The 56,440-nt window shown below is 69.3% G+C and carries 52 protein-coding genes, 1 tRNA gene and 1 other RNA gene (2 of these 54 running past the window's edge); 11 read left to right on the top strand and 43 right to left on the bottom strand.

Translation table 11 applies throughout. The annotated features are described in order from the left end of the window. Positions 1-1,299: the 5' portion of an aspartate kinase gene (locus ABD708_RS09620; RefSeq protein WP_344753779.1), read on the bottom strand. 6 nt of this gene lie to the left of the window's left edge; 1,299 of the gene's 1,305 nt are visible here — the first part of the coding sequence; it begins with the start codon at positions 1,297-1,299; the stop codon falls past the left edge of the window. Positions 1,300-1,405: 106 nt separating this feature from the next. Between ABD708_RS09620 and ABD708_RS09615 the strand changes: the two genes are divergently transcribed. Next, on the top strand, positions 1,406-2,488 hold the full coding sequence (locus ABD708_RS09615) for an NAD(P)/FAD-dependent oxidoreductase (protein ID WP_344753777.1): 1,083 nt from the start codon (positions 1,406-1,408) through the stop codon (positions 2,486-2,488). Between the two features lie 132 nt (positions 2,489-2,620). After that, the gene (locus ABD708_RS09610) at positions 2,621-3,064 is read left to right on the top strand and encodes a hypothetical protein (RefSeq protein ID WP_344753775.1); all 444 of its coding nucleotides are present in this window, start codon (positions 2,621-2,623) and stop codon (positions 3,062-3,064) included. A 69-nt stretch (positions 3,065-3,133) separates the two neighbouring features. Here the strand turns inward: ABD708_RS09610 and recR are convergent, their stop codons facing one another. From recR to ffs, 6 genes are all read right to left on the bottom strand, one after another. Then, positions 3,134-3,733 carry a recombination mediator RecR gene (recR, locus tag ABD708_RS09605; protein ID WP_344753773.1) on the bottom strand — a complete coding sequence of 200 codons (600 nt, stop codon included), beginning with the start codon at positions 3,731-3,733 and terminating at the stop codon, positions 3,134-3,136. After that, positions 3,733-6,147: a DNA polymerase III subunit gamma and tau gene (locus tag ABD708_RS09600; RefSeq protein WP_344753771.1), complete on the bottom strand. Its 2,415-nt coding sequence runs from the start codon at positions 6,145-6,147 to the stop codon at positions 3,733-3,735. The genes recR and ABD708_RS09600 overlap by 1 nt, the downstream gene beginning before the upstream one ends. Before the next feature lie 155 nt (positions 6,148-6,302). Further along, entirely contained in the window at positions 6,303-7,493 is a 1,191-nt protein-coding gene (locus ABD708_RS09595) for an acetate/propionate family kinase (protein ID WP_344753769.1), read from the bottom strand. A 13-nt stretch (positions 7,494-7,506) separates the two neighbouring features. Next, the gene (pta, locus tag ABD708_RS09590) at positions 7,507-9,669 is read right to left on the bottom strand and encodes a phosphate acetyltransferase (RefSeq protein ID WP_344753767.1); all 2,163 of its coding nucleotides are present in this window, start codon (positions 9,667-9,669) and stop codon (positions 7,507-7,509) included. A 41-nt stretch (positions 9,670-9,710) separates the two neighbouring features. After that, on the bottom strand, positions 9,711-12,167 hold the full coding sequence (locus ABD708_RS09585; protein ID WP_344753765.1) for a phosphoketolase family protein: 2,457 nt from the start codon (positions 12,165-12,167) through the stop codon (positions 9,711-9,713). Positions 12,168-12,284: 117 nt separating this feature from the next. Further along, an RNA gene (gene ffs / locus ABD708_RS09580) (signal recognition particle sRNA small type) lies at positions 12,285-12,381 on the bottom strand. 190 nt (positions 12,382-12,571) lie between these two features. On the opposite strand from ffs, the gene ABD708_RS09575 reads away from it, so the two are divergent. Then, a tRNA-Ser gene (locus tag ABD708_RS09575) sits at positions 12,572-12,659 on the top strand. After that, positions 12,620-13,876: a nuclease-related domain-containing protein gene (locus ABD708_RS09570; protein WP_344753763.1), complete on the top strand. Its 1,257-nt coding sequence runs from the start codon at positions 12,620-12,622 to the stop codon at positions 13,874-13,876. Before ABD708_RS09575 ends, ABD708_RS09570 begins: the two co-directional genes overlap by 40 nt. Before the next feature lie 16 nt (positions 13,877-13,892). On the opposite strand, the gene ABD708_RS09565 is transcribed toward ABD708_RS09570, so the two are convergent. The 5 genes from ABD708_RS09565 to ABD708_RS09545 are packed head-to-tail and all read right to left on the bottom strand — an operon-like array spanning position 13,893 to position 20,327. Beyond that, complete coding sequence (locus tag ABD708_RS09565) at positions 13,893-15,086, bottom strand: glycoside hydrolase family 1 protein (RefSeq protein ID WP_344753761.1); 1,194 nt, start codon at positions 15,084-15,086, stop codon at positions 13,893-13,895. A 19-nt stretch (positions 15,087-15,105) separates the two neighbouring features. Next, positions 15,106-16,806: an ABC transporter ATP-binding protein gene (locus ABD708_RS09560; protein ID WP_344753759.1), complete on the bottom strand. Its 1,701-nt coding sequence runs from the start codon at positions 16,804-16,806 to the stop codon at positions 15,106-15,108. Beyond that, on the bottom strand, positions 16,803-17,681 hold the full coding sequence (locus ABD708_RS09555) for an ABC transporter permease (RefSeq protein WP_344753757.1): 879 nt from the start codon (positions 17,679-17,681) through the stop codon (positions 16,803-16,805). The genes ABD708_RS09560 and ABD708_RS09555 overlap by 4 nt, the downstream gene beginning before the upstream one ends. After that, positions 17,678-18,658, bottom strand: a complete 981-nt coding sequence (locus tag ABD708_RS09550) for an ABC transporter permease (protein ID WP_344753755.1) — start codon at positions 18,656-18,658, stop codon at positions 17,678-17,680. Before ABD708_RS09550 ends, ABD708_RS09555 begins: the two co-directional genes overlap by 4 nt. A 4-nt stretch (positions 18,659-18,662) precedes the next feature. Further along, positions 18,663-20,327: an ABC transporter substrate-binding protein gene (locus ABD708_RS09545; protein WP_344753753.1), complete on the bottom strand. Its 1,665-nt coding sequence runs from the start codon at positions 20,325-20,327 to the stop codon at positions 18,663-18,665. A 135-nt stretch (positions 20,328-20,462) separates the two neighbouring features. Here ABD708_RS09545 and ABD708_RS09540 point away from each other — a divergent pair, with 135 nt between their 5' ends. From ABD708_RS09540 to ABD708_RS09530, 3 genes are all read left to right on the top strand, one after another. Further along, positions 20,463-21,551: a LacI family DNA-binding transcriptional regulator gene (locus ABD708_RS09540; RefSeq protein ID WP_344753751.1), complete on the top strand. Its 1,089-nt coding sequence runs from the start codon at positions 20,463-20,465 to the stop codon at positions 21,549-21,551. Positions 21,552-21,662: 111 nt separating this feature from the next. Next, entirely contained in the window at positions 21,663-23,237 is a 1,575-nt protein-coding gene (locus tag ABD708_RS09535) for a glucoamylase family protein (protein ID WP_344753749.1), read from the top strand. A 66-nt stretch (positions 23,238-23,303) separates the two neighbouring features. Then, positions 23,304-24,410: a LacI family DNA-binding transcriptional regulator gene (locus tag ABD708_RS09530; RefSeq protein WP_344753747.1), complete on the top strand. Its 1,107-nt coding sequence runs from the start codon at positions 23,304-23,306 to the stop codon at positions 24,408-24,410. Here the strand turns inward: ABD708_RS09530 and ABD708_RS09525 are convergent. The 7 genes from ABD708_RS09525 to ABD708_RS09495 form a co-directional block, all read right to left on the bottom strand. Continuing rightward, on the bottom strand, positions 24,403-24,900 hold the full coding sequence (locus tag ABD708_RS09525) for a GNAT family N-acetyltransferase (protein WP_344753745.1): 498 nt from the start codon (positions 24,898-24,900) through the stop codon (positions 24,403-24,405). The genes ABD708_RS09530 and ABD708_RS09525 overlap by 8 nt on opposite strands. Further along, complete coding sequence (locus ABD708_RS09520) at positions 24,897-25,163, bottom strand: type II toxin-antitoxin system TacA family antitoxin (protein ID WP_344753743.1); 267 nt, start codon at positions 25,161-25,163, stop codon at positions 24,897-24,899. The genes ABD708_RS09525 and ABD708_RS09520 overlap by 4 nt, the downstream gene beginning before the upstream one ends. Positions 25,164-25,202: 39 nt before the next feature. Next, positions 25,203-26,945, bottom strand: coding sequence for a DNA/RNA helicase domain-containing protein (locus ABD708_RS09515; protein ID WP_344753741.1), 1,743 nt, complete (start codon positions 26,943-26,945; stop codon positions 25,203-25,205). Beyond that, positions 26,932-27,252 (bottom strand): nucleotide pyrophosphohydrolase, encoded by a 321-nt coding sequence (locus tag ABD708_RS09510; RefSeq protein ID WP_344753739.1) that lies wholly within the window; start codon positions 27,250-27,252, stop codon positions 26,932-26,934. The genes ABD708_RS09515 and ABD708_RS09510 overlap by 14 nt, the downstream gene beginning before the upstream one ends. A gap of 59 nt (positions 27,253-27,311) precedes the next feature. Next, positions 27,312-28,157 carry a G5 domain-containing protein gene (locus tag ABD708_RS09505; protein ID WP_344753737.1) on the bottom strand — a complete coding sequence of 282 codons (846 nt, stop codon included), beginning with the start codon at positions 28,155-28,157 and terminating at the stop codon, positions 27,312-27,314. A gap of 149 nt (positions 28,158-28,306) precedes the next feature. Further along, the gene (locus ABD708_RS09500) at positions 28,307-28,498 is read right to left on the bottom strand and encodes a hypothetical protein (RefSeq protein ID WP_344753735.1); all 192 of its coding nucleotides are present in this window, start codon (positions 28,496-28,498) and stop codon (positions 28,307-28,309) included. 108 nt (positions 28,499-28,606) lie between these two features. Beyond that, complete coding sequence (locus ABD708_RS09495; RefSeq protein ID WP_344753734.1) at positions 28,607-29,563, bottom strand: zinc-binding dehydrogenase; 957 nt, start codon at positions 29,561-29,563, stop codon at positions 28,607-28,609. A 104-nt stretch (positions 29,564-29,667) separates the two neighbouring features. Between ABD708_RS09495 and ABD708_RS09490 the strand changes: the two genes are divergently transcribed. Next, a complete protein-coding gene (locus ABD708_RS09490; protein ID WP_344753733.1) occupies positions 29,668-30,297 on the top strand; it encodes a TetR/AcrR family transcriptional regulator in 630 nt (209 codons plus the stop codon). A 138-nt stretch (positions 30,298-30,435) separates the two neighbouring features. Here ABD708_RS09490 and ABD708_RS09485 read toward each other — a convergent pair whose 3' ends face one another. Beyond that, on the bottom strand, positions 30,436-31,431 hold the full coding sequence (locus ABD708_RS09485; protein ID WP_344753732.1) for a carboxymuconolactone decarboxylase family protein: 996 nt from the start codon (positions 31,429-31,431) through the stop codon (positions 30,436-30,438). A 46-nt stretch (positions 31,432-31,477) separates the two neighbouring features. Here ABD708_RS09485 and ABD708_RS09480 point away from each other — a divergent pair, with 46 nt between their 5' ends. Next, a complete protein-coding gene (locus tag ABD708_RS09480; protein ID WP_344753730.1) occupies positions 31,478-32,254 on the top strand; it encodes a DeoR/GlpR family DNA-binding transcription regulator in 777 nt (258 codons plus the stop codon). An 18-nt stretch (positions 32,255-32,272) separates the two neighbouring features. Here the strand turns inward: ABD708_RS09480 and ABD708_RS09475 are convergent, their stop codons facing one another. Beyond that, entirely contained in the window at positions 32,273-33,223 is a 951-nt protein-coding gene (locus tag ABD708_RS09475) for a TIGR03557 family F420-dependent LLM class oxidoreductase (protein ID WP_344753728.1), read from the bottom strand. Positions 33,224-33,360: 137 nt separating this feature from the next. Between ABD708_RS09475 and ABD708_RS09470 the strand changes: the two genes are divergently transcribed. Then, positions 33,361-33,756 carry a VOC family protein gene (locus ABD708_RS09470; protein WP_344753726.1) on the top strand — a complete coding sequence of 132 codons (396 nt, stop codon included), beginning with the start codon at positions 33,361-33,363 and terminating at the stop codon, positions 33,754-33,756. Between the two features lie 22 nt (positions 33,757-33,778). Here ABD708_RS09470 and ABD708_RS09465 read toward each other — a convergent pair whose 3' ends face one another. From ABD708_RS09465 to ABD708_RS09395, 15 genes are all read right to left on the bottom strand, one after another. Further along, positions 33,779-34,576, bottom strand: a complete 798-nt coding sequence (locus ABD708_RS09465; RefSeq protein ID WP_344753724.1) for an HpcH/HpaI aldolase/citrate lyase family protein — start codon at positions 34,574-34,576, stop codon at positions 33,779-33,781. Beyond that, positions 34,573-35,757: a CaiB/BaiF CoA transferase family protein gene (locus ABD708_RS09460; protein ID WP_344753722.1), complete on the bottom strand. Its 1,185-nt coding sequence runs from the start codon at positions 35,755-35,757 to the stop codon at positions 34,573-34,575. Before ABD708_RS09460 ends, ABD708_RS09465 begins: the two co-directional genes overlap by 4 nt. Then, positions 35,754-36,704, bottom strand: coding sequence for a ribokinase (locus ABD708_RS09455; protein ID WP_344753720.1), 951 nt, complete (start codon positions 36,702-36,704; stop codon positions 35,754-35,756). The genes ABD708_RS09460 and ABD708_RS09455 overlap by 4 nt, the downstream gene beginning before the upstream one ends. Then, positions 36,691-37,704: an ADP-ribosylglycohydrolase family protein gene (locus tag ABD708_RS09450; RefSeq protein ID WP_344753718.1), complete on the bottom strand. Its 1,014-nt coding sequence runs from the start codon at positions 37,702-37,704 to the stop codon at positions 36,691-36,693. The genes ABD708_RS09455 and ABD708_RS09450 overlap by 14 nt, the downstream gene beginning before the upstream one ends. Further along, positions 37,701-38,702 (bottom strand): ADP-ribosylglycohydrolase family protein, encoded by a 1,002-nt coding sequence (locus ABD708_RS09445; protein WP_344753716.1) that lies wholly within the window; start codon positions 38,700-38,702, stop codon positions 37,701-37,703. Before ABD708_RS09445 ends, ABD708_RS09450 begins: the two co-directional genes overlap by 4 nt. After that, positions 38,699-40,078 carry an ADP-ribosylglycohydrolase family protein gene (locus tag ABD708_RS09440; protein ID WP_344753714.1) on the bottom strand — a complete coding sequence of 460 codons (1,380 nt, stop codon included), beginning with the start codon at positions 40,076-40,078 and terminating at the stop codon, positions 38,699-38,701. Before ABD708_RS09440 ends, ABD708_RS09445 begins: the two co-directional genes overlap by 4 nt. Continuing rightward, positions 40,075-41,241, bottom strand: a complete 1,167-nt coding sequence (locus ABD708_RS09435) for an ADP-ribosylglycohydrolase family protein (protein ID WP_344753712.1) — start codon at positions 41,239-41,241, stop codon at positions 40,075-40,077. Before ABD708_RS09435 ends, ABD708_RS09440 begins: the two co-directional genes overlap by 4 nt. A 53-nt stretch (positions 41,242-41,294) precedes the next feature. Next, positions 41,295-42,587: an ABC transporter substrate-binding protein gene (locus ABD708_RS09430; RefSeq protein WP_344753710.1), complete on the bottom strand. Its 1,293-nt coding sequence runs from the start codon at positions 42,585-42,587 to the stop codon at positions 41,295-41,297. 46 nt (positions 42,588-42,633) lie between these two features. Continuing rightward, positions 42,634-43,425 (bottom strand): carbohydrate ABC transporter permease, encoded by a 792-nt coding sequence (locus ABD708_RS09425; RefSeq protein WP_344753708.1) that lies wholly within the window; start codon positions 43,423-43,425, stop codon positions 42,634-42,636. A gap of 41 nt (positions 43,426-43,466) precedes the next feature. Beyond that, positions 43,467-44,396: a carbohydrate ABC transporter permease gene (locus ABD708_RS09420; RefSeq protein ID WP_344753706.1), complete on the bottom strand. Its 930-nt coding sequence runs from the start codon at positions 44,394-44,396 to the stop codon at positions 43,467-43,469. Further along, on the bottom strand, positions 44,393-45,433 hold the full coding sequence (locus ABD708_RS09415; protein ID WP_344753704.1) for a LacI family DNA-binding transcriptional regulator: 1,041 nt from the start codon (positions 45,431-45,433) through the stop codon (positions 44,393-44,395). Before ABD708_RS09415 ends, ABD708_RS09420 begins: the two co-directional genes overlap by 4 nt. Positions 45,434-45,616: 183 nt before the next feature. After that, positions 45,617-46,858: an MFS transporter gene (locus ABD708_RS09410; RefSeq protein WP_344753702.1), complete on the bottom strand. Its 1,242-nt coding sequence runs from the start codon at positions 46,856-46,858 to the stop codon at positions 45,617-45,619. Between the two features lie 127 nt (positions 46,859-46,985). Next, entirely contained in the window at positions 46,986-47,741 is a 756-nt protein-coding gene (locus ABD708_RS09405; protein WP_425553273.1) for an NUDIX hydrolase, read from the bottom strand. A 136-nt stretch (positions 47,742-47,877) separates the two neighbouring features. Further along, positions 47,878-49,446 (bottom strand): FGGY family carbohydrate kinase, encoded by a 1,569-nt coding sequence (locus ABD708_RS09400; RefSeq protein ID WP_344753698.1) that lies wholly within the window; start codon positions 49,444-49,446, stop codon positions 47,878-47,880. After that, positions 49,443-50,462: an NAD(P)-dependent oxidoreductase gene (locus ABD708_RS09395; RefSeq protein WP_344753696.1), complete on the bottom strand. Its 1,020-nt coding sequence runs from the start codon at positions 50,460-50,462 to the stop codon at positions 49,443-49,445. Before ABD708_RS09395 ends, ABD708_RS09400 begins: the two co-directional genes overlap by 4 nt. A 190-nt stretch (positions 50,463-50,652) precedes the next feature. Here ABD708_RS09395 and ABD708_RS09390 point away from each other — a divergent pair, with 190 nt between their 5' ends. Beyond that, positions 50,653-50,853 (top strand): hypothetical protein, encoded by a 201-nt coding sequence (locus ABD708_RS09390; RefSeq protein WP_344753694.1) that lies wholly within the window; start codon positions 50,653-50,655, stop codon positions 50,851-50,853. A 51-nt stretch (positions 50,854-50,904) separates the two neighbouring features. Here the strand turns inward: ABD708_RS09390 and ABD708_RS09385 are convergent, their stop codons facing one another. The 7 genes from ABD708_RS09385 to ABD708_RS09355 form a co-directional block, all read right to left on the bottom strand. After that, on the bottom strand, positions 50,905-51,990 hold the full coding sequence (locus ABD708_RS09385) for a DUF4434 domain-containing protein (RefSeq protein WP_344753692.1): 1,086 nt from the start codon (positions 51,988-51,990) through the stop codon (positions 50,905-50,907). A 262-nt stretch (positions 51,991-52,252) separates the two neighbouring features. Beyond that, positions 52,253-53,449 carry a non-hydrolyzing UDP-N-acetylglucosamine 2-epimerase gene (gene wecB / locus ABD708_RS09380; protein ID WP_344753690.1) on the bottom strand — a complete coding sequence of 399 codons (1,197 nt, stop codon included), beginning with the start codon at positions 53,447-53,449 and terminating at the stop codon, positions 52,253-52,255. Then, entirely contained in the window at positions 53,442-54,083 is a 642-nt protein-coding gene (locus ABD708_RS09375; RefSeq protein ID WP_344753688.1) for a hypothetical protein, read from the bottom strand. The genes wecB and ABD708_RS09375 overlap by 8 nt, the downstream gene beginning before the upstream one ends. Beyond that, entirely contained in the window at positions 54,080-54,631 is a 552-nt protein-coding gene (gene xrtS, locus ABD708_RS09370; protein WP_344753686.1) for an exosortase S, read from the bottom strand. The genes ABD708_RS09375 and xrtS overlap by 4 nt, the downstream gene beginning before the upstream one ends. Next, positions 54,628-56,010 (bottom strand): XrtP-associated glycosyltransferase, encoded by a 1,383-nt coding sequence (locus ABD708_RS09365; RefSeq protein WP_344753684.1) that lies wholly within the window; start codon positions 56,008-56,010, stop codon positions 54,628-54,630. Before ABD708_RS09365 ends, xrtS begins: the two co-directional genes overlap by 4 nt. Next, on the bottom strand, positions 56,007-56,273 hold the full coding sequence (locus ABD708_RS09360; RefSeq protein WP_344753682.1) for a hypothetical protein: 267 nt from the start codon (positions 56,271-56,273) through the stop codon (positions 56,007-56,009). The genes ABD708_RS09365 and ABD708_RS09360 overlap by 4 nt, the downstream gene beginning before the upstream one ends. 30 nt (positions 56,274-56,303) lie before the next feature. Beyond that, positions 56,304-56,440, bottom strand: partial view of a PVV-CTERM domain-containing choice-of-anchor G protein gene (locus ABD708_RS09355; RefSeq protein WP_344753680.1) — the end only. It continues 1,147 nt past the right edge of the window; the window shows 137 of its 1,284 coding nt (coding positions 1,148-1,284); its start codon lies off the right edge, out of view; the stop codon is at positions 56,304-56,306.

Below are 56,440 nucleotides of genomic sequence, written 5' to 3'. Positions count from 1 at the left end.
GCCGGTGCCCGCGTACACGACCGCGGTGTCGGAGCCGTCGAGACCGAAGGCGGTGTGCACCACGCGCGCGGCTTCGGCGAGCACGTCGGCGCGGGTGACGACGGAGATGCGGATCTCGGAGGTCGAGATCATGCCGATGTTGATGCCGGCCTCGGCGAGGCAGCGGAACAGGTGGGCGGAGACGCCGGTGTTGGTGCGCATTCCGGCGCCGACGAGCGCCAGCTTGCCGATCTGGTCGTCGTACTGCAGCGACTGGAATCCGATCAGGTCCTGGTCGGCGCGCAGCGCCTGCAGCACCTTCTGCCCGTCGGCCTTCGGCAGCGTGAACGAGATGTCAGTGAGCCCGGTCGCGGCGGCCGAGACGTTCTGCACGATCATGTCGACGTTCGCGCTCTGCTTCGCGACCGTGTCGAAGATCGCCGCGGCCTTGCCGAGGACATCGGGCACGCCGACGACCGTGATCTTGGCCTCGCTCAGGTCGGTGGCGACTCCGGAGATGATGGGCTCTTCCACTTTTCCGTTCTCCTGCATCTCGCGCCGGAAGCGCTCGGCGGTCTCTTCGGCGGTCTCGTTGACGACCAGGGTGCCCTCGCTGTTGTTGAACGAGGATCGCACGTGCAACGTCACTCCGTGCCGTCTGGCGTACTCGACGGCGCGGATGTGCAGCACCTTCGCCCCGGCGGCGGCGAGCTCGAGCATCTCCTCGCTCGAGATCGTGTCGATCTTCTTCGCGAGCGGCACGATGCGCGGGTCCGAGGTGAAGATGCCGTCGACGTCGGTGTAGATCTCGCAGACGTTCGCGCCGAGGGCCGCCGCGAGCGCCACCGCCGTGGTGTCGCTGCCGCCGCGGCCGAGTGTCGTCGTGTCGCCGGTCTCGGTGTTGAAGCCCTGGAAGCCGGCGACGATCGCGATCGCGCCGTCGTCGAGCGCCTCGCGGATGCGGCTCGGCGTGACGTCCACGATGCGCGCCGCGCCGAATCGGTTGTCGGTGATCATGCCGGCCTGGTAGCCGGTGAAGCTGCGGGCGTCGTAGCCCATCGTGCCGATCGCCATCGCGAGCAGCGACATCGAGATGCGCTCGCCGCTCGTGAGCAGGATGTCGAGCTCGCGCGGCTCGGGCATCGGCGTCACCTGATGCGCCAGATCGATGAGCTCGTCGGTTGTGTCGCCCATCGCGCTCACCGCGACCACGACCTCGTTGCCCGCCTTGCGCGTCTCGACGATGCGCTTGGCGACGCGCTTGATGCTCTCGGCATCGGCGACGGAGCTGCCGCCGAACTTCTGCACGATCAGCGCCACGGGCTCTCCTGGGTCTATGTGGGCTCGGGTGGTTTTGGGGGTTCTGCCTATTCTACGTTGGGTTTCGGCCAGGTTTCGCCGGGCGGTGCGGGGTTACCGTGGCGTTATGAGCACAGCGCGGGTCGTGGTTCTCGGTTCGGGTGTCGCTGGAGCGTCGACGGCGTTCGCGCTGGCCCGGCGCGGTGCAGCGGTGACCGTTGTCGACGCGGGGCTGACAGGACGGGCGACGGATGCCGGCGCGGGCATCATCCAGCCCTGGACGGTCTCCCGCGAGGGCGAGTTCTACCGCCTCTATGCGGACGGCGCCGCGTTCTACCCGGAGCTCGTCTCGGCGCTGGCTTCCCACGGGGCGCCCGATATCGGCTACCGGCGTACGGGATCGCTCGTGCTTTCGGCCGAGGATTCCGAGCTCGACGAGGTTGAGGCGCGGCTCGCCTCGCGTTCCGCTGATGCGCCGGAGATGGGATCGATCGAGCGTCTCGACCAGGGCGGGGCGCGCACCCGCTTTCCGCTGCTCGACCCGACGCACTCCGCGATCTGGATCCCCGGCGGCGGCCGTGTCGACGGACGGCTGCTGCGAGCCGGGCTGCTCGCGGCGGTGGCCGGGCGCGGCGGGGTGCTGCGCGAGGGCGCCGGCGTGCTGCAGGCGGCTGGGTCAGGCATCCGCGTCGCCGTCGATGACGAGGTGCTCGAGACCGACGCCGTCGTCGTGGCCTGCGGCGCGTGGACGAATGCGGTGCTCGAGCCGCTCGACTTCTCAGTGCCGGTGGAGCCGCAGAAGGGGCAGATCATCCATCTGCGCGTCGACGCCGACACGTCGTCGTGGCCCGTCGTGCACCGCACGGGCTCGTCGCACTACCTGCTCGCGTTCGACGGCGGACGCATCGTGGCCGGCGCGACCCGCGAGTTCGGCAGCGGCTTCGACACGCGCGTGACCGCCGCCGGCGTTCAGGAGGTGCTGCGCGAGGCCCTCGTCGTCGCGCCGGGGCTCGCGCACGCCGAGGTGCTCGAGACGCGGGTCGGGCTGCGGCCGCTGCCGCTGTCGCACGACCAGCTGCCCACCGTGTCGCGGGTCGCCACCGGCGGTTCGGTGCCCGTGTGGGTGAATGCCGGCTTCGGGGCCGCAGGACTCACGATGGGGCCGATCGTCGGCGACCGACTGGCGGAGGCGATTCTCGGGGCGTTGTGACGCGACCGTGATGACGGATGCCTGGCGCAGGCGTCGCCGTCGCGGGATGCTCTCGCTATGGGGTGGACGCATCGGCCTGATTCCGCATCGTCCAGCTTGCCGCGTTTTGCACGAATTGCGATCCCGATCGTCGTGATCTTCGCCGGCGTCTTCATCGCGACTTCCGTGGTGCGGTCGATCTCGGCCACGGGCGGCAACGACCCCGCCGACAAGTGGGGGTGCGCGGGGGCTCGTCCCGTGGTCTCGCCGACACCCGTGCACCGCGGGCAGACGATCACGGTGGCGTCGGGCTCAGCCCACTGCACGCGGGCGCTGCCCGACGATGCGAGCTTCGAGATCACGCTGTCCGCGGACGGGTCTCCGACGAGCAGCGTTCAGAGTCAGGCATCCGTTCACCATGACGGGTCGTTCACCATCACGCTCACGGTGCCCGATGACTTTCCGCTGGGGGTGGCACAGGTGAGGGTCGGTGACGGAGATTACGTGCCGTGCCATGACACCGGAGCCGCACCGGCTGACGGCATGCGCCTCGTGTCCTGCGCCGCGAGCATGTCACCGGTCGAGGTGGTCGGCTGAAGTCGTCGCCACCTGTTGCGGGCTCGCCCCTCGCGAAGCCGCGGAACGTGGCGAGCGCTTGGCGACGGTCTAGCCCACGACGACGCGACGGCCTTCGAAGGCGCGCCCGAGGGTGACCTCGTCGGCGTATTCGAGGTCGCCGCCGACGGGCAGCCCCGAGGCGAGCCGGCTCACCCGGATCTCGAGCGTCTTGAGCAGCCGGCTGAGGTAGGTCGCCGTCGCCTCGCCCTCGAGGTTGGGGTCGGTCGCGATGATGACCTCGTCGACGGTGCCGTCGGCGAGGCGCTGCATGAGCTGGCGGATGCGCAGGTCGTCGGGCCCGATGCCGTCGATCGGGCTGATCGCCCCGCCGAGCACGTGGTACAGCCCGCGGAACTCGCGGGTGCGCTCGATGGCGACGACGTCCTTCGCCTCTTCGACGACGCAGATCAGGTTCTGGCTGCGGCGCGGGTCGCGGCAGATCGAGCAGAGATCCTGCTCGGAGACGTTGCCGCACTGCTCGCAGAACTTCACCTTGTCGCGCACGGCGAGCAGCGTCTCGGCGAGCTTGGTGACGTCGAACGACTCGGTCTGCAGGATGTGGAAGGCGATGCGCTGCGCCGACTTCGGCCCGATGCCGGGCAGGCGGCCGAGCTCGTCGATCAGGTCCTGGACGATTCCCTCGTACATCAGCGGCCCCCGTTGCCGTCAGGAAGCTGCTGCTCTTCGATGAACCGCGCGTTCAGAATCTCGCGCACGACGGCCTCGCCATACCGTTGCGGTCCGGGCGCCGCCGAGAAGCTGGGACCCTTCCTCGGAGCCGATGGTTGAGGAGCCCGCGAAGCGGGCGTCTCGAAGCCATCGCTCTTGGTCGGAAGATCATTTCGAGACGCGGCCTGCGGCCGCTCCTCAATGATCGGAGTCGCGATCGGCGAGGCATCCGGGTCCTCTTCAAAACTCGGCGCGTCATCGTCGCTGGGCGCGACGGTCGACCACCCCTCGTCATCGACGGCAGGGGCGACGGATGCCTCGGCCGGGCTCTCCTTCGGCAGCGGCGGCACCGCCTGCAGCTTCGGGCGCTCTTCGACGACGGGCGCCTCGGCGGGCTTGGGCGCAGCGGCCGCTCCCCCGCCGGGGATCGCCACCGTGGCCCAGGTGGTCACAGGGCCGGAGTCCTTCGGCTGGGTCGGCACGGCGCTGAGCCGCGGCGCGACCTCGGGGGCCTGGTCTCGAGACGCAGCTTCGCCGCCACTCGCCCCCGCGTCACGCACCACGGGTGCAGGCGCAGGCGCTGCCGCGGGCGGGGTGACCCCGAACCCTTCCGCCTTGAGGCTCTGCGCGAAGTCGGTCGCGGTCTTCGCCACGAACTTGACCCGCACGCCCAGGACCTTCTGGATCGCCTCGCGCAGCACATCGCTGACGTTCTGCGTCTGACCGGCCTGCGGTCGGAAGCTCGCGATGTCGTTCTCGCTCGGGAACGTGAGCGTCAGCACGTCGTTCTCGTACTTCCGCACGGTCGCGGTCGTCACGACGAGCCACGCGGTGGTCTTCACCGCACGGACCGCGTCGAGGATCTGCGGCCACGCGTCCTTCACGAGCTGCAGCGTGACGGGCCCGACGGGCTTCGCGGGACCCGATGGCTGCGCACCGGGCTGCTCGGCGGCAACCCTGTGGGTTGCCGCGCCCGGCGCGCCGAGCGAGCTGGGCTCGCGAGGGGCAGACGCGGGTGCTATGGCGTCTGTCTCTTCCTCGACCCCGGTGACGCCTGGCGTCGCCCACCCGCCGGGAACAGCAGGGACGGCAGGAGCCGCAGGCGCGGGCGCCGTCGGCGCCGCCGTGGCTTCCTGCGTCGAGGAAGGGGTCTCGATGCGCGCGGCCGACCGCGCTTCTCGACCATCGGGAGCGGGCGTTGCGGCCGGCTCGCCCGGCTGGGGCGAGGCATCCGTCACCCCTACGCGTCGCTCGAGACGCTCGACCCGCGCCATCGACCCCGCCTCGTCGGCCGTCGGGATCAGCGCGCGGGCGATCATCAGCTCGAGGTGCAGGCGCGGCGAGGTCGCGCCCGACATCTCGGTCAGCGCGGCGTTCACGATATCGGCGATGCGCGAGAGCTCGGCCGAGCCGAAGGCGCGCGCCTCGGTGCCCATGCGCTCGAGCTCGTCGTCGGGGGTTCCGCGCAGCACGGCCGCCGCCTTGTCGGGGCCGGCAGCCGCGATGATGATGAGGTCGCGCAGGCGCTCGAGCAGGTCCTCGACGAAGCGACGCGGGTCCTGCCCGGTCTGGATCACGCGGTCGATCGCGGCGAACGCCGTCGCCGAATCGCGGGCGGCCATCGCCTCGACGACCTCGTCGAGCAGGGCCGAATGGGTGTAGCCGAGCAGCGCGACCGCGCGCTCGTAGCCGATCTCGTCGCCCTCGGAGCCGGCGATCAGCTGGTCGAGCAGCGAGAGCGTGTCACGCGGCGAACCGCCGCCCGCCCGCACCACGAGGGGCAGCACGCCGGGCGCGACCTTCATGCCCTCTTCATCGGTGAGCTTCTGGACGTAATCGAGCATCATCGCCGGCGGCACCAGCCGGAACGGGTAGTGATGCGTGCGCGAGCGGATCGTGCCGATGACCTTCTCGGGCTCGGTCGTCGCGAAGATGAACTTCACGTGCTCGGGCGGCTCCTCGACGATCTTCAGCAGCGCGTTGAAGCCGGCCGAGGTCACCATGTGCGCCTCGTCGAGGATGAAGATCTTGTAGCGATCGCGAGCGGGAGCGAACACAGCGCGTTCGCGGATGTCGCGGGCGTCATCGACGCCGTTGTGGCTCGCCGCGTCGATCTCGACGACGTCGAGCGAGCCCTGGCCGCCGCGGCCGAGCTCGACGCAGCTCGGGCACTTTCCACACGGGGTGTCGGTCGGCCCTTCCGCGCAGTTGAGGCAGCGCGCGAGGATGCGCGCGCTCGTCGTCTTCCCGCAGCCGCGCGGGCCGGAGAACAGATAGGAGTGGTTCACGCGGTTCGTGCGCAGGGCCGTCATCAGCGGCTCGGTCACCTGCGACTGGCCGATCATCTCGGCGAAGGTCTCAGGCCGGTAGCGGCGATAGAGGGCGGTAACCACGCCCCCAATCGTAACGGCGGGGTGCGACATCGCCCGGCTCCGCGACCAGGGTGTGGAGAGCATTTCGCGTTCGGGCGGCGATCTTCGGCGACACGCCGTCAGCGGAGCAGTAAGGCTGCCCCGAGAGGCAGGATTGCCGCCCCAATGCGCGGCCGCTACCTCGAGATGACCTCGAGGGTCTGGCGGGCGATCTCGAGTTCCTCGTTGGTCGGCACCACGAGAACCGTCACCGGCGACGACTCGGTGGAGATGACACGGATGCCTGAGCCGCCCGCCTCGTTGCGAGAAGGGTCCAGCTCGATGCCGAGCCCGTCGAGGCCGGCCAGTGCGGAAGCCCTCACCTCGGCGCTGTGCTCGCCGATACCGGCGGTGAACGAGATCACGTCGGCGCCGCCGAGCAGCGCGTGGTAGGCGCCGACGTAGGACTTCAGCCGGTGTGCGACGACTGCCTGCGTCAGCTGCGCCCTCTCGTCCCCCTCCGCCGCACGCGCCTGCACGTCCCGCGAGTCACCGACGCCAGATAGCCCGAGCAGCCCGCTCTGCTTATTGAGCAGATCGTCGAGCTCGTCGATCGACAGCTTCGCCCGGCGCGCAAGGTGGAAGAGCACGGAGGCGTCGATATCGCCCGAGCGCGTGCCCATGACGAGGCCGGCGAGCGGGGTCATCCCCATGCTCGTCTCGACGGAGCGCCCGCCGTCGATGGCGCAAGCGCTCGCACCGTTGCCGAGGTGCAGCACGATCTGCTTGAGCTCGTCGAGCGGCCGGCCGAGGAACTCGGCCGCCGCACGCGAGACGTAGCGGTGCGAGGTGCCGTGGAACCCGTACTTGCGCACGCGGTACCGCTGCGCGAGCTCGGCGTCGATCGCATAGGTGTATGCCTCTGGCGGCATGGTCTGATGGAACGCGGTGTCGAAGACCGCGACCATGGGCAGACCGGGGAAGGACTTCTCGGCGGCATCGATGCCCTGCACGGCCCCCGGGTTGTGCAGTGGGGCGAGGTCGGAGAGGTCTTCGATCTGGATCTTCACCACGTGGTCGATCGGCGTCGGCTCGAAGAAGCGGGCACCCCCGTGCACCACGCGATGGCCGATCGCGACCAGGTCGTGCTCGTCGAGCGACGGGCCGTGCGTGTCGAAGTCGTTGCGCATGATGCGGCAGGCCTGGGCGTGGTCCCGCACGGCTACGTCCGTGTCGAAGCGCTGGCCGCCCGCACGGTGGCTGGCGCGCCCTTCGTCCTCACCGATGCGCTCGATCAGGCCGCTGGCCAGGGTCTCCTCGGTCGCCATGTCGATGAGCTGGTACTTCAGCGACGACGAGCCGCTGTTGATGACGAGGATGCTGGGCATCGGATGCCTCCTGCTAGACCGACTGCGCCTGGATCGCCGTGATCGCGATCGTGTTCACGATGTCGTCGACGAGCGCGCCGCGCGACAGGTCGTTGACCGGCTTGTTGAGGCCCTGCAGCACGGGGCCGATTGCGACGGCGCCCGACGAGCGCTGCACCGCCTTGTACGTGTTGTTGCCCGTATTCAGGTCAGGGAATATGAACACCGTCGCGCGTCCCGCAACGGGCGACCCGGGCAGCTTGGCGGCGGCGACGACGAGGTCGGCCGCGGCGTCGTACTGCAGCGGACCCTCGACGAGCAGCTCCGGCGCCCGCTCGCGCACCAGCGCGGTCGCCGACCGCACCTTCTCGACGTCAGCGCCCGACCCGGACTCCCCCGTCGAGTACGACAGCATCGCGATGCGCGGCTCGATGCCGAACTGCGCGGCCGTCGCCGCCGACGAGATCGCGATGTCGGCCAGCTGCGTGTCAGTGGGATCGGGGATCACGGCGCAGTCGCCGTAGACCAGCACCCGATCCGACAGCGCCATCAGGAATACCGACGACACCACGCCGACCCCTGGACGCGTCTTGATGATCTCGAACGCCGGCCGGATCGTGTGCGCCGTCGTGTGCGCGGCCCCCGACACCATGCCGTCCGCGAGGCCGAGGTGCACCATCATCGTGCCGAAATAGGACACGTCCGTCACGGTGTCGAGTGCCCGCTCGAGCGTCATGCCCTTGGACGCGCGAATCTCGGCGTATTCGGCGCCGAACCGCTCCCGCAGCCCCGGATCGGTCGTGCTCACCACGGCAGCGGCGGACAGATCGAGCCCCAACGCTGCGCCCCGCGCGCGCACCGCCTGCTCGTCACCCAGGATCGTCAGCTGCGCGATATCCCGCTCGAGCACGATAGATGCCGCGCGCAGAATACGATCGTCCTCACCCTCCGGCAGCACGATGTGCTTCTTCGCCGACCGCGCCCGCTCGAGCAGTCGGTACTCGAACATCAGTGGCGTGACGACCGGCGACGGCTCGACGTCGAGCGCGTCGAGCAAAGCGATGTGGTTCACGTTGCGGTCGAAGAGGGCGATCGCCCGCTCGGTCTTGCGCGGCGAATCCGCCCCCATCCTCGTGCGCGCGCCGTTGACCCGCACCGTCGTCTCGAAGGTGCCGTACGGAGTCGAGATGATCGGCAGCGACGGGTCCATGCCGCTGATCAGCCGGGTGATCGCCTCGGAGAGCGCGAACCCGCCGTTCAGCACGATCGCCGACACCGAGGGGAAGGTGCCGGCCTGGTACGCGGCGAGCACGGCGAGCAGCGTCTCGGTGCGGTCCCCGGGCACCACGACGACGGCCCCCTCGATCAGACGCGTCAGCACGTTCTCCATCGACATGCCGGCCACGACGACGCCGAGAACCTCGCGCTCGAGCAGCTCGCGGTCGCCGAACACCAGCTCGCCGGTCACCGCATCGAGCACCGATGCCACAGTCGGCGCGACCAGCACCGGGTCCTCCGGCAGCACCCACACGGGCCGCTCGAGCGGGTCTGGGACAGCACCGCGCGCGATGGAGGCGACGGATGCCTGCACCGCACGGTGGATCGCCCCAAGCTCATCGGGGTCTGCACGGTTGACGACGACCCCGAGCAGCGCGGCGTGCTCGGCGCGCAGCTCATCGATCGCGACGGACGCGAGCTGCCGCACCTGCTCAGCCGAGCGCGCCCGCGACGAGCCGAGGGCGAGCACGCCGTGCTGCCCGAGCACCCCGTCGGACGCCCCCTCGGCAGCCCGTCCGCTCACCACGAGCAGCACCGGCGCGCCGAGGTTCGCGGCGATGCGCGCGTTGAACGAGAGCTCGGTCGGCGCCCCGACATCGGTGTAGTCGCTGCCCACGATCACGACCGCGTCGCACCGGTCGACGATGCGGCGGTAGCGCTCGATGATGCGGGCGAGCGCGGCCTCGGCATCCGTATGCACCTCGTCGTATGTGACGCCGACCGAGTCCTCGTACGACAGGCCGGCCGTGGCGTTCGACAGCAGCCATTCGAGGATGTAGTCGCGCTGCGCCGTGCTGCGCGCGATCGGGCGGAAGACGGCGACCCGCTCGACCTGCCGCGACAGGGTGCGCAGCACGCCGAGCGCGATCGTCGACTTCCCGGTTTGGCCCTCGGCCGAGGTGACGTAGACCTGCTTCACGAGTCCGACGCTAGCGACACAGTCTTAGCCGCCGCCCAGCCTCAGTCGTTGTCCCCGCCGGTGTCGTTGATGTTCGCCTCGGAGCCGCCCTTCCAGGCCCACTTCGCGACCTCGGGGATGTCCTCGCCGTTCTGGTACGCGTACAGGCGGGCGTTGAGGCGGGCATCCACCATCTCCTGCCGCAGGCCCGCGTAGCGCTCGGCCAGCCCGGGAACGCGGTCGATGGCGTCGATCACGAGGTGGTACCGGTCGAGATCGTTGCGCATGACCATGTCGAACGGCGTGGTCGTCGTGCCCTCTTCCTTGTAGCCGCGCACGTGCAGCGTGCCATGCCCGTTGCGGCGGTAGGTGAGGCGGTGGATGAGCCAGGGGTAGCCGTGATACGCGAAGATCACCGGCTTGTCGGTCGTGAAGATCGCGTCGTAGTCGCGGTCGGACAGGCCGTGCGGGTGCTCGTCCTCGGGCTGCAGCTTCATCAGGTCGACGACGTTGACGACGCGCACCTTGAGCTCGGGGATGTACTTCTGCAGGATCTCGGATGCCGCGAGCACCTCGAGCGTCGGGATGTCCCCCGCCGCCGCGAGCACCACGTCGGGCTCCTCGCCCGGCTTCTCGGAGCCGGCCCACTCGAAGATGCCGAGCCCGCGCGTCATGTGCCGCACCGCCTCGTCGACTGTGAGCAGGTTGGGCTGCGGCTGCTTGCCGGCGACGACCACGTTGACGTAGTCGACCGAGCGCAGGCAGTGGTCGTAGGTCGACAGCAGCGTGTTCGCGTCGAAGGGCAGGTAGACGCGCACGACGTCGGCCGACTTGTTGACGACGTGGTCGATGAAGCCCGGGTCCTGGTGCGAGAAGCCGTTGTGGTCCTGCCGCCAGACATGGCTCGACAGCAGATAGTTCAGCGACGAGATCGAGCGGCGCCACGGGATCTCGCGGGTCACCTTCAGCCACTTGGCGTGCTGGTTGAACATCGAGTCGACGATGTGGATGAACGCCTCGTATGAGGTGAACAGGCCGTGCCGGCCGGTGAGCAGGTAGCCCTCGAGCCAACCCTCGCACTGGTGCTCGCTGAGCACCTCCATCACGCGCCCCGTCGGGGCCATGTTGACGTCGATGGGCCAGATCTCGCCGGCGAACTGCTTGTCCGTCGCGGAGTAGACGGGAGGAGCGAGGCGATTGGATGCCGTCTCGTCAGGCCCGAAGATGCGGAAGTTCTCCGGGTTGTCCTCGATGACCGTGGCGAGCCACTCGCCGAGCACGCGGGTCGCCTCGCTGCTCGTCGCGCCTGGGGACGGCACGTCGACGCCGAACTCGCGCCAGTCGCGCAGGCGCAGGTCCTTGCGAACGAGCCCGCCGTTGGCGATCGGGTTGGCGGACATCCGCCGGTCGCCCTTGGGGGCGATCGCCACGGCGTCGGGAACGGGGGCGCCGTTCTCGTCGAACAGCTCCTCGGGCTTGTACGACTTCAGCCACCCCTCGAGCAGCGCGGTGTGCTCAGGCGTGTCGCGGGCATTCGCGAGCGGAACCTGGTGCGCGCGCCAGGTGTTCTCGACCTGCACGCCGTCGATGACGGGCGGGCAGGTCCAGCCTTTGGGCGTGCGCAGGATGATCATGGGCCACTTGGCGCGCCCCTCGAGCGAGCCGTTCGCGGCGCGCTCCTTGATGTCGGCGATCTCGTTGAGCACCTCGTCGAGCACCGCCGCGTAGCGCTTGTGCACGGCGATGGGGTCCTCGCCGTCGAATCCGCCCTCCACGAGATAGGGGTGGTAGCCGTAGCCCTTGAAGAGGTCGAGCAGCTCGTCCTGGGGAATCCGATCGAGCACCGTCGGATTCGCGATCTTGTAGCCGTTCAGGTGCAGGATCGGCAGCACGACGCCGTCCTGCACAGGGTCGAGCCACTTGTTCGAGTGCCAGCTGGTGGCGAGCGGGCCGGTCTCGGCCTCGCCGTCGCCGACGACCGCCATGACGAGCAGATCGGGGTTGTCGAAGGCGGCGCCGTAGGCGTGGCTCAGCGCATAGCCGAGCTCGCCGCCCTCGTGGATCGAGCCGGGCGTCTCGGGCGCCACATGGCTCGGGATCCCGCCGGGGAACGAGAACTGCCGAAACAGCCGGCGGACGCCCGCCTCGTCCTGCTCGATGTCGTGGTACACCTCGGAATAGGTGCCGTCGAGGTAGGCGGATGCCACGAGGCCGGGGCCGCCGTGGCCGGGGCCGATGATGTAGATGGTGTTGAGGTCGCGCTCTTGGATCGCGCGATTCATGTGGGCGTACATGAAGTTGAGCCCGGGGGTCGTGCCCCAGTGGCCGAGCAGGCGGGGCTTGATGTCATCGACCGCGAGCGGAGTGCGCAGCAGCGGATTGTCGAGCAGGTAGATCTGGCCGACGCTCAGATAGTTCGCCGCGCGCCAGTAGGTGTCGATCAGCCGGATCGTCTCGTCAGAGACCGGAGTCTCATCGCGGCGCTTCCAAGCCGTTTCGGTCGCAACGTCAGTCGACATCGAGAATCCTCCCTTGAGACCTTCCGTCTGATGACGGTTCCAAGGGCCAGCCTATGGAGGCAGGGTTGCGCGACGCTAGGCCTTTTCCTGCCCTGGCCGGGACTTCGATGTGCTAACGAAAAAGACCCCCCGCGCACCCGCCAGAGCCCGGTTACCCTTGCTGCGTTTCCGCCCTGGGGGAGTTGGCCTGGATGGCGCCACGCGGGGAGCCGGTCTCCATTGTACGGGAGCACGATGAGGGCGAGATACGGATGCCTGCGGCGTAGTCTCCGTACGGAGGACGCGGCGCATCCGCTGGTCGAGTAGCCCGGCGCGGCGGGGTGTATCGAGACCCCTCTCCGTCGAGACTGAACCCCCAACTTCTGTCCGGTAGACTTCTCGGGTTGCGCCTCGGCGCGACGCCCGGAGGATTCGCCTAGTGGCCTATGGCGCACGCTTGGAAAGCGTGTTGGGTGAAAGCCCTCGGGGGTTCGAATCCCCCATCCTCCGCCAAAGTGTTGCTTGATGCAACAGACCTTGCTCCCCACCTCTGGGGTGAGAGCCGGACGCTCTTGATCCGTAGCGTCGTGGCCATGGGGGAAGCAGAGTCTGAAGCGTCAGGCGTCCGTGCGCAGCGCGTGGACTTCGCCGGGATCAACGCTCTCTCTTCGCGAGCCGCCGGATACGCGGTCGCGCTGAAGTGCCTGCACGTGCAATCGCAGGCCGAGGCCGCAGACCCCTCGTTGAAGACCGCCACCCAGGTGCGGCTTCACCCTGAGGCCTGGCCTTGGTATCAGGGGGCACTTGGGGAGATCGAAGTCGGGAAGATGCTCGCTGAGCTCGAACCCGAGTGGTTCGTGCGTCACTCGGTTCCCATCGGCGCCGACACGAAGGACGTTGATCACCTGGTGATCGGGCCTGGCGGCGTGTTCGCGATCAACACCAAGCATCACGCCGGAGCATCCGTATGGGTTGGCGATCACGTGCTGCGCGTCAACAACGGCAATACTCCACACCTGAAGGTCGGGCGGAATGACGCGGCCGATGTCGCTCGCCGGCTGTCCGGCAAGGTCGGCTTCCCTGTGCCCGTGATACCCGTGATCGCGGTGCTGAACGCCCGATCCCTCACCGACCGGCGGTCGCCTCGGGAACGCCCGGTGGAGGTCGTGAACGCATCACATCTGGTCGCGTGGCTGCGTGCATACCCTCAGCAGCTCAGCCCCGCAAAGATCGAGCTGATCAAGCTCGCCGCCGAAGAGCCCGAGACCTGGCACGTCGACCCGCACGCCGCGGACACGTACCGCGTCATGCAACGATTCGAACGGCTCGTCGCCCGCGCGTCCGTCACGCCCCCACGCACCGCGCCCGCGCGCGCTCGCGGCGCCCGACGAGCACCGTCAGCGCAGACATCGCACCGCACAGGTTCGCCGTCGCGTGCGCGAGCGCTCAGGACGACGAGCAAAGGGCGAGGCCGAGCGCGCGAGGCGACGATCAAGAACATCGCCCAACTGTGGCTTTTCGGCGCCGTTGTCCTCGTGCTTGCCATCTACGGAACGGGAAAGGCGGCGCGATGCGCTTCCGCCCCGATCCCGACGGGGACGGCGGGGCTCAACTGCACGCTCGCCGTGAGCCTGGCCCCCTACTACCCGCTGGCGTGGTGGGTCGCCGGCGGCGTGCTCCTCCTCGCACTGGTGACGACCATCTTCCAGGCACGTCGAAGCAACACCTAGCGCCGCCGCCAGCGCCTCACTCCACGAATCCGTTCGCCTGCGCGACCCGTCCGAGCCACCGGGCGCTGTCGCGTACGTCGCGCGCGAAGGTCTCGTGGTCGACCCCGACGAGGCCGAAGGTGGGCGCGAACGACCCCCACTCGTAGTTGTCGAGCAGGCTCCAGTAGAGGTAGCCGAGCACCTCCGCGCCTTCCTGCATCGTGTCGTGCAGCCCTTCGAGCGCGCCCCGCACATAGTCGCGCCGCCGGGCGTCGTCCCCCGTCGCGAGCCCGTTCTCGGTGACGAACACCGGAACGCCGGGCGCGTACTTCTGCGCAAGGCGCACCCCCTCGGCGAGCGCGGGCGGGTAGTACTCCCAGCCGGTGAGCGTGCGCTCGACGCCGTCGGCCACCGGGCGCGGCCCCTCGGGCCCCACGATCGTGCGGGTGTAGGCCTGCACCCCGACCCAGTCGTCGCCGACCGCCTGCTCGAGGAACCACGCGTCGCGCGGGTAGCTGTAGGCGTGCGCCTGCTCCTCGGCCCCCGGCTCGCCCGGCGCGGCCTGCACGGCCTGGGTCGCGACGGTCCATCCCGAGCGCACATGACCGAGCCCCGACAGCACCGCGCGCGCCGCCCTGTGCGCCGCGGCGAGCGTCTCCGAGACGTGTCGGCTCGGGTGCGGCAGGCCGTGGGTCGACTGCCACTGCGAGCCGGCCGCGTCGCCGGCATCCGCCCCGGAGGTGATCGCGACCATGTTCGGCTCGTTGATCGTGCCGACCCACTCGACGTCATCGAGGATGCCCGCCGCCGCCTCAGTGAAGCGCGTGAACCGCTCGACCGCGTCGGCGGCGCGCCAGCCGCCCGCGTGCGCGAACCAGCGCGGCACGGTGAAGTGGTGCAGCGTCACCATCGGGGTGACCCCGTGATCGCGCGCGGTGTCGATCATGCGCCGGTAGTGGTCGAGCTCGGCGCGTGAGACGAAGCCCCGCTCGGGCTCGATGCGCGCCCACTCGAGGGAGAAGCGGTACATGTCGAGGCCCAGCTCGGAGACGATCCGGATGTCCTCCGGGTAGCGGTGGTAGCTGTCGCATGCATCGCCGCTCGGCTCGGCGACCGTGGTCTCGGGCCGGTGCTCGAGCTCCCACCAGTCCGAGTTGACGTTGTTGCCCTCGATCTGATGGGCGGCCGAGGCCGCGCCCCAGATGAATCCGTCGGGGAAGGTACGGGTCATGCCTTCGTCAGTCCTTTCGTCAGCCCTGCTCGAGTGCGCGCCCCGGCTGGGGCACCGCCGCCAGGAGATCGCGCGTGTAGCTATCGGTCGGGTTGCGCAGCACCTCGGCGGTGCCGCCGCGCTCGACGACCCGCCCCTCGTGCAGCACCATGATCCGGTCGGTGATGAGACGGGCGCTCAGCAGGTCGTGCGTGATGTACAGCAGGCTGACGCCCCAGGTGACCCGCAGCTCGTCGAGCAGCGCCAGCACGCCGGCGCGCAGCGAGACATCGAGCATCGAGACGGGCTCGTCGGCGATGATCACCTGCGGGTCGCTCGCGAGCGCCCGCGCAATCACGACGCGCTGCCGCTGACCGCCGGAGAGCTGGTGCGGAAGCTTATTCGCGTACAGCGCCGCGGGTGCGAGCCCGACCGTCTCGAGCAGCTCGAAGACCCGCTCGCGCACGGCGTCGCCGCGGCGCTCAGAGTAGTTCACGATCGGCCGGCTCAGCGTGTACTCGACGGTGTGCAGCGGGTTCAGCGCGGCATACGGGTCCTGGAAGACCATCTGCACGTCGCGGCGCAGCCGGCGCAGGCTGCGCCGGTTCGCGCGCCCCACGTCGAGATCGCCGAAACGGATGCTTCCCGCCGTCGGCTTCTCGACGCCGGTGATGAGCTTCGCGATCGTCGACTTCCCGCTGCCGCTCTGGCCCACGAGGGCGAGGGCGGCGCCGGGCTCGAGCGTGAACGACACGTCGTCGACGGCGGGCCGGTCACCGGGGCGGGCGCGGCCGTAGCTCTTGCTCACCGCATCGACGACAATGGCCTCGCGCACGGCCCGGCCGGGGCGGGCGCGCACGACGGGAGCCTCGGCGCCGGCATCCGTCTCACCGCCCGTCTTCGCTGTCGTTGTGCGCTCGCCCTCACGCGCGGTCAGGCCGGGAACGCTCACGGTCTGCGCGCGCGGGTCGGCGTAGTGCGAGAGCAGCATGCGCGTGTAGTCGTCTTGGGGGTTGCGCAGGATGTCGGCGCTCGCGGCGTCCTCGACGATGCGCCCGTCGTGCATGACGAGCACGCGCGCGGTCGCCTCGAGCACCACGCCGAGGTCGTGGCTGATGAGGATGGCGGTGAAGCGCTCGGATGCCTGCAGTGCGCGGATCGTGTTCATGACCGCGTGCTGCACCAGCACGTCGAGCGCCGTGGTCGGCTCGTCGAAGACCATGAGCTTCGGCTCGAGCGAGAGCGCCAGGGCGATCGAGACGCGCTGCCGCATGCCGCCCGAGAGCTCGCCCGGGTAGCGGTCGAGAACCTCGGCGGGCAGCTCGACCTTGGCGGCCAGCTCGCGCGCCCTGGCCTCCCGCGCATGCGGCGGCACATGACCGTGGGCGCGGAAGATGTCGAGGAAGTGGTTGCGGACCGTGCGCACCGGGTTGAGCGCGTTCATGCCGGCCTGCAGCACCATCGCCAAGCCGCCCTGGCGCTGCCGGCGCAGCTCCTCGCGCGAGAGCGTGCTGATGTCGACGCCGTCGAAGACGATGCGGCCGCGCTCGATGCGCGCCGCAGGCGGGCTGAGGCGCGTGAGTGCGAAGCCCAGCGTCGACTTGCCGGAGCCCGACTCCCCCACGAGCCCGACGAACTCGCCCTGCTCCAGCTCGAAGCTGACGCCTTCGACGGCGCGCACGGGCTCGCGGCCCGCGGACTCGTAGACGATCGAGAGGTCTTCGACCTTGAGCAGGCTCATCGCGTGCCCCCTTCCCGCAGGCGCGGATTGCTCAGCCCGTCGACGCCGAAGTTGATGAACGCGAGCGAGGTCGCGAACAGGGCGATCATGAGGCCGGGCGCGAACAGCAGGATCCACTGGCCGGTCAGCAGCACATTGCTGTTCTGCGCCCAGAAGAGCATGGTGCCCCAGCTGACGGTGGTGGAATCGCCGAGGCCGAGGAACTCGAGGCCCGCCTCGGCGAGGATCGCCGCCGTCGCCGCGCCGAAGAAGCTCGACGCGATGAGCGACGTCATGTTCGGCATGATCTCGTGGAAGACGATGCGGCTCGCGCTCTCGCCGCTGAACTGCGCGGCGGTGACGAAGTCGCGCGAGCGCAGCGCCTGGGTCTGCGAGCGCAGCACGCGGGCGCCCCACGCCCAGCCGGTCACGACCACGACGAGCACGATCACGCCGATGCCGCCGTTCTGCAGATACGCGGCGATCACGATCATGAGGGGCAGCGACGGGATGACGAGGAAGAGGTTGACGATGAATCCCACGCCCTCCCCCCAGAAGGTGCGCACATAGCCCCAGCTGAGCCCGACGGCCACCGCGATGATCGTCGAGAGGATGCCGGCCACGAGCGCGACGAAGACGGAGACGCGCGCGCCGAAGATCAGCTGGCTGAGCACGTCCTGCCCGCTCGCCGTCGTGCCGAGCAGGTGGGCGGCGCTGCCGTTCAGGCTGCGGCCGAAGCTCGAGTCGTGTGCATCGTAGGGCGCGATGAGGGGCGCGAAGATGGCGAGGGCGACGAAGAAGAGGAATCCGATCACCCCGATCCGGGCGCGCGGCACCGACCAGATGGTCGCGATGCCGCGGCCGAGCACGCGCAGCGGTGAGATGTTGCGGTTCATCGTCGGGTCCTCGGGTCGAGCACGCCGTAGAGCACGTCCACGATGAAGTTCGCAACGAGCACGCTCACCGTGATCATGAGGAACAGCGCCTGCATCAGCGGGTAGTCCTGGTTGGTGACGGCGTGGAACAGCAGCAGCCCGACGCCCGGGTACTGGAAGACCGTCTCGACGAGCAGCGAGCCGCCGACGACACCCCCGAGCACGAGCCCGAACGAGGTCAGGTTGGGCAGGATCGCGTTGCGCGCGGCGTATCGCAGCGCCACCGTGCGCGAGCGCAGCCCGTTTGCCTCGGCGAAGGTGACGTAGTCCTCGCCGAGGGTATTGACCATGGTGTTGCGCATGCCGATGATCCAGCCGCCGAGGGAGGTGATCAGGATCGTCAGCGCCGGCAGGGCGGCATGGCTGATCGCCTCGCCGACGAAGCCGAGACTGAGATTCGGGGTGGATGCCGCGCCGTACGCCCCCGAGGTCGGGAACCACGCCGCGACGTAGCCGAGGAAGAAGAGCAGCAGCAGGGCGGTCCAGAAGTACGGGAACGCCGAGGCGAACTGGCTGCCCGCCGTGGCGAAGGTGTCGACCCAGCTGCCGCGCCGCCACGCGGCGAGCGCGCCGAGCGCCGTGCCGATCACGAACGCGATGATCGTGACGGTGCCGACGAGCACCAGCGTCCAGGGCAGCGCGCCCGAGACGAGGGCGGAGACCTTCTGCGGGAAGTAGCTGTACGAGATGCCGAAGTCGAGGCGCGCGATCTGGCCGAGGTACTGCCCGTACTGGGTGATCAGCGAGCCGTGCGGCACACCGAGCTGTGCCTCGACGGCCGCCCGCATGGCCGGGGTCACCGGGCCGTTCTGCGACAGCTTCGCGATCGCAGCATCGGCCGGCGAGCCCGGCATCATGCGGGGCAGCAGGAAGTTGATCGTCACCGCCGCCCACAGCGTGACGACGAAGAGGGCGATCTTGCCCAGGAGATAGCGCACGGGTCTACGACGCCGCCTTGATGTTGGTCAGGATCAGCAGCGCGGTCTCGGTCCACGTGCTGGGCGGAGCGTACGGATTCGACGCCGACGGCCAGTTCGTGAAGTTCTTCGTGCTGAACAGACCCCACAGGCCGCCATAGAAGAGACCGATCGCGGGCAGCTGGTCATAAACGGTCTGCTGCAGCTGGTCGACGATCTGCTTCTGGGCATCCGTCGTCGTCGCCGACCTCAGCTGCGTGAGCAGCTGGTCGGTCTTGGCGTCCGTGAAGCGCTCGAAGTTGGCCGAGGTCGCCGTGCCGATCGGGGTCGCGAAGGAGCTGTTCAGCAGGTTGTTGAAGTCCTGGAAGGTGCTTCCGGTGCCGCCGTAGGAGCCGAGCGCCAGATCGAAGTTGCCCGCGTTGAGCGCCTGCGTGTAAGCAGCGGGCTGCGGCTGGTTCAGCGTGACCTCGATGCCGATGGCCTTGAGCTGGCTCTGCAGCGCCTGCAGACCCCGCAGCCAGTCGGTGTACCCGTTCGGCGAGGTGATCGTGAGGCTGAGCTGCTTGCCGCTCGCGTCGACGATCTTGCCGCCCTTCTGCGTGTACCCCGCCTTCTCGAACGCGGCGAGCGCCTTCGTGGTGTCCTGCTTGATCGCGCCCTTGTCGGGGATCGACGTGTCCAGCCAGCTCTCCTGGTTCGGCAGCAGCAGGCCGGTCTGGCCCGCTGCCTTCACATAGCCCTGCTCGGCATCGTCGGCGATCTTGTCGCGGTCGAGCGCGTAGCTGAGGCCCTGACGGAAGTCGAGGTTGTTGAACGGCGCCTTGGTCAGGTTCGGGTAGAGCGCGATGGTGCCGCCCGGCGGGAACCAGTAGGTGTTGTGCTGCTTGTCGGCGGCGACGAAGGTGCCCTTCACGTCGGAGATGTAGGAGTACGCCCAGTCATAGCCCTTGTGCACGATGTCGACCTGCGTGTTCGACGCCGGCAGCACGAGGGTCTTGGCGGCGACCTTGTCGGCCTGCCAGTAGTTCTTGTTCTTGGTCAGCGTGTACTCGTTCGGGGCGAACTTGCCGAGCACATAGGGACCGGTCACGACCGGGTTGTCGTTGGTCCAGGTCAGCGGGTTCTTGACCGAGCTCCAGATGTGCTTCGGGACGATGATCTGCTGGTCGATCACGGTCGCGGCCGGAACATCGGGGCTCTTCAGGTGGAAGGTGACGGTGTTGCCCGAGCTCGAGATCGAGTCGATGTGCTGCCACTCGCCGAGGGTGTCGAGCGACGGGTTCTTCTTGATCAGGTCGAAGGTGAAGACGACGTCGTCCGGCGTGAACGCCGTGCCGTCAGACCACTTCACCCCGCTGCGGATCGTGTAGTCCACGGTCTTCGGGTCGCTGAATTTGTCGCCGGTCGCGAGGAACGGCGTCGTCGTGCCGTCGATCGAGTTGACGACCTGCAGCGGCTCGTACATGTAGTGCGCACCGATGCGCGTCGAGGGCGAGAACGGATTGAAGTTCCGTGTGAACGTCGGGGTGCCGTTGTCGGCGCCGAGCAGCAGGGATCCGCTCGCGCCCGATGTCGAATTCGTCGACGCCTTGGTCTGCACGGTGCAGCCGCTCACCACCGCGATCGTCGCCGCCGCGGTGATGACCGCGAGACCGGCTTTGAAGAGCCTGGCCCTCGTCTTGGTTCCCATCACGGGCTTCCTTCCTGTCCGCTCTGACTGGAATGTCTGGAATGTCGCACTCAATGTATGCGCTTTCAGATCGGCAGTGTATGCGCTTACAATTGCGACGGCAAGCCCCCGGCGCTGTGAGGAAGGATCTCGGCGATGGCGAAGCGCAAAGTCGGCGCGGCCCCGACGGTCTACGACGTGGCCGGCTCGGCGGGCGTCTCCATCGCGACGGTCTCGCGCGCGATCCGCAGCCCCGATTCCGTGACGCCGGCGACCCGGGAGCGGGTCGAAGAGGCGATTCAGAGGCTCGGCTACGTTCCCTCGGCATCCGCTCGCGCCCTCGCCGACCGCCGCACCGGAGCGTACGGCCTGCTGCTGCCCGGTTTCGATGACATCGAGGATGCCGTGGAACCGGTGCCCTCGGACGGCGCGGTGCGCATCACCGACGACCGCGGCAGCCGCAGCCCCGTCGGCGGCGCGCCCCTGTACTTCGACGAGGTGCTGCGGGGGGCGGAGGTCGAGGCCTGGCGGCACGGCTCGGCCCTGCTCGTCGCGGTGCGGCGCGGCCAGCGACAGGACATCTCGGGGCGCGTCGACGGGCTCGCCGTCTTCGGCCGCGCGATGTCAGAGGAGGCGATCGGGCAGGTCGCGAGACGGATGCCGGTCGTGCTGATCGCCGATGAGCAGGCCGCCCCCGAGATCGACTCCGTCAGCGTCGACAACGCCCGAGGCATGCGCGCGGTCGTCGAGCACGTCGTGGGGGTGCTGGGCATTCGCGACCTGGCGTACCTTGCGGGGCCGAAGGACTCCCCCGACGACGCCGTGCGCCGCCACGGCTTTGCCGAGGCGCTCGCCGCACATGGCGTCGACCGCCGCCGCTTGCGCATGCGGCACGGCGACTTCGGCCGGGCGCGCGCCGCCGCGGTCGCGGCCGAGCTCCTCGCCGAGCGGGTGCCGCGAGCGCTGCTGTGCGCCAACGACCAGAGCGCGCTCGGTGCCCTCGACGCGATCCACGCCGCGGGGCTGCGGGTGCCGGAGGACATCCTGGTCACCGGCTTCGACGGCATCGAGGCCGGTGGCTACGCCTCGCCCCCGATCACGACCGTGCGGCAGCCGATGCGCGCGCTGGGCGGGGCCGCGATCCGCGCGCTCGAGGCGCGCATCGCCGACCCGACGGCGCCGCCGCAGCACCTCACGCTCTCGGTCGAGGTGCTGCTGCGCGAGAGCTGCCCGCCGACGCTCTGAGCTCGCCCCGGCATTCGATCGCCTTCTCCATGCCCCTTGCGGGCCGAAATGAATGCGCATACATTTGCCGCGCACCGCACCTGCATCGCTCAGCGACGAGTGAGGAGAACCATGAACAGCTCCATGACGCGTCTGGCCGCGGCGGTGGTCGCCGGCGGGGCGCTGCTGACCGGCGGCATCATCGCGCCCGCCGGCGCACAGGCCTCGGCTGCGGGGCCATCGACGGCTCAGGCATCCCCGGGTCTCAGCGGCGCGCAGCGCGCCGACCTGCTCTCGATGGCGCGCGACACGTGGCGCTTCTTCCAGACCGACGTCGACCCGGTGACGCATCTGCCGCTCGACAATGTCGGGCCGGGCGACGCCCGCGGCACCTACACCTCGGCGGCGAACGTCGGCACGTATCTGTGGGCGGTGACCTCGGCCTACGACCTGAAGATCATCGACCGGCACGAGGCGACGCGCGAGATCAGTGCGACGCTCGGCGAGGTCGCGAAGCTCAAGCGCAGCTACGGATTCCTGTACCAGTGGTACGACACGGGAACCGGGCTCGTCATCCCGAATCCGGGAACGACGCAGAGCTGCGCCGATGACCCGACCGCCGCGACCGACAACTGCTCGTTCCTGTCGGCGGTCGACAACGGGTGGTACGCGAGCGGCTTGATCGTCGTGCGCAACGCGTTCCCCGAGCTGCGTCCGCTCGCGAACGCGCTGATCGCCCCGATGGACTTCTCGATCTTCTACGACAATCGGGCGCAGACGGCCTGCAACGTGAACGCGGCGATCGACAGCCAGCCGACGGGGCAGATGTACGGCGGGTACTACGTCGGCACGGGCCCCGCCGGGTACCACAACGGCGCGCTGTACAGCGATCCGCGCATCGCGATGTACGTCGGCATGGGGCTGCACCAGATGCCCGGCGATGTGTGGTGGCGCACCTGGCGCACGCTGCCGCCGCAGCAATGCGCGACGGACCCGGACTTCTCGTGGCAGGGGCAGGGCACGCCGCAGGGGTACTGGACGACGATCAGAGACCCTCAGAGCGGCAAGCCGTTCAGGGTATGGGAGGGGCACTACACGTACCCCGGCACGGGGCTGAAGTTCCTGCCCACTTACAACGGCGGGATGTTCGAGGCGCTGATGGCCTTGCAGGTCGTGCCGGAGACGTCGTGGGGGCCGCGGGGCTTCGGGCTCGCCGACCAGCGGACCGTGCAGGTGCAGCAGGCGTATGCCTCTCAGCTTGGGTATCCCGTGTGGGGAATGTCGCCGTCGTCGACGCCGGACGACAGCGGGGGCTACAGCGCGTACGGCGCGCAGGGGCTCGCGTTCCCGACCGGGCAGCAGTTGGCGCAGGGGCCGTGCCCCACGTGCACGCCGTCGCCCGAGTCAGCGGTGACGCCGCACGCGAGCTTCCTGGCGCTGACGGTGGCGCCGCAGCGGGCGTATCAGAACATCAAGGCGCTGCAGCGGCTCTATCCCGGGGTGTATTCGAAGGACGGCGGGTTCTATGACGCGGTCTCGCCTTCCACCGGGTCGGTCGGCCATCGCCGGCTCGTGCTCGACCAGTCGATGATCATGGCGGCTCTCGACAACTCTCTGAACGGAGGACGCCTGCAGGGGTATTACGCGCAGGACCCGGTGGGGCGCATCGCGAAGGAGTACCTGGAAGTGGAGAAGATGTCCTTGTAGCCGCTCTCGGGTTCGGGGCGGCGCAGAGTGCGACCTGATTACTGCGACCTGATTGCGAGGGGCCCGATGGCGAAGCCGACCGTGTACGACGTCGCTGCTCGCGCCCGCGTCTCGATCGCGACCGTTTCGCGGGTGCTGCGCCGCCCCGACCTCGTCAAAGACTCGACGAAGGAGCAGGTGCTGGCCGCGGTCCGCGCGCTGGGATACGTCCCCAGTGCGTCGGCCCGCGGCCTCGCCGGTCGCACTACCGGTGTCATCGGGCTGTACCTGCCGGCGATCGACGGGGTCGACGAGGCCCTCGACGTTGTCGACGGGGACGCGCCAGCAGTCGCGCGCGTCGTGCGCGACATCCCGGATTCCGGCGCGTCGCGGGTGCGCGACCTGTACTACGACGAGGTGCTGCGCGGCGCCCAGCTCGAGGCGTGGCGCCAGGGTTTCGTGCTGACGATCGGCGTCGGCCACGGCGCCGACCCCGAGCGCATGGTGCGCGACATGGCCGGCCGGGTGGACGGCCTGCTGATCGTGGCGAGGAGCGTGCCGGAGGAGCTGCTGGGGCAGCTGTCGGGCAGCATCCCGATCGTGCTGATCGCGGGGCCTCGGCACGGCGACTCGTTCGACCACGTCGGCGTGGCGAATGCGGAGGGGATGCGCGCGCTGACGGCGCACCTCGTCTCGAATCTCGGTGTGCGCGACCCGGTCTACGTGTTCGGACCGGAGGGCTCGCCCGACGACGCGGAACGTTACGCCGGCTTTGTGGCCGCGTTGGCGGACGCGGGGGTGGATGCCTCGGCTCTGCGGACGTTGCGCGGTGACTTCCGCCGCGAGAGCGGTAGGGCTGTTGCCTCTTCGCTGATCGCGGCGGGTGGTGCGCTGCCGCGCGCATTGGTCTGCGGCAACGATCAGATGGCGCTCGGGGTGCTGGATGTCTTCGGGGCTTCGGGGGTGTGTGTGCCGTCCGATGTCCTCGTGTCGGGCTTCGACGGCATCGAGGAGACCCGCCTCAGCTCGCCGCGCCTGACGACCGTGCGCCAGCCGATGGAGGAGCTCGGCCGAGCGGCGGTCCGCGCAATGGTCGACCGCCTCGACGCTCCGGACGGCGCCCCGATCAGCCGCCGCCTGCCGGTGGAGGTGCTGCTGCGCGAGAGCACGGAATCCAGCGCGAACGCTACGTGACAAGCCGATCCAGTGGGAGGAACAGCGTCCGGGGGTTTGCGGGCACGGCACGGAAGCCGAACCTCACGTAGAACGCAGCCACCTCGTCATTGATCGTGTGCACAAGCAACGCGCGGGCTCCGATGACACGCGCCGCACCCACCGTCCTGAGGAGCGCGTCCTTCAGTAACGCAGAGCCGAGCCCTGAGCCCTGGTGCGCGCGGTCGATGGCGAGGCGCCCGAGCAAGATCACGGGAACCGGCTCAGGCGCGTTGCGTCCGAGATAGCCGCCCCCGATCTCAGCACGGGTCACCGAGTGCGCTGAGAGGCAGTAGTAGCCAGCGACAGTATGCGTCCCGCTGTCGACGACGACATAGGTGCGAGCCGTCTGGTTCGCCTCGGACTTCTCCGCACGGTCGGTCAGCCACGAGTCAAGTGCCGGCTCGCCGGAATCGAACGAGGTGATGCCATCCTGCGGCTCAAGCGGCCGCGGTCCCTCGTAAGGGCTCACCTCTCCAGCACCGACGGCGTGCTGAGCAGTTCGAGGATCGGTGCCGGCACAGCGGGACGCGAATCGAGGATCTCCACGAACTCGTCCCACGCCTCGGCGGACAGGCTCAGCGACTTAGCACGGTAGATCGCCTCAGATGCCCGCTCCATCACCGCTGCCACGGTGAAGCCGGCTGCCGTGGTCCCCTCGAGCGATGCCGCCTGCTCGATGGTCGCCTTCTGCTCAGCCGTTAGCCGAAGATCCAGGCGCTCGCTCTTCCTCACACAGCAATTGTACGGCGTTTTACCACCACGGGGCAGGAGTCATCTTGGGGCGTAGGGCAGATAGTGCCGCAGGTGACCATCGAGCGCCGCGTCCGCGACATACACGTAGGTCCCGCGGATCCCGCGCGTCAGCAGCACCGCGTAGATGTTGCGAACGAAAGCGAGCACTTCCTCGTCGGAGTACGTCCGGCCGAGGAATCCGTTGCTCTCCACGCCCTTCTTGTCGAAGTAGTGGGCGCGGTCGAAGACGATGCGGCCCGATGCCTCATCGAAGCGCAGGTCGGGGCCGATGATCACACCCGCGTAGTTGAGGTCGTAGCCCTGCACCGTGTGGATCGACCCGACCTCGTCGATCGAGCCGGGCGAGTTGATCCAGTCCTTGTCGGTGCGGTTCCACTGCAGGCGGCATCCGTCGAGCTCGATGTCGTACGCGTTCGGGTCGTTCTTGCTCTTCCACTCCCATGCGTAGCCGGCCACGAGCCGCGACAGACCGAACTCCTCGTCGCGCTTGCGGATCTCGGCGTGCATCTCGGCGAGGCTGTCGAACATGCGCAGCTCGTAGCCGTCGAAACGCTGCGGCGCGGGCGGCGAATCGCTCAGCATCCGTCTCACGTATTCGACGTAGTCGAGGCCGTGCGGGTCGGTTTGCGCGCGCACGCGCATCTGAGAGGCGAGCGGATGCCAGCGCTCACCGGCCTTCGCAACATCGATCAGCTCGCGCTGGGTCTCGGCAGGAAGGTCAGCGGGGCGCACGCTCTGCGCCGAGTCGATGAGGAACAGCTGGTGGGTGCTCTGCGCGCGGATCCAGTCGAGCTGGCTGCGGTTCGCACCGTCGGCGCCGAAGAGCCGCTCGTTGATCTGCGCGAACTGCTTGTTCTGCATGCCCGACGGCTGGTTCGCGCGCTGGCTCAGTCGATGGGTCTCATCGACGACGAGCAAGTCCCACTTCTCTCTCGCCGCACCGACCTCGAAAGGCGACAGCACCATCTTCGGGCTGAGCGCCGGCACGTGCCGGAAGACCTTCTTCACCGACGAGCGCAGCGACTGCTGCGGGATCACGAGCCCCACTTTGACGTCGCGGAGCAGCTCGCGGTTCTGCTCGGTGAACAGCTCGGAGAAGACGGAGTCGGCCTCGATCGTCTCGTCAGGGTCGCTCATGGCGATGTCCTGCAGCAGCTTCAGCAGGTAGATGCCCACGATCGTTTTGCCCGTGCCGGGGTCTCCCTGGATGACCGCCGTGCTTCCGGCACCCGTGGCCAAATCCTTGAACAGCTGCTCGAGGATCGCCTCGACTGCGACTGCTTGCCCCGTGTTGAGCTGCTTGAACGGCGACAGCTTGAAGAGGTCGGAGTTCTCGATCTCGGGAATCGAGCGCTCGAACAGCTTCTCGTCACGCAACCGCTCGAAGATCTCGTTGAATGTAGCGCGATAGTCGGCGCGGGCGTAGTAGTCCGAGTCGATCATCCGGTCGTTGTAATTGAGCACGGTGTAGCGGCCGTCGCCCGCGAACAGCGAGGTGAGGTACGCCTCGAGATCGAGGCACACCGACTTGTTGAATCGGTCATCGAGGATGACGCGCGCCACCTCGAGCGATTTCTTCGCTGGGGATGCCAGGTGCTGGCGCATCCTGCCCACGAAGTTGCGGGATTCCCCGACGTAGACCTCGCGGGTGCCGTTGAGCACGTACACGACCGGCCAGTTGGTGAAGCGCCCGCCGAGCGCCTCGCGCACCTTCAGCTCGGCCGGCGACATCACCAGTCGCTCGACCTCAAAGCTCGTCATACTTGGTGCTCCGGCCGCGCGCCTTCTCGACCGGGTACTTGGCCCGGGTCTTCGCGAGCTTATCCAGGACGATCGCGTCGGGGTCGACGCCGAGCCTGTCGGCGAGCAGATAGCAGTAGGTGAGGACGTCGGCGAGCTCCTCGTTGACGTGCTCTGCGGTGAACTCCGGGCTCCACTGGAAGCACTCGAGCAGTTCGCCGGCCTCGATCGACACGCTCTTCGCGAGGTTCTCGGGCGAGTGGAACTGCGCCCAGTCGCGCTCGGCGACGAACTCGCGCAGCGCCCTCAGAACGGCATCGTCGGTCACGTGGTCACGCTAACAGGGTGCGGCACAGCACCAACGGTGCGAGGCGTTACGAACCTGGCTCAGCGCTTCCAATGCCAGGTTCCGCTGCCTGGGTAATAGGTGCACGTCAGCCCGCCGATCGTGCGATTGTGATCTGCATTCGAGCAGAACTCACCGGGCCTGTACGCAGACGCCGGAGCGGGAGCGGAAGGTGCGGCGGATGCAGGCGCCGGTGCTGCTGCCGCGGGAGCAGGCGCCGCCGGAGCGGGTGCCGGCGCAACATACGTCCCGATGCTCGTCACCTGATTGACCGGCGCAGTGGTCACCGTCTGAGAGACCTGTACGCGACTGGTTTCCTTGCCATCCGTCAGCGTGACGTTGTACGTCGTAGTCATCACGCCGTTGACACCCGCTGTCGTGACTTTGGAGCTGCCCTTGGCGAGGTTGCCGTCCTGAACCGTGGTGGACGCGAACGGAATCGCGCTGGTCGTCGTGACGAGCTGCGTCGTGACAACCGGGGTGTGTGTCGGCGTCGGCGTGGGGGTCTTGCTGGGCCGGACAGTCGGGCTCGCCGAATGAGCCGACGACAGGTGAACCGGAGTCTTGCTGTTGGTATGCGCAACATCTGCCGCAGGTTGCGTCGACCCGAAAGCGATGCTTGAGCCGAGGAAGATCGCAAGTGCGACACCAGCGCTGACGGCGGAGACCGAGCGCTTACGGGGAAGCCGAAGCCACGTGTGTCGGCGGAACACCCACCCGTAGAACGCAGTCACTAGCACCACGACTGAAACGAGGCACAGCATCATCCAAAGGCCGCCAGACAGACCGATCAGCGCAGCGAGCGCGGTCAGGGCGAGGCCGATCCATGTCGACGGTCGAATGCTCCTCAGAGCTGTGCGGAATGGGTCGGACGACGGGGAAGACACCGAGATCTCCTGTTCGGCTGCTGTGCGTAAATTGAGTCTCTTTCACCTCTCCAACCCGATGTAGACCCAGAACAGGGGAATGCTGGCGGCCGTCGGCGCAGAAGACGTTAACGCCGATGGTCACCGAGTCGACGACGACCTGACCCGTCCTATTCGCCGGGCGAATCGCCTTCGCTGTCAGGAGTGTCGATCACACCAATACCCACCGCCTCATGGTCGACTTCGTCCGGCTCGACGTGCGCGTCCTTCGGCTCCTCGCCCGGGTCCTTCTCGGTGCTCGGTTTCTGCAGTTGGTCGGTGTCCGGCATGTCGTCGGGCTGCGTCTCGTCTGACTCGCTCATCAGGGCTCCTTCGCTTTCCCAGCAAGCCTGCGTCCGTCGCCCTGCGGGCGAAAGGGGGATGCCGTGGCCGAGGAATTGTGCAAGGCGTCCGCTCGCGTCGCCGGCCTCTTAAGGCACCAGCACGATCCGCCCGAACACTCCCCCGGCATCCATCTCATGGTGCGCGCGCGCCGCGTCGGCGAGCGGCATAACCTCGTGCACGACGGCATGCAGTTCGCCGCGCGCGGCCGCGGCGAACTGCGCGGCTCTGACCGCGTCACGCCGCGCCGTCGGCACGGTCGCGAGGCTGAAGGTCGCGAACGACCGCGACTGCTGGAAGGACGAGAACAGCCGCATCCCGAAGTCGGCGGGCGGCGGCCCGGCGACGGCGCCCACGAGCACCATGTGGCCGTTGGGAGCGAGTCGATCGATGAATCCGGGGATGCCGGCCCCGCCGACCACATCGATGATCACGTCGAACAGCTGAGGCGCGTCGCCATCGCCGCCTCGATCGAGCACATGCGTCGCGCCGAGATCGCGCAAGCGGCGCCCTCGCTCGGCGGATGAGGTCGTGACGGCGACCGAGGCCGCGTCGGCGCGCGCCGCGAGCTCGACGGCGGCGATGCCGATGCTGCCGGCGGCGCCGCGCACGAGCACGCTCTCCCCCGCCGCGAAACGGGCATGCTCGAGGGCGAAGTGCGCGACCGGCGCGGCGCTGCCGAGCGTGACCGCGTCGACCGAGGGCAGCTCTGTCGGCAGTTCGACCACGTCGGAGATGTGCGCGACGGAGCGCTCGGCATAGGCGCCGCTGGTGCCCGTGAACGCCCACACGCGTCGGCCAAGCCACGCGGCATCCACCCCGCTGCCGACCGCCGCGACGGTTCCGGCCACCTCGCTGCCGGGGATCAGCCCTTCCGCGAACCCAAGGGTGCCGAGAGTGCCGCGGCGGATGACCGCGTCGACCCCGCCCACGCCGATCGCCTCGGTCTTGATGATCACCTGCCCCGCACCCGGCTGCGGGTCCGCGACCTCGCTCGCCCGCATCCCGCTCGGGTCCCCGAATCTCTCGATCGTCACAGCCCGCATCTCTTGTCTCCTCGCTCACCGCGATCCGCGGTATCGTCGCCACGGTAACGGACGCATGCGTCCACTTAGACGAAGTGAGAATCAGGAGCGAACGGATGCCTCACATGCTGCGCTCCGACGCGCAGGAGAACCGCGACCGCGTGCTCGAGGCAGCCCGAGAGCTCTTCGCCGAGCACGGCCTCGGCGTGACCATGCGCGACGTCGCGCGCCGCGCCGAGGTCGGTCCGGCGACGCTCTACCGCCGATTCCCGACGAAGCGATCGCTCATCGACGCCGCCTTCGCCGACGAACTTCACGCCTGCGAGCAGATCGTCGACGACGGCTGCACCGATCCGGACCCGTGGCGCGGCTTCTGCGCGGTGATCGAACGCCTCAACGTGCTCAACTCCCGCAACCAGGGGTTCGTCGACGCGTTCATGTCGGCGAGCCCGGAAGTCGCTGTGTTCGCCGACCATCGCGCGGGGCTGCTCCGTAAGCTCGCCGAACTCGGAGCGCGCGCCCAGGCGGCAGGCGGCCTGCGCGCCGACTACGAGATCGACGACCTCCTTCTCGTGCTCATGGCGGGCCGGGGTCTCGCCGCGGCTCCGGCTGACAAGCGGGAGGCAGCGGCTCGGCGCTTCGCGGCGCTCGCCATCGCAGCGCTGAGCGCGTCCGAGACGAATGCGCCGCTGCCGCGCGGGGCGCGGCTCGCGCCCCACCTCGTCGGCCGCGCGTCACGAGCCGTCACGCGGTGAAGCACGCCCTTCGTCCGCGTGGCCGCGATTCGGCCCATCGATGGCTCACAAGTTTGGCTGCGGTGATGACGTCGATTCGCGACCGAATTCGGGGTCAAGCCGGGCGCTTCATCGGCGTAGTCGACCGGACCTCTCGGGTCATGCCGAAAGCGGCCGCCGCCCGTAGTCAACGACCGCGCGCACCTCTTCCGGCGTCTTCGCGACGAGCCCCGCATCCGGCCTCGCACCCAGGGCGTCATCGACGGTCGCCATTGCGATCCGCAGCCCGACGTATGCGGTGATCGCGAAGATCTGCGCGTCATCGAGACCGGCATCCCGCAGCAGCTGCACGTCGTCGGGTATCGTCGAGTTCGGATCCTTCGCGATCTGACGCGCCCACTCCGCCATCGCGCGCTCCTGTTCTGTCAGCCCCACGTCGGCACCCGAGAGCACGCCTGCTGCCGTCGCCGGGTCTGCGTACCTCGCCAGCCGGCCGCCCCACGCGAACGAGCAATACGCATCGCCGAGCGTCGAGGCCGTCGCCGTGACCAGGACACCGCGCTGCCGCGCACTCAGCCCGCTCGACGACAGCGCTGCGAGCATCAGCTCGTCGAGCTTCTTCCGCGTCTCGGGCTGATACGCCCAGACCCGGGTCAGGTTCCAGACGAAGCCGTCGTCCGCGACGTCCTCGTCGTACATCGCCTGCATGTCGGGAGTCATCGCGGGGTCCGCGAGGAAGCTCGGCGCATCGACCAGCGCGAGCGCCGCCTCAGGCTCAGCGGCGGCGGGTAAGGCATCCGGCATCTCGTCAATCGAGTAGTAGACGGGGATGCCGCGACGACGCGCGATCGCCACGTCTTGGTCTGCTCCGCGCGACTCGCCGGGAAGTCGCAGCACGGCGTCGCAATGCGCCAGCAGCCGCTCGGCGACCGGGTACATCACATCGGCGGCAAGCGGATCGGTCGGGCCGGTGGCGCCCGCGCTCGAGAGCACGGGCAGCGCGACCCACTCGCCGATCATGGGCACGTGGCCGGCCCGAAAGATCGGCCAGGCGGCGTCTTCGAGGCGCTCGAGGTTCGCGGACATCAGCCGGGGATCACCGTTCGTGCCCGAGGCGTAGGGACCCGCGATGAGGATCAAAAGCGGCTTTGTCATGGGCGGTACACTACTGCAGAAACGTGCAATAACAGGAAGGAATGTGATGCTCCCGGCTTCACGCAAAGAGCTGCTCCTGCAGCGCCTGCGGCAGGACGGCCGCCTCGTCGCGAAAGAGATGGCCGACGAGCTCGGACTTTCGGAGGACAGCATCCGCCGTGACTTGCGCGAACTCGACGAGGCCGGTCTGGCCGTGCGGGTGTACGGCGGCGCTCTGCCGGCATCCCCGGCGGTCGCAGACTACGCCACCCGCACCGCCGTCGCCCCCGACAGCAAGCGCCGCGTCGCCGCGGCCGCCGTAGCGCTCATCGAACCCGGCGCGACGGTGATCCTCGACGGCGGCACGACCACGCTCGCCATGGTCGCGGCGCTCCCCCGCACTTTTCGGGGCACGATCATCACGCACAGCCCGACTGTCGCTGCGGCCCTGCTCGAACATGAGGCCGAGGTGCTCCTGATCGGCGGCCAATTGTTCAAGCACTCGGCAGTGGCCTGCGGTGCCGCTGCGGTCGAGGCCGCCAACCGCATCAGCGCCGACCTGTTCTTCCTCGGGGTCACCGGCGTTCACGCCACGACCGGCCTGACCACCGGCGATGCCGACGAAGCGGCGATGAAGCGCACGCTCGCCTCCCGCGCAGCCGAGACCTATGTGCTCGCCAGCGAAGAGAAGATCGGGGCAGCCTCGCGCTACAGCGTGCTGCCGCTCGATGAGGTCACGGGCATCATCACCGACTCGGCGAAGAACGATCCGACGACGCGCGAGCTGGCGGCGGCTGGGGCGAGGCTCGTGCACACAGCGCAAGCGCGGTCGTCGAAGAGCTGAGCGCGGCGACGCTGCCTACTACCCGAGCCGCCCCTTCAACTCCCCCGCGAAGAACTCCAGGAACGCATCCGGGTCCGGGCCGCCATTGTGCAGCACGAGGTGGTCGAAGCCGGCATCCGTGAACTGCCCGATCACCTCGAGGTGCCGCTCGACGTCGGAGCCGCACGCGAACTGCTTCAGCACGTCCTCTTCGCGCACAGTGGAGGACGCGGCCGTGAAGTTCTTCGGATTCGGCAGCTCGCTCATCACCGGCCAGCCCGTCGCGAACCACGGCTCCTTCTCCAGCACGGCGGCCGCGGCATCCGTCTCACTCGCCGCGAAAGCGAGCGGCACCTCGGCGTAGCGCACGCCGTTCCCGCCCTTGCTCGTGTACTGCTCGACCAGGTCAGGCCGAGGCTCGGTCGCGAAGATGCCGTCGCCGAGCTCGGCCGCGATCGACGCCGCCGCCTTGCCTCCGCTCGCCACCACGATGCGCGGCAGCGCCTCGGGCAGGTCGAACACTTGGGCATCCTCAAGGCTCAGGAACTCGCCGTCGTAGCTGCGGTATCCGCCCTGCCAGAGCAGGCGGATGATCTCCAGCGCTTCGCGCAGCATGCGATGACGGATGCGTGCCCCCGGCCAGCCCTCGCCGATGATGTGCTCATTGAGGTTCTCGCCGGAGCCGACGCCGAGGGTGAAGCGCCCGTCAGAGATCAGCGCCATCGTCGCCGCGGCCTGCGCGATGATCGCCGGGTGATAGCGCATCGTGGGGCAGGTGACCCCGGTGACAAGGCCCACGCGGTCGGTCTTCGCTGCGATCGCGCCGAGGATCGACCATGTGAATCCGCTGTGGCCCTGCTCGTCGAGCCACGGGTGGAAGTGGTCGCTGATCTCGACGAAGTCGAAGCCCGCCTGTTCGACGGCGATCGCCTGGCGGATGATCTCCTGCGGACTGAAGCCTTCCGTCGAGAGCTTGTAGCCGAGTTCCATGAATCCTCCTAGGGCACGGCCGGCTCATGCCGGCATCCGTCTGCCATCTAGATGGCGGGTACCCAGAACGCCGCCACGCGCTCAGCGCGACGTCTACGACGCCGAATGAACGGATGCCCGGCCCTAAGCTTCCCCGCATGGCGCTCGTCGATCACCTCGGGATCACCGTCGATGACCTTCCGGCCGCGATCGCGCAGTTCGACCCGGTGCTGACGGCCCTCGGCTACACACGATTCGACGCGGACGGCTCGGTCGCGTGGAGCACGGGCGACGAGACCGAGATCATCCTCTTCCCCGCCCGCGAGCCGGGCACCGGCCCGCACCGGCACGGGCGGGTCGGCTGGCAGCATCTCGCGTTCGACATCGCGACGCCCGCCGAGGTCGACCGCCTGCACCGGATCGCGGTCGACGCTGGGTGGAGCGTCGTGCGCGAGCCCAAGCCGTACCCGAGGTTCAACGAGCGGTACTACGCGTGCTTCGTCGAGGACTCCAACGGCATCCGTTTCGAATTCGCGTACAACCCGCCGCGATAGGCGGGCACCGCACCTGGGACGCTCACGGATTGCCGAGAATGCGGCGGGCGCGGCCTGCCATCGCCGGATCCACCATCTCGCCGTTCGGCAGCGTGGAGACACCGCCACGCTCGATCGCCGCGAGCACCGCGCGAGCCCACGATTCGTCTTCTTCAGAAGGCGCGAAGACGCTGCGGATCACCTCGAGCTGGCGGGGATGGACGGCGGCCCTGCCGAACCATCCCAGCGCGCGGCCGCGCTCCGTGTCCGCGCGCAGGCCGTCCGGATCATGCAGGTACGGGTAGGCGGAGAGCATCGGGGCGGGCAGGCCTGCCGCGCGGGCGGCGATCAGCAGCCGGATGCGCAGATGATCGAGGACCGCGTTGTCGCGCGTGCCGAGATCGCTGGCGAGATCGGATTCCCCCAGCGCGAGCCGCGTGACCCTCGGATGCTGGGCGACGGCCTCCATCTGCTGAAGCCCGTGTGCCGATTCGATGATCGCGGTCAGCTCCGCTTCCGGCCACACTGCGACAGCCCACTCGACGTCGGCGGCGGTGTCGACCTTCGGAATTCTGAGCTCAAGGCGCGCTCCCGTCGCCCTGAGTTGTTGAACCTCGTGCGTCGCGCCCGGGTTGACGCGCACCTGGATGAGCGGCGAGGAAGCGCCCTTCCTTCCAGTCAGCCAGGAGACGACGGATGCAAGAGCCGAGCTCTTCGATTCGGCGGCCACCGCGTCTTCAAGGTCCAGGATGACGAGGTCCGCGCCGCTCGCGACGGCCTTGTCGAAACGGTCAGGCCTGTCGCCGGGCACGTACAGGGCGGTCACCGGCTGCGCGCTCATATGACGCCGCGCTCTCGCAGGGCTGCGCACTGCTCGGGAGTGAGACCGATGCCGGCGAGCACCTCATCGGTGTCTTGCCCGTGGCGCCGCCCGGTCCAGCGCACGGCCCCGGGCGACTCGCTGAGGCGGAAGAGCACATTCTGCATACGGAGCGGCCCGAAATCCTGGTCTTCCACGGTCAGGACCGTGTTCAACGCCTGGTATTGCGGGTCCGCGATGACGCCGCGCACATCGTTGATGCGCGAGATGGCGGCCTGCGCCTGCTCGAAAGCGTCCACCACCTCATCAGCCGACCGCGCGCCGATCCATCCGGCAACGGCCTCGTCGAGCTCAGCAGCGTGCTGGGCACGTGTGTGCCCCGTCGCGAACCAGGGCCGAGTCAAGAAATCGGGGCGCCCGACCAGTGTCATGACGCGCTCCGCGATGGACTGCGAGCTCGTAGAGACGGCCAGCCATACGCCGTCTGCACTGCGGTACACGTTGCGCGGCGCGTTGTTGACCGAGCGGTTGCCGGTGCGAGGCTGAACATAGCCGAGCTGGTCGTATGCCGAGATCTGACCCCCGAGCAGCATCAGGATCGGCTCGATGATCGCCATATCGACGACCTGGCCGCCGTTCGACTCCACGGCTCGCAGCGCGACCATGATGGCGTAGCTCGTGGCCAGCGCCGCGATCCCGTCGGCGAGACCGAACGGCGGCAGGATCGGCGGGCCGTCGGGGTCGCCGGTGAGTGCTGCGAAGCCGCTCATCGCCTCGGCTTGCGAGCCGAAACCGGGACGGCCGGAATACGGGCCGACCTGGCCGAACGCCGTCACGCGCGCGATGACCAGTCGCGGATTCGCCTCGAGAAGCCGAGTCGGCGCCAGCCCCCAGCGCTCGAGCGTGCCCGGTCGGAAGTTCTCGATCAGGACGTCAGCAGTGCGCACCAGCTCGACCAGAAGCGCGGCGCCGTCCGCCGTACCGAGATCCAGCGTCGCGGTGCGCTTGTTGCGAGCAAGGGTCTTCCACCACAGGTTGACGCCGTCTTTGCTCGGGCCGTGCCCGCGGGCAGCATCCGGGCGCTTCGGATGCTCGATCTTGATGACCTCTGCCCCGAAGTCACCGAGGAACGTCGCCGCAAGTGGCCCTGCGAACAGGGTGGAGACGTCAAGCACGCGGATCCCCTCGAGTGCGCCCGTCATCGCCTCTCTCCCGCCAGGCTCCGGCCCGCACCGCGTCCCACGAGAACGGCGTCGACCTCCGCGCGGGAGGGGATCGCAGCGATCGCCCCGGAACGCTGCACAGCCAGCGTCGCCGCGGTCATGGCGAAGCGCGCGGCTGCCACGAGCTCGCTGACGCGCGGCACGTGTCTGAGCTCGGCGAGCGCTGCGGCGAATGCGCCGCAGAAGGTGTCGCCCGCGCCGGTGGTGTCGACGACCTCGACCTGATCGGCTTCGAGCAGCTCGCGGAACCCTGCGCCGTTGATGACTGCTCCGCGCCCTCCGAGTGTCGTCACGGTGGCCAAGCGCGGGGTCCCTGCATCCTCACCGTCGGCTACGGAGGCCGCGAGTTCTCCCGCCTCGTGCTCGTTGACAATCAGGATGTCGATGTCGTTGAGCACGGCCGCCGGGAGCGCGCGAAACGGGGCCGCATTGAGCACGATCACGGCGTCGGCGGCGCGCGCAGTGGCGATCACGTCGCGGACGGTGTCGAGCGGGGTCTCCAGTTGCATGAGGACGACCCTCGCGCCGGAGACGGCATTCGATTCCTCGGCCTGCAGCCCGATCAACTCCGCGTTCGCTCCGGGCGCGACGACGATCGAGTTCTCGCCGTGGGCGTCGACGGTGATGTACGCGGTTCCTGTGGGCGCCGCGCTGCGGCGCGCGTGGATGCGCACCCCCGCTGCTCCGAGCTCGCTGCGCAGAAGCTCCGCCTCGGAATCCTTGCCCAGCGCACAGACCAGCCCGGTCGATGCGCCCGAACGCGCGGCGGCGACCGCCTGATTGGCCCCTTTGCCGCCCGCGCCGACCCGGCGTGCGGCGGCCATCACCGTCTCGCCGCCGATGGGCAGACGGTCGACACTGCAGGTGATGTCGACGTTGGCACTGCCGACCACGACAACGTTCGTGGGCAATTCAGTTGCCGACATGCGCCGCCTCGGCAAGAGCGTCCGCGACCGTCGCACCGGCCGACTCTGGGACGGCAAGACCGGTCAACTCGGCGGTTGCGGCCGTGAGGCGCTCCGGGATCCACGCCTCGCCGAAGATGACCGCAGCGCATCCGCCCGCGAGCGCCGCCAGCGTTGCCCCGGCCCGGCCCGTGCTCAGAGCTCCGAGCAGCAGTTCGTTCGCGGATTCGGCGTGGCGAACATGCGCAAGCAGGAAGGCAAGGGTTTCAGGTGCCGCGATGGGATAGCTGTAGACCCAGTCGCCGACGACCCGGCCGAGTCGCTCGCTGCGGTCCAGCGCGCTCGTGGCCCCCTCTGCCGTCTCTCGCGCAAGTTCCGCCAGGCGGCGCGACCAGCTCTCCGAGGGAAGAGCCTCGAGCGCGGCATCCGTGGCGACGATCCGGTCGTCACCTGCGAGCAGCCGCCGCACCAGAACCGCGGTCGCGGCCGCGCACCAGACGCCGTCCAGGTCATGCGTGACCTCGCTGTCGGCCACGATAAGGCGCAGCGCCTCGTCGTCTGGGCCTTCGAGGAAGGCCACGGCAGCGGCCCGCGCCATCGCGATGTCGTCGAAGTAGTGCGGGTTGTCGTGACCGGACTGCGGGGGCTGAAGCCCGCGACGGAGGTTGCCGAGGGCGATGCGCGTGCCGATGCGCGCGTGTACGCCTTCCGCCAGCGAGAGACGCTGCCACCCTTCATGAATAGGGCCGGGCGACCCTGCCGTCTCGGCGGCGCGCACGAGCCGAGCAGTGAACGCGAACCACTCGATCGCCTCGCCGGCGCCCGGGTGCAACGCGCCGGGGGGCGACGAGTGCGCATACGGGCGCTCCAGCGTGGTGGTCTCGTGCTCGCGCGCGAAGCGGTGCAACACCTCCATGCGGGCGAGCCGCTTCGGCGGAAGGAGCCGGATGCGGAAGTCCTGCGTCGAGGGGCTCATCGCCTCGCCGGCGAGGATTCCGCGAACCAATGCGTCGGTGGTCATGAGTGCGACCCCTCCAGGAGATCGATGAGTTGGTCCGCCGTATCGACGGGGTGGATACCTGCCATGGACCTGATGCAGCTACCCTCGACCGGACGCAGCGCCTCGAGCCACTCCCGAGGAATGGCGTCGACACCCGAAATCGCCCCAGCCACGCATCCGCTCATTGCAGCGATCGTGTCAGCGTCGCGGCCCAGATTGACCGCGAACAGGGTGCTGTCGACGAAGTCCCCCTTTCCCGCGAGCACGGCGCTCAACGCCAGGCCGACGGCCTCCGGCGCAAGGTCGGCCCAGTAGTAGTCGGCGACCGCGAGAGCGTCATGCAATGCGACGGCAAGCTCATCGACTTCGGCGATCTCGCGCACGAGCCGCCGCCCGGTTTCGAGATTGCGGGCCGTCCACGAGTCGGCGGGGATGGCGGAGAGCGCCGCGTCGAACGACTCCTCCGCGTCCGCTCCGCCCATCGCGGCGGCGACGGCGGCTGCCACCGCGATCCCGGCGACGATGCCCTCGCCGCTGTGGCTGACGGTGCCGTCCTCGGTTGCGAGCCGCGCGGCGGCGGCGATGTCACCGGGCGAGACGATCCCCAGGGGAGCCACCCGCATCGCCAAGCCGTCGCTCCAGGAGTGGATGTGATCACCCGAGAGGGGCGGGCGGATGCCGCGACGCAGGTTGTCGATCGCGGCCATCTCGCTGAAACCGCCGCCGGCGAAATTGTCGGCCTGTGGCAGCACGTCTTCGACCCAGCTGTGCGCGAAGTCGTCTCGCGTGGCCCCTGGACCGACCCGCAGCAGGGTCTTCGCGGTGAGGAGCGCGTACTCGGTGTCGTCGCTGCCCGCAGGAGGCCACTGCAGATACCCCGTGACGCGTCCGTGCTTGGCCTGGATCTCCGCGGCGGAGAGTCCTTCGACCGGCCGGCCGATCGCGTCGCCGATCGCGAGTCCGGCCATGCTGCCTCTCGCCCGTTCGCGCAGCGTCGGCGTGAGATGTTCCGAGCTCACTGAAGTACCTCGTTTCGCTTGTTGCGTGATTGTTCAGCCAGGCGCAGCGTGCGCTCGGCAAGGTCTGAGATACGCACCCCGTCGAGCCCGGGCAGGCTCGTGCGAATGCGGTCGTCCAGCGGGTCGATCCACGCGCCCGGCAATTCGCCGCGGCCGCTGAGCGCGCCCGCAAGTGCGCCGACCGTCGCGCCTGCCGAATCGGTGTCCCAGCCGGCCATGACGGCGAGCGGTGCGGACGTCTCAAGGTGCCCTCCACCTCGCGACAGCGCCCACGAGATCGTGGCCGCATTGTTGAGGACATGCACCCAGTGGACGCCGGCAAAGCGGTCGGCCAACTCTGCGAGGCCGTCGTCGAGTGCACCTCCCCTAGCGGCCAGATCGCGCCCGAAGTCGGCTGCGGCGGCCAGCGCGCTCTGCGTCGGGATCACCGCGGCACCCGCGTCGAGAACCTCGTCGACGCTGTCTGCGACGACGGCCGCCGCGGACATCCCAGCCACCCACATCGCACCGTGGATGCCGTCGCCGGTGTGGCTCAGCCGCGCATCCTCATAGGCCATGCGCGCCGCGCGACGCGGATCGCCCGGTGAGACCCACCCGTACACGTCGGCGCGGATGAGGGCGCCGATCCACTCGCGGAAAGGATTCCGCGTGCGACCGCACAGCCCGGGGTCCGTGCCCTCGAGCAGGTTGCGGTACGCGATCCGCTCCGCGGTGAAGACCCGGCCGGCAGGCAGATTGTCCAACCAGGCCTGAGCGACGTCATCGACCGTGAAGTCGAGACCAGCCGACTCGAGCAGCGCCAGATTGAGGATGGGATAGTTGAGGTCGTCGTCCTCCGGCATGCCGGAGATGTTCTCGACGAGTGATGTGGTGGCGGACCTCCTGTTCCACGGCCAGCGTGCGGCGACATCCGCGGGCAGGTCCTGAGCGGTGAAGTAGCCGCGCAAGGGCCACCGCCCGGTGCTCGAGAGGATCTCCCGGATCCCCTCGGGCGGCAGCTTCTCGACGGGCTTCCCGAGCAGGCAGCCGGCAGCGCGCCCGAGCCAGGCCCCGTGGATGCGGTCGGCGAGATCGTCGCCGGGCATGCGCAGTTTCGGCAGTGCTCTGCCATCGGCTTCGATCGCGGGAAGCGTCGCCGGGCGTGCCTCGTCGGGCGGCGCGGGCAGCGCGTCGAGCTCGTCGATCAGCCGAGCGGCGAGCCGACGCTGCTCCGTCGAAGCCGGAGCCGGCGACGCGCCGTTCCGCGTCGCGACGGTCGAGCCGCCCGCGCTGATCCATATCTCGCGAATCGCGGAGATGTCTTTCCCCTCGGCAGCCGACTGCGCGAGTTCGTGAATGAGGAGATCTTCGGGCTGTGTCCAGCTCAGGCGCATCATGCCGCGCTCGCCACCCCCGCGATGTCGTCGATACGCCGCATCTCGGCCAACGCCCGGGCGCGGTCTTTCTCGACGATGTCGGCCGCCGCGTCGGCGAGCAGTGCGCTGTAATGATCGAAGTCGGCGCGGCTGGCCTCGGCCACCGCCGAGACCCACTCGGCGGGAACGACCGTTGGGCCGCCGAGCGCGGCCGCGAGGCCTCCGGCCATGCCTGCGATCGAATCGGCGTCGCGCCCGTAGTTCACGGCTGCCAGCACGGTCGATCGGTAGTCGGCGTCGTATGCCAGCAAGAGGCCGAGTGCGATCGGAAGCTCCTCGATCGCCTTGGTGCGGGAGGGCAGCCTGGCGTCCATCGCCGGCTCCCGGTAGCGCGGCCCAACGGTGTCGAACGGCTCAATGGCTTCGCGCAGGCGTGTCGCGATCAGGGTGTCACCGGGGGCCTCGGGCAGGTCGCGCACCGCCTGAACGACCGCGTGGATCGCGGCTCTCGTACCGTCGTGCGACAGCCGAAGAGCGCTGCCGATGACGTCGTCGACCCGCGCCCCCGGCGTCGCGGCGGCGGCGACGGCTGCGGCGTGCACCCCAGCCGCCTCACGGCCGTAGCTCGACTGATGCGCCCCAGCCATGTCGATCGCCTCCGCGTATGCGGCATCCGGATTGCCTGCGTTGACGACACCGACGGGTGCCATGTACATGGCAGCGCCGCAGTTGACGATGTTGCCGACGCCCGCTTCCCGCGGGTCGACATGGCCGTACTGCAGCTTGGCGACGAGCCATTTCTCGGCGAGGAAGATGCGCTGCAGCAGAACGGTCTCGCGCTCGAGTTCCGGAATCCAGCGCGGCACCGCCGTCAGCTGCGGGACGAAGTCCTCCGCCATGGCGTAGGCATCGAGATGATCGCGGCGCTTCGCGTAGACCTCCACGAGAGCCTGGATCATCAAGGTGTCGTCCGTGATGTGGCCGTCGCCCTTGTGGTAGGGGCTGATCGGGCGTCGTGTCTGCCAGTCGGGGAAGAACGGCGGGACGATTCCGGTGATGCGCCCCCCGTAGCGTTCCTGGATCGCCTCGGGCGTGTACCCCTCCGAGGCCCCGCCGAGGGCGTCTCCCACCGCTGAACCGGCGAGAACCGCCGCGGCCCGTTCACGCAACCATGTCACTGTCATCCTGCTCTCGTTGTCGGAGATGGGGCGGCACGGTGAGCGCCGCCCCATCGCGCTCACTGATTGACGCTCGTCCAGCCCTTTTCCAGAGCGGAGGCGAGACCTGAATCGTCCAGCTGGCCGGCCAGGTACTTCTGATACGCCGGAGTGGCGACCGTGCTCTTCCAGTCCTCGTACTTCGTGAAGGTGTTCCATGTCGGATTGACGAGGTTGGTTCCGGAGGAGAGGACCTCCGCCCAGCCGTTCTTTCCGGCCGTGAGCTTCCGGGCCTCGGCAAGAGCCGAGATCGTCGCCGGGATCTCGCCGTCGGCGATGTTGATCGCCGCCAGGTTCGCCGCCGACTGATAGAACTCGACGAAGGTCGCCGCCGCCGCCGTGTTCTTCGACTTCGCGGTGATCGACAGGGTGATCGGAGCGGACATCTGCTGGGATCCCGTGCTTCCGGCGAGCGCCGGCAGCACGATCCAATCGAATCCGGCAGGCGCCTGAGACTCGATGTTGGCGATCTGGTACGAGCCGGCGATCGTCATGGCCGCCTTGCCGCCGTAGAAGGTGGGGAGAGCGTCCGAAGTCGACTGGGTCACGCTCGTCTTGTCCACGTAACCCGCGTCGATCATGGCCTTGATCCGACGGGGAACCTGCAGTTCGGCAGCGCCGATCGACGCCTTCGCCTTCGATTCGTCGCTGCTCGTGAAGAACTTGGCGCCGAAGCCGAGACCGAAGCTGGCGAACTCGGAGGTCGGCTGGGCAAGCCCGAGTGCGAGTCCCTTCACGCCGTTCGTGGTGGTCTGCTTGGCGATGCTCTCGAAGTCATCCCATGACATCGTGTCGCCCGTCGGGATGGTGACACCGTCGTCCTGGAGGATCTTCTTGTTGGCGAAAACGACGTAGCTCTGCTGCTCCGTCGGCACCGCGAGCAGCTTTCCGTCCTGTGTGAGGCCGGACCGGACGCTTGACGGGATGTCATCGACCACCGACTTCGGCAAGAGCTTGCCGAGGTCGGCCAAGAAGTCCGCGAACTGCAGGGTGTCGCCGGGGGCGTCGTTCTGGATGACGTCAGGCGCGACGCCACCCGCGTATTGCGTCTGCAGCTTCTGCTCCAGGCTGTCCGCAGGGGCGACCTCGAGCTTGACGTGAATCTTGGGGTACTTCTTCTCGAAGTCCGCGACGATCTTCTTCGTTGCCGTGATCGCGGCCGGCTGGTTGTTGAAGTATTCGTAGGTGATCGACCCGGAGGTGGCCGAGCCCTTGCCGGCAGCGCTGCCGGTGGAGCCACCGGATGAGCAGCCCGCCAGGACTGCGACGGTTGCGAGTGCGGCGCCGAGCGCCACATATCGACGAAGCATCATTACTTCTCTCTCTGTTGGTGTTGCGGGACGTGGAATGCAGGTCGGCTCAGCCTTTGACCGCTCCGGCCAGCAGGCCGCCGGTGAGGCGGCGCTGCAGGAGCGCGAAGAAGACGATGCTGGGGATGCTCGCGAGCAGCGCGCCGGCAGCCAAGGGCCCGATCAGGCTGATCCCCTGGCCGTTGACGAAGGTGCTCAGGGTGACCGACAGCGTGTAGTTGTCGGATGTCTGCAGAATCACCAGTGCGAAGAAGAACTCGTTGTACGCCGACACGAAGGTGAAGATCGAGGTCGCGATCAAGCCGGAGCGCAGCAGTGGCAGCACCAGGTGCCAGAGAATCTGCAGCCGGCGGGCGCCGTCGATGGCGCCCGCCTCCTCGATGTCGACGGGAATGCCCGAGACATAGCCCTGCAGCATCCAGAGCGAGAACGGCAGCGTGTAAACGACGTAGACGATGATCAGTCCGGGCAGTGAGTCCACGAGTCCGAGCCCGCGAAGCACGAAGAACATCGGGACGATGATGAGCGGCACCGGGATGATCTGGCTCAAAAGGACCCAGCCGGTTCCCGCCCGCCTGATCCATCCCCCGAACCGCGACATGACATAGGCGCCGGGCACCGCCACCAACACGACGATGATCGTCGTGGCGAGAGCGACGATGACACTGTTCAAGGCCGAGCGCACCAGGCCCTGGGTCTCGAGCGCCTGCGCGAAGTTCTCAAAGGTGGGGTGCAGCGGGATCAGGCTGACCGTCAGCGAGTTGATCTCGCGGCTGGATTTGAACGACGTCGACAGCAACCAGACGAAGGGGAAGCCGAGGAAGACGAGGAACGCGGCCATTGCGGCATACTGCAGCCCACGGACCGTCACTTTCCCCGCCCTCATGCGTCGGCCCTCCGGCGGCCGAGGCGCCCCAATGATGCAAGTGCCAGCACCAGAACGAGCAACACGAGGATGACGACCGTCATCGCGGCGGCGATTCCGGTGTTGCCGTTCTCGAACGCTTGGATATAGACGAAGAGCATCGGCAGCAGCGTCCGGCCGCCGGGGCCGCCGGCCGTCATGACGTAGACGATTCCGAACGAGTTGAAGTTCCAGATGAAGCTGAGCGACGCGATCGCGACGATGACAGGCCGCAGTGAGGGCAGTACCACATGGACGAATCGCGACCACGTGCGCGCTCCGTCGACCATCGCGGCCTCGAGCAGTTCCGACGGGATCTGCTGCAGGCCTGCGAGGAGCGAGATCGTGTTCTGGGGGATCCCGGTCCAGACGCCGACGACAATCACCGCGGGAAGTGCGAGCGAGAAGCTGCCGAGCCAGTTGATGTCCGACGGGCCGCCGAGGGCACCGATCAGCCAGTTCAGCGGGCCGTGCGTGGGCGAGTAGATCGACTGCCACATGATGGCGACGACGACGGGCGGCATCGCCCAGGGGATGACAGCGAGCACGCGTACGATGCCTCGGAACTTGAGGTCGGTGTTCAGAAGCAGGGCGAGTGCCAGGCCGAGCACGACCTGCAGCGCCGTCACCGAGACGGTCCAGACCGCGCCAATCCCGAAAGACTGCCAGAAGGCCGAATTGGCGAAGACCTTGTCGAAGTTCGCAAGGCCGACGAAATTCGGAAGGCCCTGCGTGAGCAGCTTCGAGTCGGTGAACGCGTACAGCAGGCCTGCGACGATCGGCAGGATGCTGAGAACGACGACCGGCACGAGAGACGGCAGCACCAACGCGAGGGCTTCGTTGCGGCGGCTCCGCGCCAATCCGCCTCTTCTCGCGGCGGTCGTCTGCTCGGCAGCGGCGACGGTCACCGTGCTCCCTCCTTCTGCTGTCGTGTGACGGTCGATCGGCGCACGATGAGTTCTGGTTCGACTTCGATCACTTGGACCTCTCTGCTCGGTTGCGCGAATCGCTTGAGGAGCAGCTCAGCCGCGAGCGCGCCGCGTTGCGCCGCGAAGAGCGACACGCTAGTGAGGCTCGGGTTGTAAGCGGCCGCGATCTCGGTGTCGTCGACGCCCGTCACCGCGACGTCTTCCGGCACCCGGATGCCGTGGTCGAGCGCCGCGCGGATGACGCCGATCGCGATCAGATCGTTCGCCGCGACCACCGCGTCGATGCGACGGCTCGGTGCTTTCGCCGCCCAACGCACGAAGAGCTCACGCGCCGCAGCCGCCCCCGCGGCAACGGTGAAGTCCTCCGCGACCACTTGGCGATAGCTCGCCGGGTCGATACCGAGGTGTCGGACTGCGCGGAAGAAGCCCTGTTCCCTGGACGAGCCAGGGTTCGTGTCGAGCGGCCCGTTGACGAACGCGATATTCCGGCGTCCGAGATCGTGGATGTGCTCAACGGCCATTCCGACACCACGGCTGGAATCCACATGGACGCTGTCCACGATCCCCTTGACGCCGAGCGACCCGATGACGACGACCGGAATCGGAGACGACTCGATCGCGCGACGGAGGCGATCACCGGTCCGGATCGGAGAGATGATCAGTCCGTCCGCCATCACCGCCGTCGCCTGCTTCAACGCTTCCGCGGTATGTCCGAGCGCGCCGGTGGAGGCAACACTGACGAACGGTCCCTCCGGGCCGAATGAGGCCTCGATCGCCCGCAGCATGGACACGTAGTTCGGGTTGCCGATGTCGTCGACGGCGAAGGTCACGCGGCGCGCCCCTCCGGTCCGCAGCGCCCGCGCCGTGGCATCCGGGTAGTAGCCGATTTCGCGCGCGGCCGCCCGCACCTTCGCGATCATCCGCTGGCTCGCGAGGCCCCCTGACAGCGCTCGCGATGCCGACGCCAACGAGACACCGGCTACGGCGGCGACCTCATTCAGTGTCGGCTTGGTCATCTCACTCCCCTTTGAGCGCAACGTGGAACAGAACTGGAAACGTTTCCAGTTTTGGCGGCGGACCCGCCGCGAGCACAGAGACCATAACCATCCCCCGGTCTTCGGTCAACTTCCGCTCGCATGGGGTGCCGCCAGCGGTGCGATCCGCCAGGACCGAGAGACGATCCCAGCCGGCACCCAGCCTCACCCAGCAGTCGCAGGCAGCACGCCTCGCCTGCCCCGCGTGGGCACCCGCCCGACGAGGAAGGCGGTGAGCGCGAGCAGCACGCACAGCGCAGCAGGGAAGGGCGTGAAGTGCGGGCCGCCGAGCCCGATCGCGAGGTTGCCGACCGGCGGCGACAGCGCGATGCCGACGTACATCGCGGTGGAGTTCCACGACATGGTCACGGGCACCGCCTCGGGCGCGAGCTCGACGAGCTGGTGCTGCACCGGCACGTTCATGCCCGCGGAGACCAGGCCCCAGAGCCCGAAAACGAGCGCGCACAGCGCGTAGGACATGACCGTGAACGGCAGCAGGATGAGCAGCACCGCCGAGGCGCTGAGCGCGACCACGGCGATGAGCCTGCTGCCGTAGCGGTCGGTCATCCGCCCGACCGCCTGGTTCCCGACGAGGCCCGCGCAGCCGTAGATCATGAGCAGCACCGCGAGCAAGGCGCCCGAGCCGCCGGTCGCGCCAGCCGTCAGGCTCGCGCTGAAAATGAAGACGACGTTGCCCGAGATCACCACGAACAGGGTCGTGAGCACCGTCGCGACGACCTGCCGGTCACCCAGGGGCGCGAGGCGATGGCGCAGCGGCACCCGGTCCGGGCGCGGCGCACCCCGGAATCCGATCGCGATCGCCGCGCCGACCACGACCCCGACTCCCGCCAGCACGAGCATCGGCAGCCGCCAGGTCGCCGCGCTGCCGAGCGCCGTTCCGAACGGCGTGCCGAGCGCGCCGGAGAGCGTGAAGCCCATGGCCACCAGCGCGAGCGCCCGGCCGCGCCGCTCGGGCGGCACGAGCGAGGTCGCGACAGCGCTGGCCGTCGGCACGAGCGCGGCGCCGCCGAAGGCCGCGATGGCACGCCCGCCGAAGAAGCCGGCCGGGCTCGTGGCAAGCGACGCCACCAGCGTTCCAATCGTGAACATCGCCGCGCCGCCCGCCATCAGCACCGAGCGCGAGGCGCGCGCCAGCACGATCGACGCGAGCGGCGCCACGATCGCGACGATGACGGAGTAGAGCGTGATCGAGTAGCTCACGACGCCCTGCGTCGTGCCGAGCGTGTGCGCGATCTTCGGCAGCAGCCCGGCGATGATCGACGCGTTGGTACCGACCATGAACAGCGCGGCGGCGAGCAGCAGCAGTTTCGCGGTCGCACCCCGATAGGCGGCGTCAGGGGTGGTGACGCGAACGGATGCCTCAGCCGAATCGCACGCGGCCGTCACGGCGCCTCCTTCTGGGCCATGCTCGCGCGTCGCCCGGCGTCGGTGCCGTGCGACAGAATTCGATTCTAGAACAGGATTCAGCCCAAGGTCGAGGTCAACCCAGCGCCGAGGTCAACCAGCGCCGAGATCAGCCCAGGGTCGAGAGCGGCAGCTCGCGCCGCTCATCCCACGCCTCGGTCCAGCCGAGCCCGTCGAAGAGCGCATCGAGCAGCATGGCGGTGAAACCCCAGAGCGTGCGCTCGCCGGCATCCGTCTGGATCAGGAACGCCGGGCCGCGCCACTCCTGCCTGTCGCGCCGGATCACCGTCACCCCGCGGTTTCCCGGGTCGAGCAGCTCCGCGACGGGAGTGCGGAAGACGGCGGCGCACTCGGCCTCGTCCACGACCCGCACCGGCGAGGGCGACGCCCACCAGCCGAGCACGGGCGTCACGAGGTGCTGCGAGCGCTCGAGCGGCACGACCCCCAACGGGCCGAGCACCTCGACGCCCGTCACGTCGAGGCCGGTCTCCTCGTGGGCCTCGCGCAGTGCGGCATCCACCGGTCCCCCATCGCCCGGATCGATGCGGCCGCCCGGGAACGCGATCTGCCCCGGGTGCGCGCGCAGGCTCGACGCGCGCTCCACGAGCAGCACGTCGAGATCGCGGGAGACGACGGATGCCTCGGCCGGCCGCTCGCTCGGCACCCTGTCCAGCTCGCCGAAGAGCATCAGCACGGCCGCCGCGCGGCCCTCGGCCCCGATCGGCGGCCGCAGGTGCGCGAACGCCTCGCCGGAGGAGGACGACGCGGCGAGCGCCGCGAGCTGGGCGCGGGCGGGCAACGAAGGATCTCGATCCGCGCTTCGCGCTCCTCGACCAGCAGCGGCGCCGGCATCCGGTTCAGGCATCCGTCCCAGCTTCGCACTGATCGTGCATGCCATGGTGCTCTCCCGAGGGAGGCGTTCGGGCCTTCAGAGCCGATCTTCGACGCCCCAACCACACCCACGGCGCACGACGGGATTCAGGGGCGCCGCGCTCGGCTGATCATCGCACCGCCGCCTCCGCGCGATACGGCAGGCCACCGGGAGGAGTGAACAGCGGGGCGAGATCGGATGCCCGGGTCGCAGCCAGCTGCGCCCGGTACACCCGCCCCCAGTGCTCGAACGCCGCGTCGTACTCGGCGACCGCCCCAGCCGAGGGGATGATCGCGCGCCCCGGAGCGCCGAGCGGCGGCAGCTCCGCCCCGACTGCTGCAGCGGCAAGGCGTGCGGCGCCGTAGGCCGTCGCCTCGGGCGCGGTCGACGGCTGCACCGTGAGGCCCGTGACCTCGGCGATGATCTGCGGCCAGAGTGCGCCGGCGCTCGAGCCGCCCGTCAGCACGAGCGAGCCTGCTGCCGTCGCCCTGCCGCCGGTCACCTCTGAAAGGATCGCGAGGTGGCCGCGCACGACATAGGCGGCGGCTTCTTCGATGGCGCGGATGAAGGTGCCGCGGTCGAACGCGGCCGGCGAGTTGATGTCGAAGCCGACGAATGCGGGGGCGGCGTGGTGCCAGGCATCCGTCTGCATGATGTTGGACAGCACCGCGACCAGTCCGTTCGAGCCGCGCGGCGCAGCGCTCGCCCAGCGCTCCATCGCGTCGTATGCGCTGCCGCCCTCTGCCGTCGCATCGGGGCAGAACGCGTCGCGGAACCACCGCATGCTGAGGCCGCTGAGGAAGTTGATGCCCTCGGTCATCCAGCTGTCGGGCGCGACCGCGCACAGCGTGCGCAGCCGGCGCTGCGGGTCGATGAGAGGCTCGTCGCTGATGAAGGCCGTCTGCCAGAAGGTGCCGGCGACCACGGTCGGCGTGCCGCCTTCAGCTCCGATGCCGTGCAGGGCGAGCTGCGTGTCGGCGCCGCCGACGAGCACCGGCGTGCCGATCGGCAGGCCCGTGGCGACGGATGCCTCAGCCGTCACCCCCGCGACGACGGTGCCGCACTCGAGCACCTGGGGCAGGATGCCGCGCGGCAGGTCGACGGCGGCGGCGAGCTCGCCCGACCAGTCGCGCGCGGCCAGGTCGAACAGGGCGCTGCTCGAGCCGCAGGTGGGGTCGGTCGTGAACTCGCCGGTGAGCCGGTGGACGACCCAGTCGCTCAGCATGCCGAAGTGGCGGGTCGCGGCGAAGACCTCGGGCTGCTCCTGCTGCAGCCAGAGCAGACGGGCCGGCGCGGTGATCGAGACCCAGTCGCCGGCGAGCTCGTAGATGCGCTCGGCGAGGCCGCTGTCGGCGAGCTGCTGGGCCTGGCGGCGGGCGCGGCCGTCGGTGTTCGGGCAGGCGAACACCTCTCTGCCGTGCTCGTCGTAGAGCACGAATCCCTCGCGCATGCTCGAGACGCCGACCGCCGCGATCGGGTGGCCGCCGAGATGCCCGACCACCTGGCGGACGGCGTCCGCGGTCAGCCGCCAGCCGCCCGGCGTGTCGAAATCGGCGCCGCCGAGGTGGCCGGGGGTCGGCCGATGCGTCCACTCCCGCGCGGCGCGGGCGACGACCCGGCCGTCCACGTCGAAGGCGATCGCGCGCACCGAGCCGGTGCCGGCGTCGATCGCGAGGAACACCGGCTCATCGGCCGTCACGCGCGCCACCTGAGCTCGCCACCCGTCGTGAACGCGAGGATCTCGTCGGCCAGCATCTGCGCCCCGCGCTGCAGCGTCTCGAAGGTCGCGCCCGCGATGTGCGGGGTGATCACGACGTTGGGCTCGGCGAGCAGCTCGCGCCATGGCCCGTCGCTCTCGCACACGTCGAGCGCGGCGCCGCCGAGATGATGAGATCGGATGCCCGCCAGCAGCGCCTGCTCGTCGACGAGCGACTCGCGCGCGGTGTTGATGAAGAACGCCCCTGGGCGCAGGGCGTCGAACTGCGCCGCGCTCATGAGGTGCCGATTGTCGGCCGTCGCGCGCGCGTGCAGGCTCAGGATGTCGACCTGGGGCAGCAGCTCGTCGAGAGTGCTCACCTGGGTGATGCCGGCGACCGAGCCGGCAGGCACGAACGGATCGTACGCGAGCACCTCGAGGCCGAGAGCCGCCGCGCGCTCCGCGACGAGTCGCGCGACGTTGCCGAGCCCCACGAGCCCGAGCCGGCGGCCTTTCAGCTCGTACCCGAACCAGCGCGCTCCGTCGAAGGTCGACTCGACGAGCCGCTCCCCCGAGGCACGCCGCCGCTCGGCGTCTCGCAGCGATGGCGCCACCTTGCGCAGCAGATCGATCAGGAATCCGATCGTCAGATCGGCGACGGCCGCCGCGTTCTTCCCTGGAGTCGTCGTGACCACGACGCCGTGCTCCGCTGCCGCGTCGAGGTCGACGTTGACGGGGCCGCCCCGCGCGCACGCGAGCAGTTTCACCGACGGATTCTGCTCGATGACCCGCCTGCTGATCGGCGCCCCGTGGAACGCGACCACGCGATGCCCGTCGATCAGCGCGCTCACCTCGGCGGGGTCGCCCTCGAACTCGGCGAGCCCGTCCGTCGGCCAGCTCGGCCGGGCGGTGACGGTCACCGTGGCGGCATCGGCCTCGAGGCCGTGCCTCTGCAGGGCGTCGACGAACAGCTGCGCGTTCATGTAGCTGTCCCCGACGACGAGGATCTCGTGTGGCACGACGTTGTGCTCCTTGTTCGTGTGCGCTGTGGCCCGACGCGTTCGAGATTACCCAGGTCGGGCGTGGCGGTGCGGGGTCTGGGATTGCATTCAGCTCCTCGCTGCCGCAGTTCGCCCCCCCCCCGGACGAGGGCCAAGAATTCAGCTGCGCGTGGGTTTCCTGTTCCCTGATGCGGCCGTGGTCGGATGCGTGACCGACACCTCCACGCGCTCCGACCTCTCCCGTCGCAGCCTTCTCGCCGCCCTCGGCGCCGCCAGCGCCGCAACCGTCATCGGCACCGTCGCCGCCGTCGCGCCCGCAGACGCCGCCATCCCTTCGAGACGTTCACGCCGCAGCGCCCGCGCTCCGACGGCCGCCGGCACCACTAGGCGCGTCACGAGACGACAGTAGATGCCGTTTCGCCCGTCGTTTTCCGGCATCTGCTGTCGTCGCGTGACCGAGCTACCTCAGGCCGAGGTAGGCCTTGTAGGCGGCGTAGTTCTGCGACATCGCGGCGCCGTTCGGAAGGCTCGTGTCTGGCGCCATGTACGACGTGAACTCCCACTCGGTGAGTGGGATGCCCAATGCGCCGAGTGCCCGTAGGTACGGCGTCAGCTTCGACACCGGCACGGCGCCGTTGCCGTCGCGGAGCGGCGTGTAGACCGCCGCCCAGAGCTGGGCGTGCGCGGCATCCGTCTGCTTCTTCGCCGACGCGAAGGCCGCGGCCTCCTGCGCAGGCGTCCACGCGGTCATCTCGAAGCCGTCCTGCAGGTTGACGACATCGACGTGGGATGCCGCGATGAGCGGCGCCATCTCGGTGACGAACTGCTGCGCGCTGAGCCCCGCCGAGATGGCGGTCGGCATCGACGGCGAGACCATCACGGGTTTCTTGCCGTCGTGGGTGTGCAGGTAGTCGCTGACGGCGCCGAGGTACCGCCCGAACTGCGCGGCGCGCGCCGGCGTCGCGACGTTCACCTGGGCAGGCTCGGTGGGGATGTACCAGCCCGCGATGGACGAGCCGTACTTCGCGTAGAGGTCGTCGGCCACTTTCTGCTGCGTGGCGGCGAACGCGTTCAGCCAGGTCTGGTTCGTGATCTTCGACAGGTCGTTCACCGAGTCGGGCACGACCGCGAGGCCGAGCCACACGTGCATTCCCGCCTTCTTGGCGGCGGCGATGAACTGCGGCACTGCATCGTTCCACTGCCAGAAGCCCGTCGAGGCGGCGGCCGGGTACGCGGCATCGCCGGCGTCGTAGTGCACGGACCACTCGATGATGACGTCGGTGTCGCCCGCCGCCTTCTGCGCGGCCATCGCCTGGGCGATCTGGGCGGCGTCGTTCGAGCCGTCGACGAAGTACGGTGACCAGAACGCGGCGCGGAAGGCGGGCGCCGCGGTCTTCGTGGTCGAGAGCGCAGGCACGGCGGCGCGCGTGGTGACGGATGCCGCAGCCGGCGACGCGCCGCCGATCAGCGACACCGTGAGTGCAGCGACCGCGGCGGCTGCTCCCGCGAGTCCGCGCGCGGATGTGACGGACGTGATGATGCTCATGGACGAATACCCCCGTATCGAGTCCGATACCGGGTGGGTTCGTCGCGCACAGACATGCGAGCACTGTCGACCAGATCGATGTGCGCGTCAATGCGTTGACTCCGTGCGATACACGGGTGGCGGCTTTTCGGGTTCCACCACCCCGGGTAGCATCGCCGCCAGTGTCAGCGGCCGGGTTGACCGCGGATCACCACGTTAGGAGGTCACGTCTGACGGGAGGCCGAGAGACGGCCTGAATAGAAGCTGAGAGCGCCCTCCCCCGCTAGGCGACCGCGCCGAAGTCTGCCGCCTGGAGCAGCGGGTGAAAATCCCGCACCCGCGACCCCACGCCGAAGTGGGCGGCGATCGCTGCGATGACGCGGCCGGTCGCGTGGCCGTCGCCGTAAGGGCTGATCGCACCGGCCATCCCGGCATAGGCGACCCGGTCGTCGAGCAGGCGGTCGAGGTGGGATCGGATGCTTTCCCGCGCGGTCCCGACGAGGATCGCGGCGCCGGCCTCGATCGCCTCGGGCCGCTCCGTGGTGTCGCGCGTGACCAGCACGGGCTTCCCGAGCGCCGGAGCCTCCTCCTGCACACCGCCGGAGTCGGTGACGACGACATGGGCGGCGTTGAGAAGCGCGCAGAACTCGGGATAGTCCTGGGGTTCGATGAGCAGTGTGTCCGCACGGTTCCCGAGCACCGGAAGCAGCGCGTCGCGCACCGTGGGGTTCGGATGCATGGGCAGCGCCACCGTGACGTCGTCGTGCGCGTCGAGCACATCGGCGAGCGCCAGAGCCGTGTTGCGCAGGCCCCGCCCCCAGGACTCGCGGCGGTGCGCGGTCACGAGGACGATGCGGCGCCCGGCCGCGACCGCCCGCCGTACAGCCGGTGTGAGGCGCCCGGCCGAGCGGTCGACGGTCTCGAACAGCGCGTCGATGACCGTGTTGCCGGTCACGGCGATCGCCGCATCGGGCACGTTCTCGGCGAGCAGGTTGTCCCGCGCGGTGGCGGTCGGCGCGAGGTGCAGCGCGGCGAGCTGGCCCGCGATGCGGCGGTTCCCCTCCTCGGGGAACGGCGAGCTGAGATCGTGCGATCTGAGACCGGCCTCGAGATGGATGACCGGGACGCCCTGGTAGTACGCGGCGAGCGCGGCCAGCGCCGACGACGAGGTGTCGCCGTGCATGAGCACCGCGTCGGGTCGGCGCTCCTCGAAGAGGGCGAGCAGCGCGGCGAACATGCGGGACGACAGCTCGGCGAAGGTCTGGCCGGGGCGAAGCATCCCCAGATCAACATCGACGGGAACGCCGAAGAACGCGTTCATGCGATCGAGGATCTCGCCGTGCTGGCCCGTGACCGCGACCGTGGTCTCGAAGCGGCGGTCGGCGCGCAGGGCGCGGATGACGGGGGCGAGCTTGATGGCCTCGGGGCGAGTGCCGTAGACGACCATGAGGTGCGGGGCCGACGCGGTGGACTTACGCATGGCGGGCCTTTCTCTGTGCGGAGGTGTCGGATGCCCGAGCGCCGCGTGCCCCATGCGGGGCCTGTGCGGCGAGCAGCAGGGCGAGGACGAGGACGGTCGGGACGAGGAAGACGGTGACCCAGGCGACGACGTCCGGGCCGGGCAGCGCGGGGCTGCGCACGAGGCCGCCCCAGAACCGCGCGGCGGCGGCGGCGATGGCGGTCAGCGCGAGTCCGGCCGCGAGGCGGCCGATCGCCCCGACGCGCGGCCTCACGATCACCGCAGCCGCGAGTACGAGCGCCGCGAGGTGCACGAGTGCGATGAGGGCCGGGACGGCGGCGAAGGCCGGCGCGAGCGCACCGCTGTCGCGCGCGACGACGCCGAGGGCGTCGTCGATGGCCGTCACGGGATCCTGCGGATGGGCGCCGGAGGGGTGCACGACGGCGAACATCACGGCGACCGCGACGATGAAGCCGGTGAACAGGGCGCTGGCCGCCGCCCACGCGACCGCGATCGGTGGCGCGGCGAGGCGCACGAACTCCTCGAGACGGCGGCGCGGTGTGGGGATCGCCCGGCGTCGACGCGGGCGGGGGGACCGCGCATGCGCCGACGCCGGACGCGAAGTGGAGGCGACGTCGGCGGTGATGTCCGTCATGAGTGCCGTCCACGCTGGGGCCGGCGCGTCGTGGTCGCGACGCGCAGCAGCAGGATGAAGGCCGCGATGAAGCCCGCGATGACGAGCAGCGAGCCGAGGTAGCGGTGCACCAGCTCGAAGCCGTCGTCGCCCCAGGTCTGCAGGGCGATCGCCGCGAGGCTGTAGCGCAGCAGGTTGCAGGCGGCGACGAGGCCAGCGCCGATGGCGAGGCCGACGAGCACGCGGCCGAGCGCGAGAGGCCGCACGAGCAGCATGACGCCGACCATCGCGAGCAGCGGGGTGATGAGGATCACGGTCGAGCAGAGCGTCGTGATCTGGAATCCGTTCACGTGTCCGGAGCCGAGGCCGAACCAGACGATCGATCCGGCTGCGGCCGCGTCGCCGTGCACGATCGGAGCCATCAGCACGGCGGCGACGCGCGCCTCGACGTCTCGGAACTGCTCCTGCGCGAGCATCAGCGCACCGGCCAGGGCGAGCAACGCGAGGGCGACGGCGACGGATGCCGCACGGCCGGCGACCCCGGCCGGGCGCCCCGCGATGGCGCTCATCGGGCCGCCTCCAGCGCCGGCGTCGCAGCGGCGGGCGCGGGGGCGGGCGCCGCGTACTCGGCGATCCGCTTGGTCTTCGACCAGCTGGTGCGCCCGAGCACGAGCCGCACGAAGGCGCGGATCACGACGATGTAGCTCTGGTACATGTACAGCCAGTAGACGCCGGCCCAGCCGAGCGCCGTGAGAGCGGTGCCGACGCGCTCGTCGCGCTTCCAGTAGATGAGCGCCCAGATCGCGAACGGCAGCACGCCGGTCAGCACCATGAGCGGCAGCACCCACCACACGGCGGCGACCCAGGCGCCGAGGCCGCCGGGGGCGACCGCGCCCTGCGCGGCCGAGATCAGGAAGACGAGCGGCCACAGGATCGTGCCGACGAGCTGCAGGAACGGCATCAGCAGGAAGTACGCCGCCTCGATGGCGCCCGCGTTCGTGAAGTTGCGCGAGAAGAAGATCTGGCCGAGGTACCTCGTGCACTGCATGCCGCCCTGGCACCAGCGGGTGCGCTGCGTGAGCAGCTTGCCGGTGAAGGGCAGCCCTTCCTGGGCGACGTGGGTGTCGTGCAGGTACACGTTGCGGTATCCGGCGAGCATGACGTGGATGCCGAGCTCGTAGTCCTCGAGGAGCGAGCCGTGCCACGGCGTGCCGGCGTTGCCGGCGATCGCGTCGAGCGCGGCGAGCCGTGTGAACTGCCCGTTGCCGCCGAGCCCGACGGAGAGCGTGTGGCCGCGCAGGCACTGCATCGCGGCGATGGTGGTGCGGAACTCGATGTCCTGCATGCGCACGAGGTAGCGGCCCCACCACTGGCGGGCGCCTCGCGCCTGCGGGATGGGGTGCCGCTCGTTGCGGTTCGACATCCACACCGCGGCCTGGGCGGCCCCGGCCGTCGGGTCGCCGAAGGCGTGCGGGCCGGCGGCCTGCCGCAGCGCGTTCGGCGCGAGCTGCCCGTCGGCGTCGACCACGACGATGACGGTGTGGTCGCGGTCGGCCTCCTCCGGCAGCCATGCGCACAGGGCGCGGTACGCGGCATTGAGCGCGGCGCCCTTGCCCTGGCGCGCGTCGGGCAGGCGGCGCTGGACGAGGTGGATGCGCGGGTCGGCGCTCGCTCGCAGCGAGACGAGCTCGGCCGTGGCATCCGTCGAATCGTCATCGACGATCCACACGTGAGCCTCGGGGAAATCGGCGACCAGCCGGTCGAGGGTGCCCTCGATGACGGTCTCCTCGTCGCGGCACGGCACGAACACGTGCCAGGCGAAGCGGGCCGCGTCGCCGTCCTCGTCCTTCTTCCTGCGCAGGAACGGCACGAGGATCATGCAGACATAGCTCAGGAAGATGACGAGCATCACGAAGGCCAGCGCCTGCAGAGATTCGCTCGCGGTCATCGCGCCGTCCTTCCTGTGCGGCGCCGGCGCGCGGCGGTCGGCCCGGGGAGCGGGCCGGCCGCCGCGGCGGCGGATCGGTCGGCGCCTGCTTCGTTCGCATGCCGCGGCTCGCGGCTGTGCAGGAAGTAGGCCGAGCGGAGCAGGAGCAGTCCTGCGGCCATCAGCGCCGCCAGCGCGATGAAGAACGCGGCGTGCGGCACGCTGGTGCCTGTGGTTGCCAGCACGCCGCCTGTTGCGAGCGTGCCGCCGATCCGTGCATACATGGCGTCGTCCCCCTTGACGCTGTTTTCCGGTTAGTTGGCTGCGGCCGGCGCGGCCGCGTTGCGACGACGGGCGGCCATGACGGCCGCGGCGATCGCGAGGCCGACGGCCAGTGCACCGCCGGCGATGCCGGCGCTGGCCGCGTTGATGACGGGCACCGCCTCGAGGC

The sequence above is a fragment of the Gryllotalpicola koreensis genome (assembly GCF_039538185.1).
In the GTDB taxonomy this organism is placed as follows: domain Bacteria; phylum Actinomycetota; class Actinomycetes; order Actinomycetales; family Microbacteriaceae; genus Gryllotalpicola; species Gryllotalpicola koreensis.
Note: the sequence above shows the minus strand (reverse complement) of the source record. Positions and strands in the feature narration are given on the sequence as shown.

Excerpts from the sequence above, each read along its gene's own strand:
- ABD708_RS09500 (WP_344753735.1), bottom strand. The coding sequence starts at position 28,498 with ATGAGCGAGTCAGACGAGACGCAGCCCGACGACATGCCGGACACCGAC.
- recR (WP_344753773.1), bottom strand. The coding sequence starts at position 3,733 with ATGTACGAGGGAATCGTCCAGGACCTGATCGACGAGCTCGGCCGCCTG.
- ABD708_RS09385 (WP_344753692.1), bottom strand. The coding sequence starts at position 51,990 with ATGAGCATCATCACGTCCGTCACATCCGCGCGCGGACTCGCGGGAGCA.
- ABD708_RS09555 (WP_344753757.1), bottom strand. The coding sequence starts at position 17,681 with ATGAACCGCAACATCTCACCGCTGCGCGTGCTCGGCCGCGGCATCGCG.
- ABD708_RS09540 (WP_344753751.1), top strand. The coding sequence starts at position 20,463 with ATGGCGAAGCGCAAAGTCGGCGCGGCCCCGACGGTCTACGACGTGGCC.
- ABD708_RS09435 (WP_344753712.1), bottom strand. The coding sequence starts at position 41,241 with ATGACAGTGACATGGTTGCGTGAACGGGCCGCGGCGGTTCTCGCCGGT.
- ABD708_RS09450 (WP_344753718.1), bottom strand. The coding sequence starts at position 37,704 with ATGACCACCGACGCATTGGTTCGCGGAATCCTCGCCGGCGAGGCGATG.
- ABD708_RS09485 (WP_344753732.1), bottom strand. The coding sequence starts at position 31,431 with ATGACAAAGCCGCTTTTGATCCTCATCGCGGGTCCCTACGCCTCGGGC.
- ABD708_RS09475 (WP_344753728.1), bottom strand. The coding sequence starts at position 33,223 with ATGGAACTCGGCTACAAGCTCTCGACGGAAGGCTTCAGTCCGCAGGAG.
- ABD708_RS09615 (WP_344753777.1), top strand. The coding sequence starts at position 1,406 with ATGAGCACAGCGCGGGTCGTGGTTCTCGGTTCGGGTGTCGCTGGAGCG.
- ABD708_RS09360 (WP_344753682.1), bottom strand. The coding sequence starts at position 56,273 with ATGTATGCACGGATCGGCGGCACGCTCGCAACAGGCGGCGTGCTGGCA.
- ABD708_RS09585 (WP_344753765.1), bottom strand. The coding sequence starts at position 12,167 with ATGTCGACTGACGTTGCGACCGAAACGGCTTGGAAGCGCCGCGATGAG.
- ABD708_RS09530 (WP_344753747.1), top strand. The coding sequence starts at position 23,304 with ATGGCGAAGCCGACCGTGTACGACGTCGCTGCTCGCGCCCGCGTCTCG.
- ABD708_RS09565 (WP_344753761.1), bottom strand. The coding sequence starts at position 15,086 with ATGACCCGTACCTTCCCCGACGGATTCATCTGGGGCGCGGCCTCGGCC.
- ABD708_RS09470 (WP_344753726.1), top strand. The coding sequence starts at position 33,361 with ATGGCGCTCGTCGATCACCTCGGGATCACCGTCGATGACCTTCCGGCC.
- ABD708_RS09430 (WP_344753710.1), bottom strand. The coding sequence starts at position 42,587 with ATGATGCTTCGTCGATATGTGGCGCTCGGCGCCGCACTCGCAACCGTC.
- ABD708_RS09405 (WP_425553273.1), bottom strand. The coding sequence starts at position 47,741 with ATGCCTGAACCGGATGCCGGCGCCGCTGCTGGTCGAGGAGCGCGAAGC.
- ABD708_RS09535 (WP_344753749.1), top strand. The coding sequence starts at position 21,663 with ATGAACAGCTCCATGACGCGTCTGGCCGCGGCGGTGGTCGCCGGCGGG.
- ABD708_RS09365 (WP_344753684.1), bottom strand. The coding sequence starts at position 56,010 with ATGACCGCGAGCGAATCTCTGCAGGCGCTGGCCTTCGTGATGCTCGTC.
- ABD708_RS09595 (WP_344753769.1), bottom strand. The coding sequence starts at position 7,493 with ATGCCCAGCATCCTCGTCATCAACAGCGGCTCGTCGTCGCTGAAGTAC.
- ABD708_RS09425 (WP_344753708.1), bottom strand. The coding sequence starts at position 43,425 with ATGGCCGCGTTCCTCGTCTTCCTCGGCTTCCCCTTCGTCTGGTTGCTG.
- xrtS (WP_344753686.1), bottom strand. The coding sequence starts at position 54,631 with ATGAGCGCCATCGCGGGGCGCCCGGCCGGGGTCGCCGGCCGTGCGGCA.
- wecB (WP_344753690.1), bottom strand. The coding sequence starts at position 53,449 with ATGCGTAAGTCCACCGCGTCGGCCCCGCACCTCATGGTCGTCTACGGC.
- ABD708_RS09415 (WP_344753704.1), bottom strand. The coding sequence starts at position 45,433 with ATGACCAAGCCGACACTGAATGAGGTCGCCGCCGTAGCCGGTGTCTCG.
- ABD708_RS09490 (WP_344753733.1), top strand. The coding sequence starts at position 29,668 with ATGCTGCGCTCCGACGCGCAGGAGAACCGCGACCGCGTGCTCGAGGCA.
- ABD708_RS09460 (WP_344753722.1), bottom strand. The coding sequence starts at position 35,757 with ATGACGGGCGCACTCGAGGGGATCCGCGTGCTTGACGTCTCCACCCTG.
- ABD708_RS09375 (WP_344753688.1), bottom strand. The coding sequence starts at position 54,083 with ATGACGGACATCACCGCCGACGTCGCCTCCACTTCGCGTCCGGCGTCG.
- ABD708_RS09440 (WP_344753714.1), bottom strand. The coding sequence starts at position 40,078 with ATGATGCGCCTGAGCTGGACACAGCCCGAAGATCTCCTCATTCACGAA.
- ABD708_RS09455 (WP_344753720.1), bottom strand. The coding sequence starts at position 36,704 with ATGTCGGCAACTGAATTGCCCACGAACGTTGTCGTGGTCGGCAGTGCC.
- ABD708_RS09480 (WP_344753730.1), top strand. The coding sequence starts at position 31,478 with ATGCTCCCGGCTTCACGCAAAGAGCTGCTCCTGCAGCGCCTGCGGCAG.
- ABD708_RS09495 (WP_344753734.1), bottom strand. The coding sequence starts at position 29,563 with ATGCGGGCTGTGACGATCGAGAGATTCGGGGACCCGAGCGGGATGCGG.
- ABD708_RS09465 (WP_344753724.1), bottom strand. The coding sequence starts at position 34,576 with ATGAGCGCGCAGCCGGTGACCGCCCTGTACGTGCCCGGCGACAGGCCT.
- ABD708_RS09515 (WP_344753741.1), bottom strand. The coding sequence starts at position 26,945 with ATGACGAGCTTTGAGGTCGAGCGACTGGTGATGTCGCCGGCCGAGCTG.
- ABD708_RS09545 (WP_344753753.1), bottom strand. The coding sequence starts at position 20,327 with ATGGGAACCAAGACGAGGGCCAGGCTCTTCAAAGCCGGTCTCGCGGTC.
- ABD708_RS09560 (WP_344753759.1), bottom strand. The coding sequence starts at position 16,806 with ATGAGCCTGCTCAAGGTCGAAGACCTCTCGATCGTCTACGAGTCCGCG.